47 protein-coding genes, 5 tRNA genes, 2 pseudogenes and 1 riboswitch (1 of these 55 running past the window's edge) are annotated in these 57,671 nt (G+C 68.4%); of the genes and pseudogenes, 24 read left to right on the top strand and 30 right to left on the bottom strand.

Annotated elements, in window-relative coordinates; genetic code table 11:
- From MMF96_RS13120 to MMF96_RS13135, 4 genes and pseudogenes are all read right to left on the bottom strand, one after another.
- Positions 1-244: pseudogene (locus tag MMF96_RS13120) on the bottom strand (IS982 family transposase); the annotation flags it as partial.
- 99 nt (positions 245-343) lie between these two features.
- Positions 344-1,048, bottom strand: coding sequence for a DUF4232 domain-containing protein (locus MMF96_RS13125; protein WP_176616893.1), 705 nt, complete (start codon positions 1,046-1,048; stop codon positions 344-346).
- Between the two features lie 201 nt (positions 1,049-1,249).
- Positions 1,250-2,872 (bottom strand): cell wall metabolism sensor histidine kinase WalK, encoded by a 1,623-nt coding sequence (locus MMF96_RS13130; RefSeq protein WP_256883791.1) that lies wholly within the window; start codon positions 2,870-2,872, stop codon positions 1,250-1,252.
- Complete coding sequence (locus MMF96_RS13135) at positions 2,863-3,600, bottom strand: response regulator transcription factor (protein ID WP_305144523.1); 738 nt, start codon at positions 3,598-3,600, stop codon at positions 2,863-2,865. The genes MMF96_RS13130 and MMF96_RS13135 overlap by 10 nt, the downstream gene beginning before the upstream one ends.
- 239 nt (positions 3,601-3,839) lie before the next feature.
- On the opposite strand from MMF96_RS13135, the gene MMF96_RS13140 reads away from it, so the two are divergent.
- A complete protein-coding gene (locus MMF96_RS13140) occupies positions 3,840-6,185 on the top strand; it encodes a chromosome segregation ATPase (RefSeq protein ID WP_256883792.1) in 2,346 nt (781 codons plus the stop codon).
- Between the two features lie 282 nt (positions 6,186-6,467).
- Here the strand turns inward: MMF96_RS13140 and MMF96_RS13145 are convergent.
- Positions 6,468-6,557, bottom strand: a tRNA-Ser gene (locus MMF96_RS13145).
- A gap of 83 nt (positions 6,558-6,640) precedes the next feature.
- Here MMF96_RS13145 and MMF96_RS13150 point away from each other — a divergent pair.
- On the top strand, positions 6,641-7,825 hold the full coding sequence (locus MMF96_RS13150; RefSeq protein ID WP_256883793.1) for a DNA glycosylase AlkZ-like family protein: 1,185 nt from the start codon (positions 6,641-6,643) through the stop codon (positions 7,823-7,825).
- Positions 7,826-7,834: 9 nt separating this feature from the next.
- On the opposite strand, the gene tadA is transcribed toward MMF96_RS13150, so the two are convergent.
- A complete protein-coding gene (tadA, locus tag MMF96_RS13155) occupies positions 7,835-8,329 on the bottom strand; it encodes a tRNA adenosine(34) deaminase TadA (protein WP_256883794.1) in 495 nt (164 codons plus the stop codon).
- A 22-nt stretch (positions 8,330-8,351) separates the two neighbouring features.
- Here tadA and upp point away from each other — a divergent pair, with 22 nt between their 5' ends.
- A complete protein-coding gene (gene upp / locus MMF96_RS13160) occupies positions 8,352-8,990 on the top strand; it encodes a uracil phosphoribosyltransferase (protein ID WP_256883795.1) in 639 nt (212 codons plus the stop codon).
- Positions 8,991-9,084: 94 nt separating this feature from the next.
- On the opposite strand, the gene MMF96_RS13165 is transcribed toward upp, so the two are convergent.
- A complete protein-coding gene (locus MMF96_RS13165) occupies positions 9,085-9,861 on the bottom strand; it encodes a hypothetical protein (RefSeq protein WP_256883796.1) in 777 nt (258 codons plus the stop codon).
- Between the two features lie 6 nt (positions 9,862-9,867).
- A riboswitch (cyclic di-AMP (ydaO/yuaA leader) is annotated at positions 9,868-10,053 on the bottom strand.
- Positions 10,054-10,244: 191 nt separating this feature from the next.
- Between MMF96_RS13165 and MMF96_RS13170 the strand changes: the two genes are divergently transcribed.
- From MMF96_RS13170 to MMF96_RS13185, 4 genes are all read left to right on the top strand, one after another.
- Positions 10,245-10,706, top strand: coding sequence for a MarR family winged helix-turn-helix transcriptional regulator (locus tag MMF96_RS13170; RefSeq protein ID WP_176616888.1), 462 nt, complete (start codon positions 10,245-10,247; stop codon positions 10,704-10,706).
- Positions 10,707-10,711: 5 nt separating this feature from the next.
- Positions 10,712-11,968, top strand: coding sequence for an MFS transporter (locus MMF96_RS13175; RefSeq protein ID WP_256883819.1), 1,257 nt, complete (start codon positions 10,712-10,714; stop codon positions 11,966-11,968).
- 524 nt (positions 11,969-12,492) lie between these two features.
- Complete coding sequence (locus tag MMF96_RS13180; RefSeq protein WP_176616887.1) at positions 12,493-13,329, top strand: winged helix-turn-helix domain-containing protein; 837 nt, start codon at positions 12,493-12,495, stop codon at positions 13,327-13,329.
- Between the two features lie 94 nt (positions 13,330-13,423).
- On the top strand, positions 13,424-13,954 hold the full coding sequence (locus MMF96_RS13185) for a histidine phosphatase family protein (protein ID WP_256883797.1): 531 nt from the start codon (positions 13,424-13,426) through the stop codon (positions 13,952-13,954).
- A 3-nt stretch (positions 13,955-13,957) separates the two neighbouring features.
- Here the strand turns inward: MMF96_RS13185 and MMF96_RS13190 are convergent, their stop codons facing one another.
- The 8 genes from MMF96_RS13190 to MMF96_RS13225 all read right to left on the bottom strand — a co-directional run bounded on the left by MMF96_RS13190 (position 13,958) and on the right by MMF96_RS13225 (position 23,208).
- Entirely contained in the window at positions 13,958-14,914 is a 957-nt protein-coding gene (locus tag MMF96_RS13190; RefSeq protein ID WP_256883798.1) for an alpha/beta hydrolase, read from the bottom strand.
- 27 nt (positions 14,915-14,941) lie between these two features.
- Complete coding sequence (locus MMF96_RS13195; RefSeq protein ID WP_256883799.1) at positions 14,942-15,628, bottom strand: N-acetylmannosamine-6-phosphate 2-epimerase; 687 nt, start codon at positions 15,626-15,628, stop codon at positions 14,942-14,944.
- 25 nt (positions 15,629-15,653) lie between these two features.
- Complete coding sequence (locus MMF96_RS13200; protein WP_256883800.1) at positions 15,654-16,583, bottom strand: ROK family protein; 930 nt, start codon at positions 16,581-16,583, stop codon at positions 15,654-15,656.
- A 124-nt stretch (positions 16,584-16,707) separates the two neighbouring features.
- Positions 16,708-17,637, bottom strand: a complete 930-nt coding sequence (locus MMF96_RS13205) for a dihydrodipicolinate synthase family protein (protein WP_176616882.1) — start codon at positions 17,635-17,637, stop codon at positions 16,708-16,710.
- Positions 17,638-17,696: 59 nt separating this feature from the next.
- Positions 17,697-18,509 carry an ATP-binding cassette domain-containing protein gene (locus tag MMF96_RS13210; RefSeq protein WP_256883801.1) on the bottom strand — a complete coding sequence of 271 codons (813 nt, stop codon included), beginning with the start codon at positions 18,507-18,509 and terminating at the stop codon, positions 17,697-17,699.
- Entirely contained in the window at positions 18,506-20,536 is a 2,031-nt protein-coding gene (locus tag MMF96_RS13215) for a dipeptide/oligopeptide/nickel ABC transporter permease/ATP-binding protein (RefSeq protein ID WP_256883802.1), read from the bottom strand. Before MMF96_RS13215 ends, MMF96_RS13210 begins: the two co-directional genes overlap by 4 nt.
- A 3-nt stretch (positions 20,537-20,539) precedes the next feature.
- A complete protein-coding gene (locus MMF96_RS13220) occupies positions 20,540-21,493 on the bottom strand; it encodes an ABC transporter permease (RefSeq protein ID WP_176616879.1) in 954 nt (317 codons plus the stop codon).
- 80 nt (positions 21,494-21,573) lie between these two features.
- Positions 21,574-23,208 (bottom strand): ABC transporter substrate-binding protein, encoded by a 1,635-nt coding sequence (locus MMF96_RS13225; protein ID WP_176616878.1) that lies wholly within the window; start codon positions 23,206-23,208, stop codon positions 21,574-21,576.
- Positions 23,209-23,589: 381 nt separating this feature from the next.
- On the opposite strand from MMF96_RS13225, the gene MMF96_RS13230 reads away from it, so the two are divergent.
- Positions 23,590-24,321, top strand: coding sequence for a FadR/GntR family transcriptional regulator (locus MMF96_RS13230; RefSeq protein WP_176616877.1), 732 nt, complete (start codon positions 23,590-23,592; stop codon positions 24,319-24,321).
- A 133-nt stretch (positions 24,322-24,454) separates the two neighbouring features.
- Here MMF96_RS13230 and MMF96_RS13235 read toward each other — a convergent pair.
- Positions 24,455-24,530, bottom strand: a tRNA-Arg gene (locus MMF96_RS13235).
- 276 nt (positions 24,531-24,806) lie between these two features.
- Between MMF96_RS13235 and MMF96_RS13240 the strand changes: the two genes are divergently transcribed.
- Complete coding sequence (locus tag MMF96_RS13240) at positions 24,807-26,636, top strand: phosphoenolpyruvate carboxykinase (GTP) (protein ID WP_256883803.1); 1,830 nt, start codon at positions 24,807-24,809, stop codon at positions 26,634-26,636.
- 58 nt (positions 26,637-26,694) lie between these two features.
- Here the strand turns inward: MMF96_RS13240 and MMF96_RS13245 are convergent, their stop codons facing one another.
- From MMF96_RS13245 to MMF96_RS13260, 4 genes are all read right to left on the bottom strand, one after another.
- Entirely contained in the window at positions 26,695-27,867 is a 1,173-nt protein-coding gene (locus MMF96_RS13245) for a globin domain-containing protein (RefSeq protein WP_256883820.1), read from the bottom strand.
- Positions 27,868-27,988: 121 nt separating this feature from the next.
- Positions 27,989-28,432: an Rrf2 family transcriptional regulator gene (locus MMF96_RS13250; RefSeq protein WP_256883804.1), complete on the bottom strand. Its 444-nt coding sequence runs from the start codon at positions 28,430-28,432 to the stop codon at positions 27,989-27,991.
- A gap of 3 nt (positions 28,433-28,435) precedes the next feature.
- A complete protein-coding gene (locus MMF96_RS13255; protein ID WP_176616874.1) occupies positions 28,436-28,876 on the bottom strand; it encodes a hypothetical protein in 441 nt (146 codons plus the stop codon).
- 34 nt (positions 28,877-28,910) lie between these two features.
- The gene (locus MMF96_RS13260; RefSeq protein WP_176616873.1) at positions 28,911-30,323 is read right to left on the bottom strand and encodes a phosphomannomutase/phosphoglucomutase; all 1,413 of its coding nucleotides are present in this window, start codon (positions 30,321-30,323) and stop codon (positions 28,911-28,913) included.
- 234 nt (positions 30,324-30,557) lie between these two features.
- On the opposite strand from MMF96_RS13260, the gene MMF96_RS13265 reads away from it, so the two are divergent.
- Positions 30,558-32,708 carry an ATP-dependent DNA helicase RecQ gene (locus MMF96_RS13265; protein ID WP_176616910.1) on the top strand — a complete coding sequence of 717 codons (2,151 nt, stop codon included), beginning with the start codon at positions 30,558-30,560 and terminating at the stop codon, positions 32,706-32,708.
- A gap of 113 nt (positions 32,709-32,821) precedes the next feature.
- Here MMF96_RS13265 and MMF96_RS13270 read toward each other — a convergent pair.
- Together MMF96_RS13270 and MMF96_RS13275 are read right to left on the bottom strand one after the other, a co-directional pair.
- Positions 32,822-32,909: transfer RNA gene (locus MMF96_RS13270), tRNA-Ser, on the bottom strand.
- A 112-nt stretch (positions 32,910-33,021) separates the two neighbouring features.
- Positions 33,022-35,154 carry a prolyl oligopeptidase family protein gene (locus tag MMF96_RS13275; protein WP_176616872.1) on the bottom strand — a complete coding sequence of 711 codons (2,133 nt, stop codon included), beginning with the start codon at positions 35,152-35,154 and terminating at the stop codon, positions 33,022-33,024.
- A 61-nt stretch (positions 35,155-35,215) separates the two neighbouring features.
- Here MMF96_RS13275 and MMF96_RS13280 point away from each other — a divergent pair, with 61 nt between their 5' ends.
- Complete coding sequence (locus tag MMF96_RS13280; protein ID WP_256883805.1) at positions 35,216-37,192, top strand: FAD/NAD(P)-binding protein; 1,977 nt, start codon at positions 35,216-35,218, stop codon at positions 37,190-37,192.
- A gap of 321 nt (positions 37,193-37,513) precedes the next feature.
- Here MMF96_RS13280 and MMF96_RS13285 read toward each other — a convergent pair.
- Positions 37,514-37,601 (bottom strand) — tRNA-Ser (locus MMF96_RS13285).
- 83 nt (positions 37,602-37,684) lie between these two features.
- Between MMF96_RS13285 and MMF96_RS13290 the strand changes: the two genes are divergently transcribed.
- From MMF96_RS13290 to MMF96_RS19910, 8 genes and pseudogenes are all read left to right on the top strand, one after another.
- Entirely contained in the window at positions 37,685-38,668 is a 984-nt protein-coding gene (locus MMF96_RS13290) for an NAD(P)H-quinone oxidoreductase (protein WP_176616871.1), read from the top strand.
- Positions 38,669-39,135: 467 nt separating this feature from the next.
- A complete protein-coding gene (locus MMF96_RS13300) occupies positions 39,136-39,336 on the top strand; it encodes a YbdD/YjiX family protein (RefSeq protein ID WP_256883806.1) in 201 nt (66 codons plus the stop codon).
- Positions 39,337-39,538: 202 nt separating this feature from the next.
- Positions 39,539-40,198, top strand: a complete 660-nt coding sequence (locus MMF96_RS13305) for a bacterial proteasome activator family protein (protein WP_306295879.1) — start codon at positions 39,539-39,541, stop codon at positions 40,196-40,198.
- Between the two features lie 34 nt (positions 40,199-40,232).
- Positions 40,233-40,718, top strand: a complete 486-nt coding sequence (locus MMF96_RS13310) for a hypothetical protein (RefSeq protein WP_256883821.1) — start codon at positions 40,233-40,235, stop codon at positions 40,716-40,718.
- A 143-nt stretch (positions 40,719-40,861) separates the two neighbouring features.
- Positions 40,862-41,926, top strand: a complete 1,065-nt coding sequence (locus tag MMF96_RS13315) for an iron ABC transporter substrate-binding protein (protein ID WP_256883807.1) — start codon at positions 40,862-40,864, stop codon at positions 41,924-41,926.
- Between the two features lie 5 nt (positions 41,927-41,931).
- Complete coding sequence (locus tag MMF96_RS13320) at positions 41,932-43,530, top strand: iron ABC transporter permease (protein ID WP_256883808.1); 1,599 nt, start codon at positions 41,932-41,934, stop codon at positions 43,528-43,530.
- Positions 43,531-43,682: 152 nt separating this feature from the next.
- Positions 43,683-44,027: pseudogene (locus MMF96_RS19905) on the top strand (ATP-binding cassette domain-containing protein); the annotation flags it as partial.
- A 384-nt stretch (positions 44,028-44,411) separates the two neighbouring features.
- On the top strand, positions 44,412-44,678 hold the full coding sequence (locus MMF96_RS19910) for a TOBE domain-containing protein (protein ID WP_375141435.1): 267 nt from the start codon (positions 44,412-44,414) through the stop codon (positions 44,676-44,678).
- Between the two features lie 4 nt (positions 44,679-44,682).
- Here the strand turns inward: MMF96_RS19910 and MMF96_RS13330 are convergent, their stop codons facing one another.
- A complete protein-coding gene (locus MMF96_RS13330; protein WP_256883809.1) occupies positions 44,683-45,861 on the bottom strand; it encodes a low temperature requirement protein A in 1,179 nt (392 codons plus the stop codon).
- A gap of 190 nt (positions 45,862-46,051) precedes the next feature.
- On the opposite strand from MMF96_RS13330, the gene MMF96_RS13335 reads away from it, so the two are divergent.
- Positions 46,052-48,061: an MDR family MFS transporter gene (locus MMF96_RS13335; RefSeq protein ID WP_256127876.1), complete on the top strand. Its 2,010-nt coding sequence runs from the start codon at positions 46,052-46,054 to the stop codon at positions 48,059-48,061.
- Positions 48,062-48,205: 144 nt separating this feature from the next.
- On the opposite strand, the gene MMF96_RS13340 is transcribed toward MMF96_RS13335, so the two are convergent.
- The 4 genes from MMF96_RS13340 to tmk form a co-directional block, all read right to left on the bottom strand.
- Positions 48,206-48,281, bottom strand: a tRNA-Thr gene (locus MMF96_RS13340).
- A 97-nt stretch (positions 48,282-48,378) separates the two neighbouring features.
- Positions 48,379-49,941 carry an alpha/beta hydrolase gene (locus MMF96_RS13345; protein ID WP_256883810.1) on the bottom strand — a complete coding sequence of 521 codons (1,563 nt, stop codon included), beginning with the start codon at positions 49,939-49,941 and terminating at the stop codon, positions 48,379-48,381.
- 17 nt (positions 49,942-49,958) lie between these two features.
- Positions 49,959-51,134 carry a DNA polymerase III subunit delta' gene (locus MMF96_RS13350; protein WP_176616865.1) on the bottom strand — a complete coding sequence of 392 codons (1,176 nt, stop codon included), beginning with the start codon at positions 51,132-51,134 and terminating at the stop codon, positions 49,959-49,961.
- Positions 51,131-51,796: a dTMP kinase gene (gene tmk / locus MMF96_RS13355; RefSeq protein ID WP_176616864.1), complete on the bottom strand. Its 666-nt coding sequence runs from the start codon at positions 51,794-51,796 to the stop codon at positions 51,131-51,133. The genes MMF96_RS13350 and tmk overlap by 4 nt, the downstream gene beginning before the upstream one ends.
- A gap of 120 nt (positions 51,797-51,916) precedes the next feature.
- On the opposite strand from tmk, the gene MMF96_RS13360 reads away from it, so the two are divergent.
- On the top strand, positions 51,917-53,089 hold the full coding sequence (locus MMF96_RS13360) for a PLP-dependent aspartate aminotransferase family protein (RefSeq protein ID WP_256883811.1): 1,173 nt from the start codon (positions 51,917-51,919) through the stop codon (positions 53,087-53,089).
- A 77-nt stretch (positions 53,090-53,166) separates the two neighbouring features.
- Positions 53,167-53,526 carry a DUF2516 family protein gene (locus tag MMF96_RS13365; protein ID WP_176616862.1) on the top strand — a complete coding sequence of 120 codons (360 nt, stop codon included), beginning with the start codon at positions 53,167-53,169 and terminating at the stop codon, positions 53,524-53,526.
- A 19-nt stretch (positions 53,527-53,545) separates the two neighbouring features.
- Here the strand turns inward: MMF96_RS13365 and MMF96_RS13370 are convergent, their stop codons facing one another.
- A complete protein-coding gene (locus MMF96_RS13370; RefSeq protein ID WP_176616861.1) occupies positions 53,546-54,355 on the bottom strand; it encodes a class I SAM-dependent methyltransferase in 810 nt (269 codons plus the stop codon).
- 414 nt (positions 54,356-54,769) lie between these two features.
- Here MMF96_RS13370 and MMF96_RS13375 point away from each other — a divergent pair, with 414 nt between their 5' ends.
- A complete protein-coding gene (locus MMF96_RS13375; RefSeq protein WP_176616860.1) occupies positions 54,770-55,516 on the top strand; it encodes a phosphoglyceromutase in 747 nt (248 codons plus the stop codon).
- Positions 55,517-55,598: 82 nt separating this feature from the next.
- Here the strand turns inward: MMF96_RS13375 and phoU are convergent, their stop codons facing one another.
- Positions 55,599-56,261: a phosphate signaling complex protein PhoU gene (gene phoU / locus MMF96_RS13380; protein ID WP_176616859.1), complete on the bottom strand. Its 663-nt coding sequence runs from the start codon at positions 56,259-56,261 to the stop codon at positions 55,599-55,601.
- Positions 56,262-56,430: 169 nt separating this feature from the next.
- On the opposite strand from phoU, the gene MMF96_RS13385 reads away from it, so the two are divergent.
- Positions 56,431-57,671, top strand: the 5' portion of a protein-coding gene (locus tag MMF96_RS13385) for an ATP-binding protein (RefSeq protein WP_256883812.1). The gene runs 4 nt beyond the window's last position; 1,241 of the gene's 1,245 nt are visible here — the first part of the coding sequence; it begins with the start codon at positions 56,431-56,433; its stop codon lies off the right edge, out of view.

Here is a 57,671-nt window from a genome sequence, read left to right on the forward strand (position 1 = left end):
CGGACTGGCCCGGCAAATAGGGAAACATCCCTCGGTAGTTTTCCGTGGCGTAGCGCAACCAACGGGCTTCTGAAACGAACCCGAGCATCGCCTGCAGCAACGCCAACGCCATGACCTCTGCGTCACTGATCTTGGGACTGATCCCGATCCTGGGCCGGTACGGAACCCGTTCCGGATGGGCCTTCAACAAGTCATCGGCAACGACATAGAATGCAGTGGCAAGGGTGTCCAGATCGGCGTCCACGAGGACCTCCGGGTTCGGCGTTTGGTTTGATACCGCCGATTGTGGGCGCCCTTGCCCTTCAAAGCATCACACCACGCCGCACACCTTGGAATTACACATCTAGGGCTGGAAGGCACCGATCAGCAGCAGGTTGTCGTTGGCATTGCTGCAGGCGGTCAGCGGGTGCGCAATCACCAGCTCGTCGTAGGCGCTGGGCGGGTAGACCATGACGTCGTCGGCCTGGACGCGCTGGCAGTCCTGGTAGTTGTCCGCCTGCGTGTAGCGCAGCACGGCCGAAGCGCCCTGGCCCGGTGCCAGGTGGATGGGGCCGCTGGACGGCCTTGAGGTGTCGCGGTCCGCCGGGGCGCCGATGGGTTGGGTGGTGCCGGCCTTGACGAGGGAAACGCCCGGGTAGCCGTCCAGGATGCAAGCGCTGGAGGACTTGTTGGTCAGGATCAGCTTCATGTAGATGTGCCCGGCCGCGCCGCCGCCGGTATCGTCCAGCGAACCTTTGAGGTCGGCCGCCTTGCACAACGCCGGCGCCATGGTGGTGGCTGGTGCCGCGGAGGAGGGCGCCGCCGGGGTGGGCGCCGTACTTGCCATGGACGACGGCGTGTTCCCGGCCGTTGCGGACGACGCCGTCGCCGGCCCGGCCGCCGTGGTGGCGGTTCCGCTGCCTCCCGTCGGGGCGCAACCGGCCACGGCCAGTCCCAGCACGGCGACGAGCCCCAGCAGGGCCGCGCTGCGGTGACGGAAGGCCGGCTTGGCAGGCTTGGCGTGGCGGGGGGAGGCTGTCCCGGGCAAGTCATTCTGTGCGGACGTCATTTCTCAACTTTTGCGCCCTTGCCCTCCCGAGTCAACAGGCCCCGCCGCCGGGGTGGCGGATAGTCGCCGGGACAGGCCTCCTGGAGGACGGGTTCCGGCCTTTGGCGGCCCCCGGCGTCCTCCGGCACGGGATCAACGGGGGCGCACGACCAGCCTGGAACGCAGGAACGACGGCCCGGCCGGTTTGTCCGAGGAAGCGGTTTATCCCGGGAAGGCCTTCGCCGACGGCGTTGCAGCGTGTCCATCCCCAGGGTGTCCATCCGCAGTGTTTTCAGGCCCGGTGCGTCCGGGCATTGTCCGTCCGGGCACTGTGGCGAGCGGGCCGGTGGCCTGGCCGGCGGGGATGGCCGGCAGGCGCACGGTGAAGGTGGTGGCGCCGGGCCGGCTGGCCAGCTCCACGCTGCCGTGGTGGGCTTCCATGATGGCCGCCACGATGCTCAGGCCCAGGCCGGTGCTGCCCTGCGTGCCGGTCCGGGCCGTGTCGGCGCGGGAGAAGCGGTCGAAGATGACGTCCTGGAATTCGGGGGGAATGCCGGGCCCGTCGTCGGTGACGGTGACCACCGGGGAGCCGTCGGCGTCCTGGCTGACCCGCGTGGACACCGTGGTCCCGGCGGGCGTGTGCTTGGCCGCGTTGGAGAGCAGGTTCAGCATCACCTGCTTGAGCTGGCCGTCGTCGCACTTTGCCCGGACCGGGGTGTCCGGGACATCAATGGCCCAGTGGTGGCCGGGGGCCCCGACCCGGACGTCGCTGACGGCGTCCATCGCGATCGGGGTGACGTCGGCCGTGCGCAGGGACAGGGGCCGGCCCTCATCCAGCCGGGCGAGCGTGAGCAGGTCCTCCACCAGCCGGCCCATGCGCAGCGACTGGGCGTTGACGCGGCCCAGCGACGTCTTCCCGTCAGGGGTCAGCGTCTCAGTCATCTGCAGCAGTTCGGTGTAGCCGCGGATCGCGGTCAGCGGCGTGCGCAGTTCATGGCTGGCATCGGCCACAAAACGGCGGACCTTCGTTTCACTGCGCTGGCGGGCCTGCAGGGCGTGGGCGACATTGTCCAGCATGGCGTTGAACGCGTGCCCCACATTGCCCACTTCCGTGCCGGGGCGGGAGGCGCCGTCCGGGACCCGGACGCTCAAGGCGACCTCACCGGCGTCGAGCGGCAGGCGGGACACCCTGGTGGCCAGCGCGGAGAGCTTTTCCAGCGGCGCCATGCTGCGTCGGACGATCATGGTGCCGGCCAGGCCCAGCACAATCAGGCCCGTCAGGGAAACGAGGATGATGGTCAGCACCAGTTTGGCCAGGGTGCGTTCGACGGCGCCCAGGGGCAGTCCGGTGATCAGGACGCCGCCGTTGGACAGGGGGACGGCCTGGAGGCGGTAGTTGCCGATGGACAGGGAGGCGTCGGCCATGGTGCCGCTGGTGGGCAGGGCGGCCAGCAGTTGCGCGTCGTTGTTGGTGAGCTGTTGGCGGGTGCCGGTTGGGGACAGGATGCCGCCCGTGACCAGGTAACCGCCGCTGATGATGGCGTTGAGCTGGCCGGCGCCGGTGCCGCGGGCGTTGAGGGGGTCCGGGCGGGTGCCGGGCGGGCCGGACGGCGTGCTGAGGTTGAAGTCGTGGGAGCGTGCGGAGGCCTGGGCCAGCTGGGAGTCGAGCTGGCTGTTCAGCGACACGCTCATGGCGCTGTAGCTGATCATGCCCACCAGCACGCAGATGACGGTGAGCAGGGCCAGCAGGACCGCCACCAGGCGGGTGCGCAGGTGCCAGCGGCCCGGCCGGGCCAGGCGGGCGGCGGCGGAGCGGAGTGCGCGGGCGCTGGTGGTCAGGGGCATGGCTTGACCACGTATCCCGCGCCGCGGACGGTGTGGATCATCGGTTCACGGTCCGCGTCGATTTTCTTGCGCAGATAGGAGATGTACAGCTCAACGATGTTGCTTTGCCCGCCGAAATCGTAGTCCCACACACGGTCCAGGATGCGGGACTTGCTGAGGACGTGGCGGGGGTTTTCCATCAGGAACTGTAGGAGCTCAAATTCGGTGCTGGTGAGTGAAATGTCCGTGCCGGCACGCGTGACCGTGCGGGTGTCGCGGTTCAGGACCAGGTCGCCAACGGTCAGCTCCGCCGTGCTGGCGGCGGTGACGCCGGCGCGCTGGACAATCCTGTGCAGGCGCAGCATGACCTCTTCCATGCTGAACGGCTTGGTCACGTAGTCGTCGCCGCCGGCATGCAGGCCCGTGAGCCTGTCCGCCACGGCGTCCTTCGCGGTCAGGAACAGGGCCGGAATGTCCGGGTGGATGGTGCGCATGCGCCCCAGCAGTTCAACGCCGTCCATGCCCGGCATCATGACATCCAGCACCAGGACGTCAGGGTGGAAGGACCTGGCCGTTTTCAGGGCCTGTTGCCCGTCATGGGCCACGGCCACGTCCCAGCCGGCCAGCTCCAGCCCCATGCGCATCAAATCGGCAAGCGACGGCTCGTCGTCCACCACCAGCGCGCGGATGGGCTCGCCGCCCGGCCGGGTCAGCTTCGGGGGGCCGTTGCCGTGGAATGGAAGGGACATGCCTCAATTCTCCGGTTTCCGTCCCGCATATGGCTGAAAGACTGCTGGGAGTTTTCTGTGTCCGTTCAGCACTGGTCGCCGCCCGCCGCACGGCACCTGCGCAAAACCAAGTAGCGGCCGGAAAAGTCGAGTGGTGGCCACTCGAGCATTCCCCGCACCGGCCGCATAGCTTGGTCGCTATGCGCCGGCACCCTGCCGTGAACCGCATCCGTATCATCACACCGCAACCGGGGGTTACCGTGAACCACAAGAAAACTGCACCCATTCCCACCCGACTTACCGCCCGACGGCTTGCCGGCGCCGCCGTCATGTCGGGCGTTGTGACCAGCCTGCTGGTCTTTGCCCCGCCAGCCACCGCCGCGCCCAGCCAGTCAGGGGGCATCTGCAACGGCGTCACCAACCAGCTGGCCCACCGCGGCACCGTCCAGGAAAACCTGCTCAAGGCGGCCGCCAACAAGAACGCCGCGGTCATCAGCCAGCTTCAGGCCGAGCGCGCCCAGCTGCAAAACAGCGCCGATTCGTTGACGGCGCAAGTGGCTTCCGCGAACAAGGCCATCACCGACCTCGAGACGCAAGGGGCCCAGCTTGATGCGCAGCTCACGGCGGCGGGGGACCAGCTGGCCACCCTGCAGTCCCAGCAGGCCGCCACGCAGCAGGCCATCGCTGCAGCGCAAGACACCCTGTCCAAGCTGGCCGCGGACAAGCAGGCCGTCCAGGACCAGCTGGCGCCGCTGCAGTCCCAGCTTGAGGCGGCCCAGTCGGCCACTGCCCAACTGAAGGCCCAGGCCCAGGACGCAGCGGACCAGGTTGCGGCCAAGCAGGCCCAGATCAGCACCGCCCAGGGAGAACTGGCCACGCTGCAGTCCACGGCCACCCAGGCCGCCGACGCGCTCGCGGCAAAGAATGCACAGATTGCCGACGCCCAGGCCGCGCTGGCCACCCTGACTGCGGAATCCCAGGCTGCCGACGCCGCCGTCGTGACGGCCGGGCAAGCCGTCACGGACGCCGAAGCCGAGCTCCAGCGCCTGCAGGACAGCGGCACGGCGGCCCAGGACGCACTTGACGCCCAGACCGCCAAGGTGGCGGACGCGAAGGCCACGCTGGCCACGCTCCAGGCCTCTGCCGCCAGTGCGGCGGACGCGGTCACAGCCAAAAACGCCGCGATTGCCACGGCACAGGGCGAGCTCGCCGCGCTGCAGGCGGCCGCCACTGCGGCGGCGGACGCCGTCACGGCACAGAACGCGGCCATGGCCCAGGCCCAAAACGACCTTGCGGGGCTGCAGTCCACGGCAGATGCCGCGGCCGCCGCCGTGGCGGACAACGCAGCAAAGATGGCCGCGGCCGCTACGGACATCACCTCGCTCCAGGCCCAGATTGCCACCGGGAACGCTGCGATTGCCGCCAAGCAGTCACAGCTGGAAACGGCCCAGGGGGAACTGACCACCCTGCAGGCCAGCGCCGCGACGCTGCAGGCCCAGATTAATGACCTCAATGCCCAAATCGCCGCCATCAACGGGAATTCGAGCAAAAAGCGGGCGCTGATTACCGAGCGGGACACCTTGCAAGGCCAACTCGTCGACGTCAACTCCGCCATCACGTTGAAGAACGCGGAAATCTCCGGCTACCAGGGGGACCTGACGGCGCTCCAGTCCGCGGTCGACACCTTGAACGCCCAGCTGCAAGCCAGGCAGCTGGACAGCAGCGCCCTGCAGCAGCAGGCCGCCCCGCTCCAGGCGGCCCTGGACGCGGCGAACGCGGCCGTGGCCGCCAAGCAGGGCGACGTTGCGGCGCTGCAGGCCCAGCTGCCCGCACTCCAGGCCGCCGTGGACGCCGCCAACGCCGCGGCCACGGACAAGGCCCAGGAACTGAGCACCCTCCAGGGCCAGCTGCCCGGGCTCCAGGACGCTGTCACGGCCGCCCAAGCCGCCGTGACAGCCCAGGAACAGGTGGTGTCCGGGCTTGAAGCCGCCCTGCCCGCCCTGACGGAAGGCGTTGCCGAGGCCCAGGCGGCCATCGACGCGCAGCAGTCCGTGTTGCAGAGCCTGGAGGGCAAGCTGGCCGACGCGCAGAATGCCGCGGCGGCGGCCAAGGCCGCCGTGGAGGCGAAGACGGCCGAACTGGCCGCACTGACCGCCGAACTGCCTGGTCTGCAGGCGACAGTGGACGCGACCAGCGCGGCGGTTGCGGCCAAGCAGGCGGACCTTGCTGCACTGAACACCGAGCTGGACAACCTGGTGGCCAGCCTGGCCGGAATCAACGCCCAGATCACTGCCAAGGAAGGGGACATCCTGGCACTGCAGGGGCAGGTGAAGCCGTTGCTGGACCAGCTGAACACCCTCAACGGCCAGGCCAGCGCTGCCGATGCACAGCTGGCCAACCTGCAGGGGCAGCTGTCCGCGCTGGATACGCAGGTGACCGCGGCGCAGGCAACGTTGCGCAGCCTCCAGGCCCAGAAGAAGGCCAACCAGGATGCAGTCAAGACGCAGCAGGCCGTTGTGATTGGCCTGCAGGACCAGCTCGGTTCGGTGCAAAACCAGATCAAGGCCATTGACGGCCAAATTGCCCTGGGCGGCTGCGTGGCCTGATGCGAGGGCACGTCGTGCGCCGCCGCGCCCGTTCCCCGTTTTCGCGCCCGTACCACGGGGCGCGAAAACGGGGAACGGGCGCACTAACACGAGGTGCAGGCACCTGGCAACGGGTGGGACGCTGGATTCCTGACGCCACGGTGGCGCGCGAGAACCTCCCCGGCCCCGTGCGGCCGAATGCCTGAAGGCACACTGCAGACAAGTGCGCCCACAGGACTGGTTACAGAAAGACGAAAGGCGCCCACTTCGCTGTCAATGCAACGATGTGGACGCCTTCTGCAGTGGCGGTGACGGTGGGATTTGAACCCACGTCAGGCTCTCACCTGAACAACATTTCGAGTGTTGCACCTTCGGCCGCTCGGACACGTCACCAACTCGCAAGATACTACCGGCTGGAGCGTCCAGTTCAAAAATGAACGGCGCCGGCACCCGGGGACTGGTGCAGTATTAGGGGCATGGACAATGAGACGCAGCGTGCCTGGAGCTGGCATAAACAAGGCCTGGACGGCTCCCTGGCGGGACAATCAGCCGCACAGGTGCTCGGTGCGGCCGGCTGGGCGCGGTCCGTGGGCGGCGCCAACCCCTACCTCACCCTGTTCGCCCGGGCCGGCATCCGACGCGACCAGGCCGACGCCGACGTCGCGGCCCTGCGCATCCATGAACTGCCGACGGCGCGCGGCTGCACCTATGTGCTCGGCGCCGGCGACTTCGCGTGGGCGCTGTCCCTGGGGCAGGGCGCCGCAGAGGCACAGGCCAAGGTGCTGGACAAGCTGGACGTGCCCCGTTCGGAACTGGCTGCGCTGGAAGGCGCCGTGCTTGAGGCCCTGGGCGCCGGCGTCGACCGCCAGGCGGACGGGCGGGGCGCCATGGACCCCCAGCAGCTCAAGGCTGCGCTCGGCGATGCCGTGCGGAGCCTTGGCGAGGCCGGGAAGAAGAAGGGCGCGTCCACCACGCTGCCCGCGGTTCTCGGGCTGCTGCAGGCGGACGGCCGCATCCGGCGCGTGCCCGTGAACGGAAGGCTGGACCAGCAGCGTTACGCCTACACGGCGTGGGGGCTGGCGGCGTCCACGCTCACACCGGAGCAAACCCGGGCACGGCTGATGGAATGTTACCTGGGCTGGACCGGGGGAGCCGGGCTGAAGCAGACCCAGTGGTTCACCGGCTTCACCGTGGCCCAGACCAAGGCGGCGCTCGCCGGCGCCGGAGCGGTGGACGTGGACGGGCTCTGGATCCTGCCGGCCGACGCCGACGAGCGGGAAAACTTCGCGGCCCCGAAAGAGGAGCAGGTCCGGCTTCTGGCCGGCAGCGACTCCCTGTTCCTGCTGCGGCGCAATGCGGCCGACCACTTTGCACCGGAGGACCAGGGGCGCCGGCTTGGCAGCACCCGGCTGGCCCTGCAGGCAGACCTGCCGGACCACCCGATCGTGGACCGCGGCCGGATCATCGGCCTCTGGCAGTATGACCCCGGCGAGGGGCGCATGGCCCACTGGCTCTTTAACACCCCCACGAAGGCCGTGAAGCACCGGATCAAGGAGGTCGAGGCGTTCATCCGGGAGGACCTGGGCGACTTCCGCAGCTTCAGCCTGGATTCGCCGTCGAGCCGGCAAAAGCGGATCGATGCGCTGGACGCGGCAGGCTGACCCCGAATGTCAGCGGTGCGCGCCGAAGAAGTCCTTCAGCAATGCCGCGCATTCGTCCTCCCGCACCCCGGGAAACACCTCGACCCAGTGGTTGAGGCGGCGCTCGCGAAGCACGTCAAACACGGAGCCGGCGGCCCCGGCCTTCTCGTCCCACGCGCCGAAAACCACCTTCGGCACCCGCGCCAGCACGATCGCCCCGGCGCACATGGTGCACGGCTCCAGCGTGACCACCAGCGTGCAGCCCTCCAGCCGCCACCCGCCAATCCTCCGGGCAGCCTCCCGGATGGCCACCATCTCGGCGTGCGCCGTGGGGTCCCCGTGCGCCTCCCGTTCGTTGCGCCCCACGCCGAGCACCCCGCCGTCGGGCCCCAGCACGACGGCGCCGATGGGTACGTCCCCCGTGTCCAGGGCGCGGCGTGCCTGCTCCAGGGCAAGGCCCATCCACGCAGCATGACGGGTCGTGGCGGGCGTCTCGGTTTGGCGGGAATTCGATAGGGGGGACACGGCTCAATGGTAGCTTTTATCTATGCGCGTACTGGTTGCGGATCATCCGCTGATTGCCCACAAATTGACTGTCCTGCGGGACAAGAACACCCCCTCGCCGGTTTTTCGGCTGCTGACCGAAGAACTCGTCACCCTGCTGGCCTACGAGGCAACCCGCGAGGTGCGCGTGGAGCCGGTCAACATTGAAACGCCTGTGACATTCACGATCGGCACGGGCCTGGTCAAGCCCACCCCGCTGGTGGTGCCGATCCTGCGCGCCGGGCTGGGCATGCTCGAGGGCATGACGCGCCTGCTGCCCACGGCCGAGGTCGGCTTCCTCGGCATGGCCCGCAACGAGGAGACTCTCGAGGCCATCACCTATGCCGAACGCCTGCCCGAGGACCTCACGGGCCGCCAGGTGTACGTGCTGGACCCCATGCTGGCCACCGGCGGCACCCTGATCGAGGCGTTCAAGTTCCTCTTTGACCGTGGCGCCGCGGACATCACCTGCATCTGCCTGCTGGCCGCGCCGGAGGGCCTGGCCAAGCTGGAAGCCGCCCATGGCGACCGCGACAACGTCCACGTGGTCCTGGCCTCGATCGACGAGGGCCTGAACGAAAAGTCCTACATTGTGCCGGGCCTGGGCGACGCCGGCGACCGCCTGTACGGGGTCGTGGACTAAGGAAGCAACGAGAAAGGGGCCAACCCGCGAGAACGGTGTCAAGCATCACCGTTCTCGCGGGTTGGCCCCTTTCTCGCGTCAGGAGGGGTGCCGGTCAGTACCAGCCTGCCGCCACTTCCTGTCCCCAGGCGCCGCACGGGGTGCCGTAGCGCGCCTCAATGTATTGCAGGCCCCAGCGGATCTGCGTCCTGTAGTTGGTGCGGTAGTCCGCGCCCACGCTCGCCATCTTCTCGGCCGGCAGCGACTGGGCAATGCCGTACGCACCGCTGGAGGCATTTTCCGCCGAGGTCAGCCAGCTGGATTCCTGGGTCCACAACAGCCGCAGGCAGCCCATCTGGTCCGCACCCCACCCCTTGGCTGCCAGCTGGCCCGCCGCATACGCCTGCGCGCCGGCGGGGTCGTCGACGAGCACGGGGGCTGCGGCCTTGGCCGGGGCTGCGGCCTTGGCGGGGGCGAGGCGGGTGACGCCGTCGGACTGGCTCTCGACGGTGGGGGCCTTCGCTTTGGCTGATTCTTTTGCCTGGGCCGCGGAGCCGACGTCGATGCGGGAAAAGCTGACCGCAATGCCCTTCGGCGCTGTAACTGCCGACGGCGTTGCGCCCGTCGTTGCGCCGGAAGTGGCGCCCGCCGTGGCGCCGGTGGCGGCACCGGAAACCAGGCTCGCCGCGGCGAGCCCGCCGGGGACGTTGTTGGTGGCTGCCTGTGCCAGCCCGCCCCCGGCCAGGAGGGCTGCGGAGACGGCCACAACGGCCATGCGCCGGGCCGGGCCACGGGTATTTGTTGCCTCGGCCTCCTGCCTGCGGGCCTCGCGGCGGGAAATCTTGCGTACGGGCTCGGCGCGGCGCCGGCCGTGCTGGGGTGCTGCAGACATAAAAGTAGGGCCTCTCCACGCCTGCGAGGTGAGCTGTCGGGAACGGATGGGAGCATCCGGCCGGGCGGCGGGCAGCAGCAGCTGCCCGGACTTTCGGCTTAACCCCAAGGGCTTCCATGGGTAGGAGGCCCGCAAAGATTGGGTCCCCCGTCTCTGCCATCTGTGTGAACGGGAAATGGGCGGCGGCAGAGCTCGGCGAACCGTCCATTTGTGCCAAGGAACCGTGGGTGGCTCGGCGGGCACCCTGCCAACGTTACCGAACCAGGAGCGCATTGTCACATTTTGATAACGGTGTGGCCAGGGTGACATTTACTTAGCAATGCTAATGACCTATGCTAACTAAGAGAAGATACGCAACTTTTAGCACCAGGTTGATACTGACGATGACTCAAGCACCCACCACCAAAACCCTGCCGGCCAAACGCCCCGCCGGCCCAGGCCCCCTTGCCGCCGAGCTGAGGGTGGCCGTCATGCGCACCTCCCGGCGGCTGCGCGCCGAAGCAGCCTCGCGGGATATCAGCCCCGGCCAGTATTCCGTCCTGGCCGGCATCCTCAACGGGCCCCTGACCGTGGGGGAGCTGGCAGAACGCGAACAGATCCAGGCGCCGTCCATGACGCGGATTGTCAACGGCCTTGAGGCCGCCGGATACGTCACGCGCGGGGACAACCCGCACGACCGGCGCCAGGTCCTGGTCCACGTGACCGAAGCCGGCACCGCCATACTGCAGAAGGCCAGGTCCCGGAGGACGCAGTGGCTGGCCAAGGGCATCGCGGGCCTGTCCCCGGAAGAGCGCGCCACGCTCCACGAAGCCGCCCGGATCCTGCAGGAGATGAGCGCCAGGTGAATTCCATGTTCCGCGCCCTGAAGGTCTTCAACTACCGGCTCTGGGTGACCGGGGCGCTGGTGTCCAACATCGGCACCTGGATGCAGCGGGTGGCCCAGGACTGGCTGGTGCTGACCATCCTGACCCACAACTCCGGAACCGCCGCCGGCATCACCACCGGCCTGCAGTTCCTGCCCATCGTCTTCCTGGGCCCCTTCGCCGGCCTCCTGGGCGACCGCGTCAACAAGCGCAAGCTGCTGCTGTGCACCCAGACGGCCATGGGACTGTGCGCACTGCTGCTGGGGCTGCTGGTGGTCACCAACACCGTGCAGCTGTGGCATGTCTACGTCCTGGCATTCCTGCTGGGCGTTGCCAGCGCCTTCGATGCCCCGTCGCGCCAGGCGTTTGTCTCCGAAGTCGTCAGCAAGGAGGACGTGCCCAACGCCGTCGCCCTCAACAGCGCATCCTTTAACCTCGCCCGCCTGGCGGGCCCGGGCGTGGCCGGCCTGGTCATCGCCCTGTTCGGCACGGGCCCGGCCTTCCTGATCAACGCGGCCAGCTTTGTGGCCGTGATCTTCTCGCTTTGGCGCATGCGTGTGTCCGAACTGCAGCCCGTGGTCCGCGTGCCGCGGGGCAAGGGCCAGATCCGTGAAGGGTTCCGTTACATCCGCCAGCGCCCGGACCTGATGATGATCATGGGGCTGGTGTTCATGGTGGGCACCTTCGGCATGAACTTCCAGATCACCAACGCCCTCATGGCCACCACCATCTTCCACCTGGGCCCGGGCGAGTACGGGCTGCTGGGATCCGTCATGGCCATCGGCACGCTCGCGGCCGCCCTGCTGGCGGCGCGGCGCAAGACGATGCGGACCATGTACATCGTGGGCGGGGCCCTGGCCTTCGGCGTGATGGTGGCCATCGCCGCCGCCATGCCAAGCTATGCCCTGTATGCCCTGGCGCTGGTTCCGGTGGGCCTGGCGGCGCTGACCTTCATGAACGCGTGCAACACCACCGTCCAGCTGACCACCGACTCGGCCATGCGCGGGCGCGTCCTGGCGGTCTACATGGTGGTGCTGCAGGGTGGGACCCCGATCGGCGCCCCCTTGGTCGGTTGGATCGCCACCGCCTTCGGTGCCCGCTGGTCGCTGGGGATTGGTGCCGTGGTGGCAATCGTCTCCGGCCTCGCGGCCCTGATCATGATGAACCGGCGCAACCACGTCAGGCTGCGCGACCAGGTGCGCAGCCTGCGGCCCTTCTCGGCGGCCCAGGCCGCGGACCGCTAGTCCCTCCCTCCCATAACATCATTTTCCGCACAAAATCTGCGCGTCCCTGGATGGATATCCAGCCGCCTGAAAGCCGCCAAGTGCCAATCATGAACGAATTGATGCAATATTGAAGATCCGCGAAATTATTAATCCATCAAAGACTATTCGAATCAAATAAGTTCAACGTCAACCGCATTACGTGAATAAAATGGTGACCAAGCAGTTATGTAAGATTGGTCACAATATACCCATAAATCTCATTATGTGGACAAATGGACAGTTTGTTACTTGCGGGTTTCATTTATTACGTAGGACACTTGCATTGTGAACACCCACCCAGTGAATTCTGCAGCCGCAGCCACCGCCACCCATCAAGCCGGCGGGCGCCATTTCTGCTGTTGTCGAATGCAGTCCTAGTCAGCACCCCATTTCTAGGCATTCGTGGCCAGCGTGGCCAGCCCCAACGGGCATTCAGTCCAGGCCTCCAGGGCATGAGAAAAGCATTCGCGCCGTAGCTAACGGCCAAACACCGAGGTAGTTCAATGTCAGTTGCATCCGGATACGTCCACATCTCAGTCCGCAACGCCGCCAAGGCCGTTGCCCGCAGTGCGGCCCAGCCCCGCCCCGCCGGGCAGGACCACCCGAGCTACGGCAATCCCGCAGCGTACCGCCGCGATGCGGATTCCGCCGCGGTCCGGCTGCGCGCCGTGCCCGAGGCAGCGCCCATGACCGCACCCACCCCCGTCATTGCCGGCAGCGACACCCTCCGCGGCGTCAACCCGGACAACGTCGCCCGCGGCTTTGTGCTGTACGTGGGCGTGGACGAGGACACGGCGGCCGCCGCCGGGACCTCCCTGGCCAAGCTGGCCCAGGACATCCGCGCCTACGCCCAATCACTGGTGCCGCAGGCACAGAGCTATGCTGCCGTGGCCATTGCGCCGTCCGACGCCGTGGGCAGCCCCCTCGACGTGGTCCGCTCCACCTTCGGCGACCCCACCGTGGCCACCCGCCAGCGCCCGGAGCCGGTCCGTCCCCCCGTTGCCGCCGAGCAGCGCCCCACTGGCGTCCTGATCGACCTGGCACGCCGCGAAGTCCACCTCGACGGCGAGACGCTGAACCTGACGTTCAAGGAATTCGAGCTGCTGAACTACCTCGTCGAAAACGGCACCCGCACCGTGGGGCGCGACGAACTCCTCGACGGCCTCTGGGGCAACGCCGACGAGGTCCCCAACGAGCGCACCATCGACGTCCACGTCCGCCGCCTCCGCTCCAAGCTGGGCCGCCTCGCCAACACCGTGCGCACCGTCCGCGGCGAAGGCTACCGTTTCTACGAGCACCCCGAGGTCGTCGTCTGGGCGGCCCCCGAGTACTCGATCTAACGCAAGGCCATATTCTTCAGGCACGACGACGGCCGCGGCACCTGGGTGCCCCGGCCGTCGTCGTGCCGTGGGGTTCCCTTACTAAACTGTCAGCATGAGCGAACACCACATCAAGCGGCTGGTCCTGATGCGCCACGCCAAGGCGGCCTTCCCCCTGGGCGTTGGGGACCACGAGCGGCCGCTGGCCCAGCGGGGGCACCACGAGGCGCCGCTGGCGGGGAAGTGGCTGCTGGAGAACGGGATTGTGCCCGACTTCATCCTGTGCTCCGCGGCGCTGCGCACGCGGCAGACCTGCACCTGGGTGTGTGAGCAGCTCGGCGAGAAGGCACCCACGCCCAAGCTCGAGGAGGCGCTGTATGCGGCCGGCCCGCGGCGCATGCTGGCCGTGGTCAACCACGTGCCCGAAACAGTGACCACGCTGATGGTGATCAGCCACATGCCCGGTGTCCAGGAGCTGGCGCTCACGCTGGCCTCGCGCGATTCAGACCAGGACGCCTACATGAACATGGCCACCGCCTACCCCACCAGTGCGTTCACGGTGCTCGAACATGCCGGCGACTGGGCCACGCTGGACGGCCAGGATGCCCGGGTCACCCACTTTGTGGTGCCGCGCCCGGGACGGTAGCGCCTACGCCAGGGCGCGGACCAGCGCCTCGTCCCGGTCGCGGAGCAGGCGCACGGAGACGTCCGCCTCCGGCACCAGCGCATCGGCGCCGTGGTAGAAACCCGGGTAGACCTGAAGCGCGGTTGGCACGCCGGCCTGCAGCAGGCGCGCCGCATACTCGATGTCCTCATCCCGGAACAGGTCCAGCTCGCCCACCTGGATGAGCGCGGGCGGCAGCCCGGACAGGTTCCCGGCCCGGGCCGGCGCCGCGTACTCGCTCACCTGGTCGGTGCCGTGCGCCGGGCCGAGCAGCCAGGACCAGGCCTGCGTGTTGCGTTTGCGGTTCCAGGAGGGGATGGCCGGGAACTCGCGGTTGGACGGGGTCTGGTCCCGGTCGTCAAGCATCGGGTACGCCAGGTACTGGAAGCGCAAGGCCGGCCCGTCCTGGTCCCGTGCGCGCAAGGCCAGTCCCGCCGCGATCCCGCCGCCGGCACTGGCGCCCCCAATGGCCAGCCGGGCGGGGTCGACGCCGAGCAGCCCGGCATTGTCCACGGTCCACAGCAGTCCCTGGTAGGCGTCGTCAACGGCTGCCGGGAAGGGGTGCTCGGGGGCCAGGCGGTACTCCACGGACACGACCGCCAAGCCGGTCGACAGCGCGAGCTGTAGACAATGCAGGTCGTCCCCGGCCATGGTGCCGGCCACCATGCCGCCGCCGTGGATCCAGTACAGGCACGGCAGCGTCCCGGTGGCATGCGCGGGCCGGTAGCTGCGCAGGGCCACATCCACCCCCTGGCCGCCGCCTGGGGCCACGTGGTCGGCCATGGTGGCCTGGTCCGCCAGGCCGGCCGGCAAGGCGGGGCGCCGGGCCGCATCGGCGCGGCGCATGGCCACCAGTTCGGCAAGGGTCGTGGGCGGGGTCCGGCCCGTCAGTAAGTCCAGGCCGGGGTGGAGCTGGGGATCGGTGCGGTCAAAAAAGTTCACGGCTGGTCCTTTCAGGTTGGACGCGGCTCAGGCGGTGAGGGCGTCCCTGAACCAGCCGGTGATGGAGGCCGGGTGGGTGATGGCGGTGCCGACCACCACGGCGAAGGCTCCGGCGTCCAGCGCCTGGCGTGCCTGGGCGGGGGAGTGGATGCGGCCCTCGGCAATGAGCGGCTTCCCCAGCCCGGCGGCGGCAACGACGGCAATGAGGTCCAGGTCCGGCCCGTCCGTCTTCGGCCGCTCGCCCGAGTATCCGGCCAGCGTGGTGCCGATGAGGTCGGCGCCGGCAGCGGCGGCGGCAACGGCGTCGCCCAGGGAGCCGCAGTCCGCCATCACGAGGGAGTTGGAGCCGGCGTGGATGCCCGCAACCGTTTCGGCCAGGGTTAGCCCGTCCGGGCGGGGGCGGCGGGTGCCGTCAATGGCCACAATGTGCGCGCCGGCGCTGGCACAGGAGAGGGCGTGCTGCAGGGTGGGGGTGATGAAGACGCCGTCGTGGCCGTCCTTCCACAGCCCGATCACCGGCACCTCCACGGCGGCACGGGTGAACTGGATGTCCGCAAGGCCCTGGACCCGGATGGCCGCGGCACCGCCGATGACGGCCGACGCCGCCACCTGCGCCGTGGTGCGGGGATCGCGCATGGGCTCGCCGGGGTAGGCCTGGGCGGAAACAACCAGCTGGCCGGCCAGGGCGTCGAGGTTGGTCAGTTTTAAGGTCATGGTGACTCCTGGGAAAGGGAACGGATTAGGAAAGGACCAGTGAGGCTGCGCCCACGACGGCGGCCGTGTTGCCCAGCGCGGCCCGGACCACGGGCACGTCCGCCAGCGGAGCGAGCAGTTCGGCACGCAGGGCACGCTCCATGGGGTGCCACCAGGGCCTGCCGGCGTCGGCCAGGCCGCCGGAAATGACCACCACCTGCGGGTCGAGGATGTTGGCCAGCCCGCCCACGGCCTGGCCGGCGGCCCGCGCGGCCGTGGCAATGACCGACGCGGCCAGTTCGTCGCCGAGGCCGGCCGCAGCAAAGACCGCCCGGGTGTCCTCCAGCGCCGCACTGCCGCCGTCGCGCACGTAGGCTGCGCGGATGGCGGGCCCGGAGGCGACGGCCTCCACATGGCCTGCATGGCCGCAGGAACAGGGCAGGGGAGTGCCGCGGTGGACGGCGAGCGGCGAGGCGAAGTGCCCCACGTGCCCGCCCACAAAGTGGTGGCCCAGCAGGGGACGGCCGTTGACCACGAAGCTGCCTCCCACGCCGGTGCCGAACGCCACCATGAGCGAGGTTGACGTGCCGGCGGCCGCGCCAAGCCAGGCCTCGCCCAGGGCGTGGGCGTGCACGTCATTGATGACGGCGGCCGGCAGTCCCAACCGCTCCTGGAGGCCCGCGATGATGTGTGTACCGGTCCAGCCGAGGATCGCGCCGGTCGCCGAAATGACGGTGCCCTCCGCGGCGTCGATGACCCCGGCGGAGCCCACGCCCACGGCGTCCACCGTGGCGCCGGCGCCGGCCGCGTCCTTCACGAGGGAGCGCACCAGTTCCGCGGTGGCGTCCAGGATGGCGGCCCCGCCGTCGCGGTTCTTCGTGGCGACCTGCCCCTGGACCAGCACGGAACCGTCCGCCGCCACCACGCCGGCCGCCGTCTTGGTCCCGCCCAGGTCAACGCCCACTACATACCGCATGTCAATTCCTTCACAGTAAAAACGTCTGGTCCCGCACTCCTGCCGCCGGCCGGGCCTGTCGAGACCCCAACTGTCGAGACCCCGACTGTCGAGACGCCGACTGTCGAGAACGCGGGGGCTGCGATCAGATCAGGCCGGTACGCACCAGGATCGCCTTGACGGCCGCGGTCTCGTCCTCGTCCAGGGCGAGCATGGGGGTGCTCATGACGTTGGTCTTGATGATGCCCATGAGCATCATGGCCGTCTTGAACGCGCCCAGGCCGGCGGCGTTGCCGGACACGCGGCCCGCCTTGGGCGTGTAGACGATGTTGAAGACGTCGGCGAGGCGGTCCTGCTCGGCGGCAGCCTTGGCCCAGTCGCCGGCCACGGCCGCGTCGTACAGGCGGCGGTAGCCGGCCGGGTCCACGTTGCCCAGGCCCGGGACCACACCCTGTGCGCCGCCCAGGAGGGCGCCGTCCACCACGACCTCGTGGCCGGTGAAAATGTCAAAGTTCGGGATGTCCCTGGCCGCAATGACCAGCTGGCGGAAGGAGACGTCGTCGCCCGAGGAGTCCTTGACGCCGGCGATGACGCCCTCGCGGCCCAGCTCGACGAGCAGGTCGGTGGGCAGCTTGAAGTGGGTGCGGACGGGGACGTCGTAGGCGAACACCGGGACGTCCACGGAGGCGGCGACGGCGCGGAAGTGGCGGCCGTTCTCCTCGGCGTTGCTGATGGCGTAGTACTGGCTCGTGGCCACGATGCCGTCGGCGCCGAGGGACACCGCACGGGCGGCCTCCTCGATGACGCGGTTGGTGGTCTGCTCCACGGCGCCGGCCAGCACGGGCACCTGGCCGGCGTTGACGCCCACAATGGTGCGCAGCACGGTGTCGCGCTCGTCGTTGGTAAGGTGGGTGACCTCGCCGGAGGAGCCGTTGACGAACAGGCCGGTGACACCGCCGTCGAGCAGGTGGCGGGTGACATTTTCCAGGGAGGGGACGTCAATGGCGCCGTCGGCGGTGCGGGGGGTGACGACGGGCGGGATGACGCCCTGAAAACGGGAAGCGACGGTTGTCACGGTAATAACTCCAAAATTGCGGTTGATTGATGGGGAAAATCGGGGGGGGTGCGTGGGGCTCAGAGGTGCAGCAGCGACGGCGCCGCGCCCAGCAGCTTCTTGGTGTAGTCGTTGGACGGGTTGTCGAAGACCTGCTCGGCGTTGCCTTCCTCCACGATCTGGCCGTAGTACATGACGCAGATCCGGTCGGAGACGTAGCGGACGGTCTGGATGTCATGGCTGATGAAAACCATGCCCAGGTTCAGTTCCTTCTTCAGGTCCGAGAGCAGGTTGAGCACCTGGGCGCGGACGGAGACGTCCAGTGCGGAGGTGGGCTCGTCCGCCACGACGATGTCGGGGTCCAGGGCCAGGGCCCGGGCAATGGCCACGCGCTGGCGCTGGCCGCCGGAAACGTTCGACGGCGTGACCTCGGCTGCGGACTGCGGCAGGCCCACCAGCGCCAGCAGTTCGCGGACCTTGGCCAGGCGGGAGGCCGCCGTGCCAATGCCGTGGACGGCGAGCGGGTCCACCAGGATGTCCTGGATGGTCATGCGCGGGTTCAGCGCCGTCGACGGGTCCTGGAACACCACGGATACGGAGCGGCCGAATTCCTTGCGCATCGCTGCGCTGCGCTTGATGGCCGGCTTGCCGTGGAAGAGCACCTGGCCCGAGGTGGGGGCCTGCAGGCCCACCAGGACGGAGGCCAGCGTGGACTTCCCGCAGCCGGACTCGCCCACGATGCCCACGGTTTCGCCGCGGCGGATGCTGAAGTCCACACCGTTGACGGCCTTGACGTAGCTCGGCTTGAACAGCCCGCCCGAGCGGGTCCGGTGGTGGACGTGCAGGTCCTTGAGCTCGATGACAGGGGTGGTGTCCGTGCTGTGCGTGCTCATCGTGCACCTTCCTTTTCTTTTCCGCTCAGTTCCGGCTGGAGTTCGTGGCTGGCCCAGTAGTGGTCCGTTGCGACACCGTCGCGGACCACCGGGACGAACGCCAGCTTCTGCTCCGGGTCGGCGTCGGGACGCTGCGAGCGGCCCGCGAACCTGTCGCCGGGGGCAAATTCGCGCGGTGACGGCACGGTTCCGGGGATCTGGTGGAGCCGGACGGCGTCGGACTCGATGGAAAGGACGGCCCCGAGCAGCCCGCGCGTGTACTCGTGGGTGGGGTGGGCCAGCAGCTCCGAGGCCTGGGCGGATTCAACCACCTGGCCGGCGTACATCACGGTGATCTTGTGCGCCAGCGAAGCGACCAGGGCCAGGTCGTGGCTGACAAAGATCATGGCGAAGCCGAGCTGCTCGCGCAGTTCATTCAGCAGGTCCACGACCTGCTTTTGCACCGTGACGTCCAGTGCCGTGGTCGGCTCGTCCGCCACCACGATCTGGGGCGAGCGCGACAGCGCCATGGCGATCAGCACGCGCTGGCGCTGTCCGCCGGACAGCTCGTGCGGGTAGCTGCGCAGCGTGCGCTGCGCGTCCAGGCCCACCAGTTCCAGCAGCTCGGCCGGCGTCTTGCGGCCGTTGCGGCGGGTCAGCTGGTGCATCTGGTCCTTGACCAGCATGGACGGGTTCAGGGAGCTGAGCGCGTCCTGGTACACCATGGAGATCTGCTCGCCGCGGACGCCTTCGTAGGCCTTGGCCGAGCTCTGCTTCGTGGCCGGATCCAGCAGTTCCCGGCCATTGAACCTGATGGAGCCGGTGACCTCCGCCGTCGGCGGCAGCAGGCCCATGACGGCCAGGGAGGTGATGGACTTGCCGCAGCCCGATTCGCCCACCAGGCCCATGGTCTCGCCCTCGCGGACGGTGAAGGAGACCCTGTCCACGATGGCGGTGTCGCCGTAACGGCCCGGGAAGCGGATGGAGAGGTCCTTCACTTCCAGGACCACACGGGCGTCGGCGGCCACCTGCGGGAGGCGGTCGGTGCGCTGCTGCTCGACGGCCCGCAGGAGCAGGAGTTCCTTGTCCAGGGCCGCGAAGGGGTCCTCGATGGCGGCACGTGCGGCGGCGTCGGCCTTGGCGAGCTCGACGGCGGCCGCGGCCGAACCGTCGTCGTCCTTCACCGGCGCGGCCTTGCGCAGGCGCGGGTTCACCATGGCATCGGTGAGGCCCTCGGCCAGGATGTTCAGGCTCAGCACGGTCAGCAGGATGGCGAGGCCTGGGAAGGTGGTGCCCCACCAGCCGCCGTTGAGAAGCAGCGTGCGGCCGTAGGAGATCACATTGCCCCAGGATGGTGCGGGATCCTGCACACCGGCGCCGAGGAAGGACAGGCTGGCCTCGAAGACGATGGCATCGGCCACCAGGACCGTGGCGAAGACCAGCACGGGGGCCGCGGTGTTGCGGACCACGTGCTTGACGAGGATGTAGGAGCGTGCGGCGCCCATGACCTTCTCGGCGCGCACGTAGTCCTCGCCGTAGGCGGAGAGGACGTTGGCGCGGATCACGCGGGCCAGCTGCGGGGTGTACAGGATGGCGATGGTGACCATGATGACCGGGACGGAACGGCCAAACACGGCCAGGAACACGGCGGCCAGGGCGATGGCCGGGAACGCCATGAACACGTCCAGCACGCGCATGATGGTTTCGTCAAACACCTTGCGGGTGGTGGCCGCCAGCGAGCCGAAGAGCGCGCCGAGCAACACGGCCAGGATGGTGGCGCCGATGCCGATCACCAGGGAGTAGCGGGCACCGTACATGATGCGGGAGAAGATGTCCCTGCCTACGCGGTCGGTGCCGAACCAGTGGTCCAGGCTGGGCGCCTGGGCCGGGATGTCGCCGGTGAGCGGGTTGTGGATGGTGATGAGCGGGGCGAAGATGGCCGCCAGCGCAATCAAGACCAGGAAGGCCAGGGCAAACTTGGAGCCTAGCGGCAGGGCCTTGATACGCAGCCCGGGAGCACTCAGGCGCTCTGCGAGTCCAGTACGCATGGGTTACACCGTCCGAATTCTGGGGTTGAGGATCAGGTAGAGCAGGTCAACGACCAGGTTGACGAGCACAAAGGTGACGGCGATGATGATCACCACGCCCTGGACGATGTTGGTGTCGCCGGCGGTGATGCCGTTGACAATCAACTGGCCCATGCCGGGCAGCGAGAAGATGGTCTCGATGACGATTGCGCCGCCGAGCATGTAGCCGATGCGAAGGCCCAGGACGGTCACCGGGGTCACCATGGCGTTGCGCAGCACGTTGCGGCGGACCACCTCGCCGCGGGGGACGCCGTTGCCGATGGCGGTGCGCACATAATCCTTGTCCAGCTCCTCGACCATGGAGGTGCGGACCACGCGGATCAGCGATGCGGCCACGGGGATGGCCAGTGCGATGGCGGGGAGGAACAGGGACTGCAGCCAGCCGGGGAACGAATCGGTGGGGTTGACGTAGCCGCCGGTGGGGAACAGGGGCCAGTTCAGGGCGAACTGCTGGATCAGCAGGATGCCGATCCAAAACGACGGCGTGGCGATGCCGGCAACGGAGACGATGCGGATGAGCTGGTCGGGCCACTTGTCGCGGTACAGCGCTGCGGTGACGCCGAGCACCAGCGCGAGCACCACCGCCATGATGACGCCCAGGAAGGTCAGTTGGAGGGTGAGGGGGAAGGCCGTGGCGATCAGGCTGGACACGGGTTGGGCCGGCGGTGCCGTGTTGCCCAGGTTTCCCGTGACCAGGTTTCCCAGGAAGTGGATGTACTGGACGAACAACGGGTCGTTCAGGCCGTTGGCAGCCCGGTACGCCGCGATTGCCTGCGGGCTGGCGCCTTCGCCGAGGGCGACGATTGCGGGGTCGGTGGGAAGGAACTGCATGACGACGAACACCAGCAAGGTGACGCCCAGCAGCATGAACGGGAGGACGATTATTCGCCGTCCCAGCAGTCGCAGGAATGCGCTCAAGGTTCTATCTCCATTGCGTATGGGAAGCCGGCTGGCGGGTGCCGGGTCGCGGCCCCGCCAGCCGGGTACTGCAGGGAATGTCAGACACGCCCGACGTTCTCGAAGGAAAGGCCGGTGGTGGGCAGGGCGCGGAAGCCTGAGAGCTGGCTGCTGTTCCACGCGGTGGGCAGGCTGACGTGGTACAGCGGGTAGAGCGGGACGTTCTCGGCGACGATGTCGACGACCTGGTTCCACGCAGCCTTCTGCTTGGTCGCATCCTTCTCGGCGGCGGCCTGGGCCAGCAGCTTGGTCACCTGGGCGAATTCCGGGGTGTTGTCCCAGTGGTAGCGGTTCTTCGGCCACGTGGTGCCGGCATAGAACCAGCTCAGCAGCAGGTCCATGTCGTTGCCGTAGATGGACGGGTCGCCGGAGGCTGCCAGGACCTGGAAGTTGCCGGTGCCGACGAAGTTGTTGCCGTAGACGTTGGCCGAGGCCTGGCTGTTCAGCGTGGTCTTCACCCCGATTGCGTCCCAGAACTGCTTGACCAGCGGGACCGAGTCCGTGATGAACGCGGTGGTGGTGGTCAGCAGTTCCACGGACAGGTTCGACTGGCCGGCTTCCTTCAGCAGCGCCTTGGCCTTGTCGGGGTTGTAGGTGTAGACGGTGCCGGCCCGCTTGTAGTCCGGGTGGGTGTCCTGGACGTAGTTGGTGGCGGGGGTGCCGTTGCCCAGCAGTGCGGTCTTGACGATCTTTTCAACATCGAGCGCGTAGAACAGGGCCTGGCGCACGCGGACGTCGTTGAACGGCGCCTTGGCGCAGTTGAACATCAGGAACATGGAGTTGAAGGACGGCACGGACTTGACTTCGGCCTTGGCCTTCACCGCGTCGATGTCCAGGTACGGCACGGCCTCGACGGCCTGGACGCGGCCGGACTGGATGGCCGTGGTGCGGGCCGAGTTGTCCGCCAGCATGTACCAGGTCATGGCCGCGGCCAGTGCCGGGCGCGGGCCGTTGTAGGCGTCGAAACGCTTGAACGCGACGTTGTCGTTCGGGGTGACCGAGACAAAGGCGTACGGGCCGGTGCCGACCGGCTTGGCGTCGAAGCCCTTCTGGTCGGCCGAGGCGATGGCCTTGGGCACCACCTTGACGACGGAGATGCGGGTGCCGAACAGCGGGAACGGCTTGTTGAGCTTGAATTCCACCGTGCTGGCATCCACGGCCTTGACCGAGGCGATGAACGGAATGAACTGGGCCAGGAGGGCCGTGTTGGCCGGGTCCAGCACGCGGGTGAAGCTGTAGACGACGTCGTCCGTGGTCACCTTGGATCCGTTGTGGAACGTGGCGCCCTTGCGCAGGGTGGCACGCCAGGTAAGGTCGTCGACCTGCTTGGGCGCTTCGCTGGCCAGGGCGGGATACGGGGTCCGGTCCACCGGATCCAGCTCCACGAGGCCTTCGAAGATGTGGTAGTTCGCTGCGGTGGCGACGGCACTGCTGGCGTTCATGGGGTCAAAACCGCCGGAAAGGACAAATGCCGTGCCCGCCTGGATGGTCGCGTTCTTGTCGATCTTGCCGCCATTGGCACTTCCGGTTTTTTGGCTGGTCGTGGAGGCCGGTCCACTGCAGGCAGCCAGGGATGCGGTGAACGCGGCAGCCGCGCCCATGGCTCCCGCCATCTTAATGAAACTGCGGCGGGACGAGTCCTTCACGAACGGCATGTTCTCAAGAGTGTTGCTCATTATGGGGCCTCACCAATTCAGATTTAGTAGTGGAGTTGCTAGATGTAGGACGTCCGATGCTTGTAAAAGAACTGTAAGAGCGGTCACGTCGATTGGTCAAGTGGCGTTCTGATAACGGGCTGCCCGTCCCGGCGTGGCGCGCCCTCCCGGGAACTCGGCCGTGCTGCGTGCCGGCGGCCCCTCTGCGGTGGCCGGAGGGAGTCCCATGGTGGCATCTTCCTCGAAGGTTGGACGTCCGATATCATATGTACTAGATCACGGTTTGGGAACGCATGCAACAGGCCCCATCTTCACCTCCCGGGCCGGTTGTCCCCTAGAATTCGGCGTATACCGTCGTGGGGGAAGCCGGCCCCTTGACCCGGCACTTTATAAGGAGTCACTTTGGCTACATCGACTGCAGTCCCACGTGCACGATTCAGCGCCCAAGTGCGCCTTCGCGCCCTTCAGGCAGACATCATGGATTTGATCCTGGACCGGGACCTTGACGCGGGCGACCCCATGCCCACCGAAAGTGAGCTTTCCGAGGTGCTGGGCGTTGGCCGCAACACCTTGCGTGAGTCCCTGAAGGTGCTGCAGGCCCTGGGTGTCATTGAAATCCGCCACGGCTTCGGCATGTTCGTGGCGCCCAGCAACTTTGACGCGCTGGCGGACGGGCTGTCATTCCGCGGCCGCCTCTCCCTGCGCCACGAAGGCCTGGAGGCCCTGCAGCTGGTGGACATCCGCCAGGCCCTCGAGTCGGGCCTGATTGGCGGCTGCCTTGACCAGACGACTCCCGGCCACCTGGCCCGCATCGAGGAGGCCGTGGTCAAGATGGAGACGCTCGCGGCCCGGGGTGAGACCTTCTCCGAGGCTGACGCCGAATTCCACCGGCTCCTCTTTGAGCCCCTTGGAAATGAGTTGCTGATGAACCTGATGAGCGTGTTCTGGAAGGTCTACCGGAAAATCCACCTGGAAATCGGGATCACCACCACGGGCCTGGTGGACACTGCCGCGCAGCACCGTGCGATCTATGACGCCGTGGTCGCCAAGGACGCCGCCACCGCCTCCACGCTGCTCAGCCGGCACTTCGACGGCATCCGGCGCAGCATCAGGGAGTTTGTGGACGCGAACTAAGGCCGGGCCCCGGCGTCGGCCGCGCGGCCTGGCCGCCCGCCGGCCCCGCGCCCACAAGGCCCGGGGCCGGCCGTCCCCAACGGATTAAACAAATGGGCCCCAGGCCGAAGCCTGGGACCCATTCATTTTTCTGTGGTGCGCGCGAAGGGATTCGAACCCCCAACCTTCTGATCCGTAGTCAGATGCTCTATCCGTTGAGCTACGCACGCATATTTTGTTTCTTTTTTGCTTTCGACCCTCGGGCCGTGAACAACTCTAACCCGTCCGGGGCTGTGTGTACAAATCGGACGACCCGTGTTCCCGCACACTATACCGGTCTAGGTGATCTGTCTCACATCTGAAGGCGATGGTCAACTCACTAAACCGCGGATTCTAGGCACTTTGTGGAGAATGCACGGCACTACGTCCCATGTCCAATGCGCCGAAATGCGGATTTCCGGGCCATAGCATTTAGACACACCACTGACCCAATGAAGGGATACACGATGGGCCACGCGCCAGTGCAGGATTCTGTTGAGCAGGCAACGACCACCCACGAAGGCCTCGCCGCCTGGGTTGCCGAGGTTGCCGGGCTCACGCAGCCGCGGGACATCCACTGGGTCGACGGGTCCGCCGGGGAGTACGCGAAGCTCACGGGCGAACTGGTGGAAGCCGGAACCCTGACCCCCCTGAACCCGGAATTGTTCCCCAACTCCTTCGCGGCATTCTCGGATCCGAAGGACGTTGCCCGCGTTGAGGGCCGGACCTTCATCTGCTCCGAAAAGGAGCGCGACGCCGGCTTCACCAACAACTGGATGGACCCGGCGGAGATGAAGGCGATCCTGAAGGAGCGCTTCTCCGGCAGCATGCGCGGACGCACCATGTACGTCATTCCGTTCGTCATGGGCCCGCTCGACGCCGAGGACCCCAAGTTTGGCGTGGAAATCACCGACTCCGCCTACGTGGTGGCCTCCATGCGCATCATGGCCCGCATCGGCACCGATGTGTTGAGGAAGATGGAGACGACCAACGCCTTCTTCGTCCCCGCCCTCCATTCCGTGGGAGCACCGCTGGAAGCCGGCGAGAAGGACGTGCCCTGGCCCTCAAGCGACGAAAAGTGGATTGTGCACTTCCCCGAGGAGCGCTCCATCTTCTCCTACGGCTCCGGCTACGGCGGCAACGCGTTGCTGGGCAAGAAGTGCTTCGCCCTACGCATCGCCTCGGTCATGGCCCGCGACGAGGGGTGGCTCGCCGAGCACATGCTCATCCTCAAGCTCACCAGCCCGGAGAACAAGAGCTACCACGTGGCCGCGGCGTTCCCGTCGGCCTGTGGCAAGACGAACCTGGCCCTGCTGGATCCCACGGTGCCCGGCTGGAAGGCCGAGACCCTGGGCGACGACATCAACTGGATGCGCTTCGGCAAGGAAGGCGAGCTGCGTGCCGTCAACCCCGAGGCCGGCCTGTTTGGCGTGGCCCCCGGCACCGGCTGGTCCACGAACCCCAACGCCATGGCAGCCATTGCCAAGGGCAACTCCATCTTCACCAACGTGGCCCTCACCGACGACGGCGGCGTGTGGTGGGAGGGCATGACCGACGACGTGCCTGCACACCTGACCGACTGGCAGGGCAACAGCTGGACGCCCGACGCGGGACGCCCGGCCGCGCACCCCAACTCCCGTTTCTGCACGCCCATCGACCAGGTGGACATGCTCTCCAAGGAATACTTCTCCCCGGAGGGCGTGGAGATCAACGCGATCCTGTTCGGCGGCCGCCGCAAGACCACCATCCCCCTGGTGACGCAGGCCCGCGACTGGAGCAACGGCATCTTCATGGGTTCCACGCTGTCCTCGGAGACCACGGCCGCCGCCGCCGGCGCCGTCGGCGTGGTGCGCCGTGACCCCATGGCCATGCTGCCCTTCATCGGCTACGACGCCGGCGACTACCTCAAGCACTGGATTGAGCTGTCCGCCAACGCCAACCAGGCGCGGCTGCCCAAGATCTTCCTGGTCAACTGGTTCCGCCGCACCTCCACCGGCGGCTTTGCCTGGCCGGGCTTCGGCGAAAACAGCCGCGTGCTCAAGTGGGCCATTGAGCGCATCGAAGGCACCGCCGACGCCGTCGAGACGCCGATCGGCTTCGTCCCCACCCCCGACTCCCTGGACCTGGAAGGCCTGGAGATGGCGCCGTCGGACCTGGCGGACGCGCTCAAGGTCGACGCCGGCGAATGGGGCGAGGAACTGGCCGGGATCGAGGAGTGGTACGCCCGGTTTGGCGAGTCCCTCCCGGCGGAAATGGCCGCCGAGCTGGCCGGCCTGAAGGCCCGCTTCGCAGCCTGATTAAACGGGTCCCGACAGGCTTGACCACCGAGGTCGAGCCTGTCGGGACCCCCGTGCGCTAGTTCGCCCCCGCCAGCCAGAGGTCCGGCCCGAAGACCTCGTAGTGGATCTTCGTGGCGGGGATGCCGGCGTCGATGGCCTGGTTGCGGATGGCCTTCATGAACGGCAGCGGGCCGCAGACGTACATGGACGCGTCGGCCGGAATGTCCAGGCCCTCGAGGGTCATGAAGCCCTTGTTGAAGCCGTCGGTGGGCTCCTCCAGCCACAACGTCAGGTTCGCGCCGTCGATGGCGGCCACATCGGAGGTCATCTGCTCACGCAGCGCCCACGCCTCGAGGTTCTTCTCGGCGTGGAGCACCAGGACCTCTCGGTCGACGCCGTTGCTGGCGAGCGAGCGCAGGGCCGACGCCGAGGGGGTGCAGCCGATTCCGGCGGTGGCAAACACGACCGGACCGTCGCCGTCGTCCAGGGTGACGTCACCATAGGGGTTGGACAGTTCGACGACGTCGCCCACCTCGATGTTCCTGTGCAGCACGGGGGAGACCTCTCCGCCGTCGTCCCGCTTGGTGGTGAACACCCGGCGGGTGGTGGATTCCACGTCGGCTGAGAGTGAGTACTGGCGGCACTGGCGCAGGCCGTCGGGCAGCGCGACCCTGACCGAGACGAACTGGCCGGGGCGGGCCGTCGTGACGGGGGTGTCGTCGGCGGGCTCCAGGACAAACGTCATGCAGTCGGTGCCGGCCGGGTTCTTCTCCACCACTGTCCAGGGCATCCACATCCTGTCATTGGCCTGGATGGCGTAGAGGCCCTTTTCGATCTTGACGAGGGCATTGGCCATGAGCCAGTAAACCTCGGTCCATGCTTCGGCGATCTCCGCCGTGATGACGTCGGCGAGCTCTTCGGCGATGGCCTCGAAAAGGTACTTGTAGACAATCTGGTACTGGTCCTCGGTGATCCCCAGCGAGGTGTGCTTGTGGGCGATGCGGCTGAGCATCTGCTCGGGAATGATGTCCGGGTTGGCCACGAGCGCGGAGGCGAATCCCGCGATGGAGCCGGCCAGGGCCTTTTGTTGTTCGCCGTTGTTTTGGTTGGCCCGGCTGAACAGGCCGTCCAGGAGCTCCGGGTGGGCGGCAAACATGCGTGCATAGAAATTCGGCGTGATGGCGCCCATGCGGGAGCCGACCAGCGGCAGCGTGGCTTCAATCAGGGGGCGGGACTTTTCCGAAAGCATCTGTACTCCTTGGGTGGAATCCGTGGTGACAACCCCAAAGTAGCATTTGAAATACGACATTAAAGCCAGTGAAATGCGGTGACTTCTACGAGATGTAGAAAAATTGCCGGATTGGCGCGGCTCAGGCGTCCCGGTGTGTGTGCAACGTCACGGGAACCGGCCCGGCGTGCACCGGGATGGCCAGGCTGGAAATCGTCACGGTGTCCAGGGACGCGTAAAACGCCTCACGCGCCCGGCTGAGCGCGCCGCGCAGCCTGCAGGCGTGCAACAGCGGGCAGTCGCCCATTTCCGTCTGGCACGCGGCGACGTCCGGGTGGCTGTCCAGGACGCGCAGTACCCCGCCCACCGTCGCCTGCAGGCCCTGTTCGGAGATGCGCACGCCCCCGCTGCGGCCGCGCACGGAAACCACCATCCCCATCTGCCGCAACTTCAACACGGCCTTGCTGACATGGTTGTACGGGGTGTCCACGAGCTCCGCCAGCTCCCGTGTGGTGAGCAGTTCTGGCTTCGTGGACAACAGCATGAGCACCCGGAGGCTGACGTCGGAAAACGCGTTGATCCGCAACGGCTACGCCCAGATCTGGTTCTCGCCGGACTCCAGGAACGGGTTGCCGAACTCCCACCCGCCGGGTGACTGCCGGTATGGCCGGACGGCGGAGACGCTGACGCCGCCGCTGTGTTCGGCCATGACGTGGATGGCGTCCGTGGCATCGTCGGGCAGGTGGATGTCACAAACGACGGCGGCTGCCCGGTTTTGGTCCTTTTGCTGTCCCAGCGCCTCGAACAGGTCCGCGATCATCGCATCGGCGTCGAGTTCGCTCTCCGTCCCGCCTTCCACGGCATTGGGGGCCACGGCCACGAGGCTGATGTCGCCGTCGTTGTTGACGACCAGGCCGACAGGCATGAACGCACCGTGCGCCTCGATCTGGTCCCCGGCAACCCCCAGGGCGGTGCCGATCAGCTTGTTGAGGTCGTCCTGGACCTGCTTGTCGGCCGCGTTCTCGTCCATACAGCGCTCCTGGAGGAATCGATCGGGTTGTCGGTTATTGGCGGACCAGGGCCAGGACGTCGTCGCGGATGTCGGCCATGGTGACGGCGTCCTCGGCCTCGGCGTTCAGGCGCAGGAACGGTTCGGTGTTGGAGGCGCGCAGGTTGAACCACCAGCGGCCGTCCTTGGCGGTGAAGGTGAGGCCGTCGAGCTCGTCGATGGTGACGTCGTCGCGCGTGTATGCGGCGCGAACCCGGGCCACGGCGGCCGGGACGTCGGCGAGCTGGGAGTTGATCTCGCCGCTGGAGACATAGGGTTCGTATTCGCGGCCCAGGTCCGAGAGCGGCCCCTCCTGCTCGCCCAGGGCGGCCAGGACGTGCATGGCGGCCAGCATGCCGGTGTCGGCGTTGAAGAAGTCGCGGAAGTAGTAGTGCGCGGAGTGCTCCCCGCCAAACACGGCGCCTTCGGCGGCCATGGTGGCCTTGATGAAGGAGTGGCCCACCCGGGTGCGGACGGGGCGCCCGCCGTCGTGCGCGATGAGTTCGGGCACGGCGCGGGAGGTGATGAGGTTGTGGATGACGGCGGGGCGTTCCTCGCCGCCGGCCTTGGCCCGGGCGATCTCCCTGCGTGCGACCAGGGCGGTGACGGCCGACGGGGAGACCGGGGCGCCTTGTTCGTCGATGACGAAGCAGCGGTCCGCGTCGCCGTCGAACGCCAGGCCGATGTCTGCGCCGTGGGCCACGACGGCGGCCTGCAGGTCGGCCAGGTTGGCCGGCTCCAGCGGGTTGGCCGGGTGGTTTGGGAAGGTGCCGTCCAGCTCGAAGTACAGGGGCACGATCTCAAAGGGCAGGCCGGGCAGGAGGGTGTCGCCCAGTACGGCGGGGGTGGTCATGCCGGCCATGCCGTTGCCGGCGTCCACCACGATCTTCAGCGGCCGGGAACCGGAGAGGTCCACCAGGGTGCGCAGGTAGGCGGCGTACTTGGCCAGCACGTCGGTGTCTACGATGGTGCCCCTGGTGCCGGCCGGGATGCCGTCGGCCAGGTACTTTTGGGCGAGGTCGCGGATGTCCATCAGGCCGGTCTCGGAGGAGACGGGGACGGCGCCGGCCTTGGCCATTTTCATGCCGTTGTATTCGGCCGGGTTGTGGCTGGCGGTAAAGACGGCACCGGCCGCGTTCAGCGCCCCGCAGGCAAAATACAGCTCGTCGGTGGAGATCAGCCCGAGCAGCTGCACATTGGCGCCGCGGCTCGCTGCACCCTCGGCGAAGGCCTGGCAGAAGCCCGGGGAGGAGGGGCGCATGTCCCCGCCCACCAGCACGGTTTCACCTGCCAGTTCCAGCACGTCGGTGAACGCCGCACCCACGGCTTTCACGGACGCGGCCGTAATGGTCTCGCCCACAATGCCGCGCACGTCGTAGGCCTTGAACGACGCGGACAGGTCAACGGGTACATTCTCTGCGGTAGTCACGTCTCCATGCTACCGGCAGCCCCGCCCGCCGGGGAGTCGTTGTCAACGGGGATGCGGCGGGACACGTGCAAGGGGCCTGCACAGGGAGTTCTCCGGCGCGTGTTGTCCACAGATTGGCCTGCCGGCGGACGGGCGTCGGTGGGCACTGGAATACTGGGTGGCATGACACCAAGCGAGCACACCCAGGGGATGGACCACGGCAACGCCAGCAGCATGGGCAGCGACTTCCAGGCCATGGGCGGCCGGACAGCGGTGGGCACGGCCGGGCCTGCGCCCACCCGGTTGCAGGCGTTGGAGATCCTGCGGCGGCTGGTCGGGCGGGACGACGCCGACTTCCACGACGGCCAGTTTGAGGCGATCGAGGCCCTGGTCGACGCCGGGCGCCGCGCCTTGGTGGTCCAGCGAACCGGCTGGGGAAAGTCGGCTGTCTACTTTGTCTCCTCTCTGCTGCTGCGGGCCCGCGGGTCCGGGCCAACGCTGATCGTCTCGCCGCTGCTGGCCCTGATGCGCGACCAGGTGGCCGCCGCCGAACGCGCCGGCGTGCGGGCCATGGCCATCAACTCCGCGAACGCCACCGAGTGGGGGGAGATTTCCGCGGCGCTGGCGGCCGACGAGGTGGACGTGCTGCTGGTGTCCCCGGAAAGGCTGACCAACCCCTCCTTCCGGGAAAACCAGCTGCCCGCGCTGATCCGCCGCACCGGCCTGCTGGTCATCGACGAGGCACACTGCATTTCGGACTGGGGCCACGACTTCCGCCCGGACTACCGCCGCATTGCGGACCTCATTGCGCAGCTGCCCGCCTCGGTGCCGGTGCTGGCCACGACGGCCACGGCCAACTCCCGGGTGGTGGCAGACATTGAGGAACAGCTCGGTGCCGGCGTGTTCACCATCCGCGGTCCGCTGGCCCGCAAGTCCCTGCGCCTGGGCGTGCTGCGGCTCGCCGACTCCCGCGACCGGCTCGGCTGGCTGCTGACCCACCTCGCGGAGATGCCTGGCAGCGGCATCATCTACACGCTGACGGTGTCTGCGGCCGAGGACACGGCACGGCTGCTGGCCGAAGCCGGGCACGTGGTCCGCCCCTACACCGGGCGGACGGACCCCATGGACCGGGAGTCGCTGGAGGAGGCGTTGAAAAACAACGAGGTCAAGGCACTCGTCGCCACGAGCGCGCTCGGCATGGGCTTCGACAAGCCGGACCTGGGGTTCGTGGTCCACCTGGGCGCTCCGTCCTCGCCCGTGGCCTACTACCAGCAGGTGGGCCGCGCCGGCCGTGGCAGCGCCAACGCGGACGTCCTGCTGCTGCCCGGCAGCGAGGATGCGGAGATCTGGCGCTACTTTGCCACGGCGTCCATGCCGTCGGCCGAGAAGGCCACGGCGGTCCTGGGTGCGCTGGGGGAGGCCGGGAAGCCCATGTCCACCCCGGCCCTGGAAGCCAGGGTGGACCTGCGCCGCACGCCGTTGGAACTGCTGCTGAAGGTGCTCGCCGTGGACGGGGCGGTGCGCCGGGTGGCCGGGGGCTGGGAATCCACCGGGCAGCCCTGGGCTTACGACGCCGAGCGCTACCGGCGCATTGCCCAGGCCCGCGTCGACGAGCAGCACGCCATGGTCGAGTATGAACAGGCCGCGGGGTGCCGGATGGAGTACCTGGCCGCGGCCCTGGATGATTCGACGGCGGCGCCGTGCGGCCGCTGCGATTCGTGCGCCGGGCGCTGGTTCCCCATGGACGTCGGCTCCGGTGCCGTGGCGGCCGCCAGCGAGTCGCTGAGCCACGCGGGCCTGCCCCTGGACCCGCGCACCCAGTGGCCCACCGGAATGGACCGGCTCGGCGTGCCCGTCAAGGGCCGCCTCAAGCCCGACGATCAGGTGGGGCCGGGACGGGCGCTGGCCAGGCTGACCGACCTGGGCTGGGGCAACGCGCTGCGGGCGGTGTTTGCCGCCGGGGCCCCGGATGTGCCGATCGACCCGGCCATGGCGCAGGCGGTGGTGGCCGTGTTGCGCGACTGGGGCCAGGCCCGCTGGGCGGGGCAGGGCCGTCCCGTGGCGGTGGTGTCCCTGCCGTCGCGGGGGAAGCCGCAATTGGTGTCTTCGCTGGCGCAGGCGATCTGCCAGATCGGCCGGCTGCCGTACCTGGGCGAACTGTCGCTGGAGTTCGGCGGGCCCACGGGCGGGCGCGGCGGCAACAGCGCCTACCGGCTGGCGGGGGTCTGGGAGCGGTTCAGTGTGGGCCCAGGGCTGGCCGCCGCCATCGCCGCGTATCCCGGCGGGCCCGTGCTGCTCATCGACGACCTCGTCGACAGCCGCTGGACGCTGACCGTTGCCGGCCGCACCCTGCGCCAGGCCGGCGTGGACCAGGTGCTCCCGCTGGTGCTCGCCCAGGCGGGGTAGGCCGGATTCGAACCCAAAACGCTCCCGCGCGATCGGGGGTGTTTTCCGGATCGCTCCCGCCATCCGGAGAATAAAAAAGCACCCCTGAATTCCTCAGGGGTGCTTTTTTGATGCGGAGACGGGGGGATTTGAACCCCCGGTGGAGTTGTGCCCCACACTTCATTAGCAGTGAAGCCCATTCGGCCGCTCTGGCACGTCTCCAGCACTGGAAAGGGTAGAAGCCCCCAACCAGCATCCCAAACTTTACCTAGAGACAGGGGTACAAAGCAAAACGGGGGCCGCGGCGCCCCGCGGCACGTTTTCCCACCCGTTTTTAGAACCCGCCGGTCAGCGCCCGCCAGAGGAATTCGTGCGACGCCGTATGCAGGCGGGCCGCCTGCGCGTTGTTTCCGGCCCCCGCGTGGCCGCCCTCCAGTGCCTCGTGGAACCAGACGGGCAGCCCGAGCGATTCCATCCGGGCGGCCATCTTCCGCGCCTGCACCGGCCCCACCCGGTCGTCGGACGTCGCGGTCCAGATGAACAAGGGCGGATACGCAAGCCCGGCCTGCAGCAGGTGGTAGGGGGAGAAGGTCTTGATGAACTCCCACTGTGCCGGCACGTCCGGGTCGCCGTACTCGGCGATCCAGGAAGCGCCGGCGGACAGCTTTGTGTACCGGCGCATGTCCAGCAGCGGCACCCCGCAGGAAATGGCGCCGAACAGTTCCGGGTAGTGCGTGAGCATGTTGCCCACCAGCAGGCCGCCGTTGCTGCCGCCGGCGCAGCCCAGGTGTTTGGGCCGGGCCACCCCGCGGGCCGCCAGGTCGCGGGCCACGGCGGCAAAGTCTTCATAGGCGCGGTGCCGGTTTTCCTGCAGCGCGGCCGTGTGCCAGCCCGGGCCGTACTCGCCGCCGCCGCGGATGTTCGCCACCACGTAGACGCCGCCGCGCTCCACGCCGTCCACCACGGCGCGGCGCTCCAGCCAGCTGCGCCCCACGGCCCCGCTGTACGAAGGCGTCCGGGAAACCTCAAAGCCGCCGTAGCCGCCCAGCAGGGTGGGGTTGCCGCCGTCGAGCACCAAGTCCTTCGGCCCCACCTGGAAGTAGGGGATGCGCGTCCCGTCACGGGACACGGCGAAGTGCTGCTCCACCGCGTAGCCCGCTTCGTTGAAGAACGACGGCGCCTGCCGGACCACCGCCGCCGGCCCGCCGGTTGGCAGCTGCCCCCGGTACACCGTGGACGGGGTGAGAAAGCCGGTGGCGACCAGCCAGTAGTCATTGCCGGCAGCCGGGTCCTCATCGTCGACGGCGTACGCATCCACCGAGTGCAGCGGCGGGCACGCATCCAGCCCGCTGGCCGCCCATTCCCGGGCAGGGTCCAGCACCAGGATTTTGGAGGAGACGTCCTCGAGCAGGTTGAGCAGCAGGTAGTCGCGGGTCCAGCTCCAGGACTGCAGGGACTGGGCGGGCGTCGGCGCAAAAACGGTCCGGACATCACGGCCGCCGGCCAGGAACGCGTCCAGTTCAATGGCCAGCAGCGCCCCGGCCGCATGCACGGAGCCGGCCACGGCCCAGTCCGTGCGCGGGCGCAGCAGCAGCCACTCCTTGTGCAGGGAAACGTTCATGTCATCGGGCACGTCAAGGTGCACCCAGTCGTCGCCCGTCCGCAGGTAGCTGCGGGACCGGAAGAAGTCCAGGACGTCGTAGGCCACGTCGCGCTCAAAGCCGGGCGTGCTGTCATGGGACACCCCGCCGCTGAGGTGGTCCGGCGGCACGGAAAACAGCGGCTGCTTCGCCGCCAGTTCCGCCAGGGACTCGCCACGGTGCAGCACGCGCGACGCGGCGGGATAGGAGGAAGCCGTCATGGAGCCGGTGCCTGTGTCCGTGCCCACGTACAGCGTGTCCGCATCCACCCAGCTCAGGCGCGTCTTCGCCGTCGGCAGTTCAAAGCCGCCCGGCACAAAGGCCCGGGCCGCCAGATCGAACTCCCGGTACGTGACGGCGTCGCCGCCGTCGGGGGAGAGAGCCACCATGGCCAGGCGGTATTCCTCCCCGGCCGGGGGCCGCAGCAGCGAGGCGCCGGCCCACAGCCACTCCGTTCCTTCCGCCGCCGCCAGGGCATCCACGTCCAGGATCAGCTGCCACGCCGGGCTGCCGGAGACGTAGCTGTCCCAGTCCGTGCGCCGCCACAGCCCGCGCGGGTTCGCCTCGTCCCGCCAAAAGTTGTAGTACCAGTCCCCGTGCTTGGACACCATGGCGATGCGGTCCTTGGAATCGAGCACCTCCAGCACGGCGGCCTCCAGCGCAGTGTAGGCCGGGTTGACCAGGGCGGCGTCGGTGCGCGCATTGTGCTCCCGCACCCAGGCCATGGCGTCGCTGCCGTGGATGTCTTCCAGCCACAGGTTCTCATCGAAGGGCTGCTCGGCAACGGCCGGCCCGGTTGTGGCATCGGGACTCAGGGGGAGGGTCATGGTCCCATCCTAGGCAGGGCCGCCGCCCCGTCCGCCCAAGGCCATCAGTTAAGCTCAAGGGGTGGAATCCTTGGGCGGCAGGACAGTGGTCATTGTGGGGGCGGGGCCCCGGGGCACGTCCGTCATGGAACGCCTGCTGGCCCGGTATGCGGCGCAGGCGGAAACCGCGCGCGATGCCCGGAACGCGGCCGGGCCGCAGGCCCCGCTGCACATCCACCTCGTGGATCCCTACCCTCCCGGCCCGGGGCACGTCTGGCGTACGGAGCAGTCCCGGCTGTACCTGATGAACACCCAGTCGTTCTTCCCCACCCTGGTTCCGGACCAGGGCGTGGCCGCCGCGCCGCTGGCCGGCTGCAGCTTCAACGCCTGGCGCGAGCTCATGCGCGCCGCGCCGGACCCGGAGCTCAGCACGGGCGACCGCAGCGAACTCGCCGCGCTCGCCGCCACCGGTTTTCCCGGTCGCGCGCTGTACGGCCGCTACCTGTCCTGGTGCTTCGCCCGCCTGCTGGAAAACGTGCCGCACGGTGTCCAGGTCACCATCCACCGGGGTGAGGCCAAGCGGGTGGCGAGGGACCATGCCACGGGAGGATACGGCGTCGAACTCGTCAGCGGGGAGACGCTGCCGGCGGACAAGGTGGTCCTGGCGCTGGGCCATGTGGAGTCCCGGCTGGGGCCTGCGCAGCGGGCGCTCCGGGACGAGGCCCGCGCACAGGGGCTGAGCTACCTGCCGCCGGCAGTGCCCAATGACGTGGACTGGGACCAGCTTCCCGCCGGCGAAACGGTCCTGGTGCGCGGCATGGGGCTGAACTTTTTCGACGTGCTCGGGCAGTTGACGGAGGGCCGCGGTGGCCGCTTTGAGGCGACCGGCCGTGGCCCCGGCGATGCCCTGGCCTACCGTGCCGGCGGCCGGGAGCCGGTGATCGTCGGTGCCTCCCGCCGCGGCACGCCGTACCGGGCCAAGGCCGAGCTGGCCAGCTATTATCCTGCCGGGGTGGAGCTGCGGTTCCTGTGTGAGGAGGCCGTCACCCGGATCCGCGACATGGGCGCGACCGCCGGTTTTGACCATGACATCTGGCCCCTGCTGCACCGCGACACGCTCTGGGCGTATTACACCACCCTGGCGCGGACCAGCCCGGGTGCCGTGGCGCCGGGCTTCCTGGACGAACTGGATGCGCTGCTGCACTCCGGGCCCGACGGCGCGGCCGGCAGCTGGGCGGACCGCCTGAAGTCCCTCGAGGCCCGCCACGTGGCGGAGGGCCGGGCCCTGGACCTGCCCGCCCTGGCCCGCCCGCTCTCCCGCCACCCGCTCAGGCCCGGCGGCAAGCACCGCTTCGGCTCACAGGCCGGGCTGGATGCGGCCGTCCTTTCCTACCTCACCGACGACGCCGCCGGGTCGGCCCGCGGCGAGGACGACCCCGTCAAGATGGCCATTGGCGCGCTGAACGCCGGCCGGGCCGTGGTGAAGTCGCTCGTCGCCGACCGCGGCATCACCCAGGAATCCTGGCTGGGCGAGCTGCGGGGCTGGTTTGAAGGGTTCGTGGAGGGGCTGGCCAGCGGGCCGCCGGCGCTGCGCGTGGAACAGCTGGCCGCGCTGGTGCGTGCCGGCGTGGTCCACTTCGCCGGGCCGGACCCTGTTTTTCGCATCCAGGACGGACAGTTCACGGCCAGCTCGCCGTGGGTGGCCGACGAGCCGTGGCAGGCCCGGCACCTGGTCGAGGCGCTGGCACCCGCCAACCGCATCCAGGGCACGGCGTCCCGGCTGCTGAACAACCTGCAGGCCGACGGGCTGGTCCGGCCGCGCGTCATGCTGGCGGCCGACGGCGGGCCCGTCGTCACCAGCGGCCTGGACGTTTCCGCACCGCCCTACCGCCCGCTCGACGGCGCCGGCCGGCCGGCCGAGGGGCTGTACGTGCTGGGGCTCCAGCTTTCCTCGGTGCAGTGGGGAACGGCCATCGCCGCGCAGGCCAACGCCGAGTACCGCAGCGGCTACCGCACCATCCTGGACGCCGACGCCATCGCGGCGGACATCCTCGCCTAGCGCCCAGGGCGCCGGCCTCCGTGCGCCATGAGCCAACTGGGTCGCAGTAGTTGCAATGGCAACCGCTTGCACGGTGCCCATTTCTGCAACTACTGCGACCCAGCGTGTGGGCGGCTGCGCCGCGCCACCTCGGCGCCGTGGCGGGCGAAGTCGGGCCACGATGACGCCGGCCACCTGGGCGGGGTACCGCGCAGAGCCGTACGGGGCCACGGCGGCGGGCTGGATGAGCGCCGTCGTGCCGGCGGCAGGGGCGCAATCGGGAAGGCGGGCGCAGGGCAGCGAAAAGGGAGGCATTCCTGGTGGAATGCCTCCCTCATTGCGCGGAAGGTGCGAGATTCGAACTCGCGGTACGGGGTCACCGCACACTGGTTTTCAAGACCAGCTCCATCGGCCGCTCGGACAACCTTCCTTACCCTAGTAGTGTTTCATAGGCGGGGCGGTGCCGCCAAAGCGGCGCCCCCGCCCAGTACTGCGCAGTAGGAGGAGAAGTTCATGAAGGCGATTGTTGCACGGGCTGCCGGCGGCCCGGAGGTTTTGGCCTTGGCCGACGTCCCCGCACCCGTGCCCGGAGACGGCGAGGTCCTGATCGACGTCGTCGCCGCAGGCATCAACCGCGCCGATGTCCAGCAGCGCCGAGGCTTTTATCCGTCGCCGGCAGGGGCCACGGACGTGTTGGGGCTGGAAGTGTCCGGGCGGATCGCCGGCTTCGGTCCCAACGTCACCCGGCCCTTCTCCATCGGCGACAAGGTGGTTGCCCTGCTGGCTGGCGGCGGGTACGCCCAGCAGGTGGCGGTCCCGGCCGGGCAGGTGCTCCGGCTTCCAGGCGGCGTCGACGTCGTCACGGCCGCCGCGCTGCCCGAGGTTGCCGCCACGGTGTACTCCAACCTGTTCATGACCGCCCAGCTGCAGGCGGGGGAGACCGTGCTGGTGCACGGCGGCACGGGCGGCATCGGGGTCATGGCCGTCCAGCTCGCGAAGGCCGCCGGTGCGCGCGTGATCGCCACGGCCGGCAGTGACGAGAAGGTGGCCATGCTCACCGGCTACCTCGGTGCGGACGTGGCCGTGAACTACCGCACCCAGGACTTCGTGGAACTGGTCAGGGAACACACCAAAGGTGCCGGCGCCAACGTGATCCTCGACGTCATCGGCGCCAAGTACCTGGCCCAAAACGTGTCCGCACTGGCGCTCTACGGCCGCCTCGTGGTGATCGGCCTGCAGGGCGGGACGACGGCGGAGCTGAACCTGGGCACCCTCCTCGCCAAGCGTGCGGCCGTCATCGGCACCACGCTGCGTGCCCGCCCGGCGGGCGAGAAGGCCACCATCATGGAGGGCGTGCGCGAGCACGTGTGGCCGCTGGTGGCCTCGGGCGCCGTGAAGACCATCGTGGACAAGACGTTCCCGCTGGCGCAGGCGGCCGCGGCGCACGAATACTTCGACTCCGGCTCGCACGTGGGCAAGGTCCTGCTGACGCTCTAACCCGCCCCAAACCCAACGCTCGGTTGCAACCGGGGCTTTTTCGCCCAACGCTCCCGCACAAACGACATTCCGCCGCCCCGGTTGCAACCGAAGGTTCGTGAAAAGTGCCCCGGTTGCAACCGAGGGTGTCGGGCCGTTCGACGCAGAAACGGGGCCGTTGGTCGATTCCTTTGTATGCCCCGAGCCACAGCGGCGTGGCGGGCCGGGCCGCGCTGCTGCCGTCAAGGGTTCAGAATTCGGCCTTGAGTAAGGAAAACAATGACCCAGCCTTCCAAGGGGACAGCCCGCCACGCGGGCCTTCTGCTTCAGGATCCGGAGCTGCCGCCCGTGGCCGTGGACCTCGAGGCGGAAGCAGCCACGCAGAAGTGGACGCCGCTGAAAAATAGCCCTCTGGGCGGCCATCGCGCTGCTCGGCGGCGTGGCCTGGGTGGTCCTGGCCGGGAAACCGTGCGGGCGGGGCACTGACTGTGGAGCTGCTGCACCGTGCGGCCGGGGTGTTGGGTTCAGTCAGCATGTACCTCAAGGGCGTCCTGGGTGAGGACGCCTATGAAAAGTACCTGGACCACCACCGCGGCACCGGCTGCACCACCCCGGCCAAGACAGTCAAGGAGTTCTGGCGGGACAGGATGGACCGCCAGGAGGGCAATCCCGAGGGCCGCTGCTGCTGACGCCGGCTGCATGGCTGCGCGAGTGTGCAGTTGTGGCGGGTTGGCGGGCCCGGCACCCGTCACACCTGCACACTCGGCGGGGCTGCGCCTAAAGTCTGCGCCTAAAGTCTGCGCCTAAAGTCTGCGCCTAAAGTCCGCGCCCAAGGCCCGCGCCGAAAAACCGGCGCGGACAATTGCGGGGACGTCGTGAGAGACTGGCCGTATGACTGACAAGGCGCATGTGCAGGAAGCCGGGACCACGGCCGAAGGCAAGGTAGTGGACGATCCGGTCAACGTGGACGTGGACGTGGACGGCTTCGGAGCCGGGGCGGCGCAACAGCCCTCCGCCGCCCAAGGGGGCGGAACGGAGGCGAAGCACGCCACCGTCGCGGACATGGTGGACCAGCCGGCCAAGGTGATGCGCATTGGCACCATGGTCAAACAACTCCTGGACGAGGTGAAAAGCGCGCCGCTGGACGACGCCGCCCGCGCGCGCCTGGCCGAAATCCACGGGCGCTCCATCGCCGAACTCGAGGACGGGCTCTCACCGGAACTCGTGGAGGAACTGCACCGGCTCAGCCTGCCGTTTACGGACGCCAGCGTGCCCTCGGATGCAGAACTGCGCATTGCCCAGGCGCAGCTGGTCGGCTGGCTCGAGGGGCTGTTCCACGGCATCCAGACCGCCATGGCCGCCCAGGCCATGGCAAACCAGCAGGTGGCGGCCCGGCTGCAGATGCACCAGCTGCCGCCGGGCACCGTCATTGCGCCCGGCGTGGTGGTGGGCGAGAACGGCGAACCCCAGCGCGCGCCCGCGGGCCGGGCGCAGGGCCGTCCCGAAGGTTCCGGCCAGGCCGACGCCGGCCGCCCGGGCCAGTACCTCTGACGGCTCCCTGACAGCGAAGCACGCACGCATGCCCTTGGGATTTTTTGGCGCCGGCCGGCAAGCCAGGCGCGACGACGCCGAACTTGGCAAGGGCGTCTGGCGGCGCGCCCACGACAGGTTCCGGCGCGGCCTGGACCGCTTCCACCAGATGCTTGAGGGCGTCGAGGAGGAAGCCAGCCACGCCGAAGGCGGTCCGGGGCAACACTATGCCGCGCTCGTCCCGGTGGCCGACGCCCTGGCGGACCTCCTGCCCCAGGTGCGCAGCATCGCGGCCCGGGCGCAGTCCATCGCACCCAGTGAAGGCATGGAAATCCCCACCGGCACCGGCGGCTACCTCAACGACGTCCACCGCGAGCTCTCCCGGGCAGGCAACGCACTCGCCGCAGCGGCGGAAGCGGTCGCCATGGTGAGGCTCGGGGCGGGGGACGTGTCCGGCGTCGTCCGCAGGGCCGCGATCGTCCACGAGCACGTCAACCGGGCCGGCGAACTGCTTGGTGAAAGCCGGCAAGACCCGGCCTAGCTGGACCCGGTCCATTTTGGTCAGGCAAATGTGACGAAATTCAGGAGAGCTGTGTCACAATTTCGCGTTGTGAGGGTAGCCTCGCCTATCGTTGCATTACGATCAATAAAGCTTCGCTAATTCACCTACGCCGAAAGGCCCCCATGAAGACCTTGCTCAACACCCGTTTCCTGCGCAGGAGCGCGCTGACGGCGATCGCCGGAGTCTCCGTGCTCGCCCTCGCCGCCTGCGGTGGCAGCACCACCCCGGCCGCGTCGAAAGGCGCCCAGGGCTCGGCCACGGACGCCATCACCGTCTATAACGCCCAGCACGAGGAGCTCACCCAGGCCTGGGTGGACGAATTCACCAAGGAAACCGGCATCAAGGTCACGCTGCGCAACGGCGACGACTCCGAGATGAGCAACCAAATCATCGCCGAGGGTGCCAAGTCGCCCGCGGACGTCTTCCTGACCGAAAACTCCCCCGCCATGACGCAGGTGGAAAACGCGGGACTGTTGACGGACATCAGCAAGAAGATCCAGGAACAGGTCCCCGAGGCCTACCGGCCCTCCACCAACAAGTGGACCGGCATTGCCGCCCGCAGCACCGTCTTTGCCTACAACAAGACCAAGCTGACCCCGGCCCAGCTGCCCAAGTCGATCATGGACCTGGCGGACCCCGCCTGGAAGGGCAAGTGGGCCGCGTCGCCGTCCGGTGCCGACTTCCAGGCCATCGTCTCCGCCATGCTGGAGCTCAAGGGCCAGGACGCCACGCTGGCCTGGCTGAAGGCCATGAAGGAAAACGCCAAGCCCTACAAGGGCAACAGCACGGCCATGAAGGCAGTCAACGCCGGTGAGGTGGACGGGGCCGTCATCTACCACTACTACTGGTTCGGCGACCAGGCCAAGACCGGCGAGAACTCCAACAATGTGGCCCTGCACTACTTCAAGAACCAGGACCCGGGCGCGTTTGTCTCGGTCTCCGGCGGCGGCGTGCTGGCCTCCAGCAAGCACCAGGCCAATGCCGAGAAGTTCCTGGAATTCATCACCGGCAAGGCAGGCCAGGAGATCCTGCAGACCGGAACCTCTTTCGAGTACCCGGTGGCGAGCGGTGTTGCCGCGAACGCCAAGCTGGTTCCGCTGCAGGACCTGCAGGCGCCGAAGGTTGACGCGGCCAAGCTGAACTCCCAGAAGGTCACCGACCTCATGACCGAGGCCGGTCTACTCTAATACCAATGTATTCTTCACCCAGTACGACGGCGGCACGCGCGCCGCGCGCAGCCAACCGACGCAACGCAGCCGGGGGCCGGGGCACACGCTTCGGCCCCTGGGCCGTCGTCGCCCTATCCATCCTCATCGCCGCCTTCTCCCTGCTGCCGCTGGGCTATGTGGCGGTCATGACGGGCAATGCCGGGTGGGGCACCATTGAGAAGCTGGTCTTCCGCCCGCGCGTGGGGGAACTGCTGCTGAACACGCTGGGCCTGGTGGTGATCACCGTGCCGGTGTGCGTGGTGCTCGGCATTGCCGGGGCGTGGCTGGTGGAACGCACCAGGCTGCGCGGACACAAGATTTGGGCCGTGCTGCTGGCGGCACCCCTGGCCATTCCAGCGTTTGTGAACAGCTACGCGTGGGTCAGTGCGGTCCCCTCCCTGGGCGGGCTGTTTGGCGGCGTGCTCATTTCCGTGCTCTCGTACTTCCCGCTGGTGTACATCCCCGTGGCCGCCGTGCTCAGCCGCATGGACCCGGCCCTTGAACAGTCCGGCTCGTCGCTGGGGCTGGGTCCGTGGAAGGTGTTCTTCCGCGTGGTGCTCCCGCAGCTGCGGCTCGCCTCGGCCGGCGGTGCGCTGCTGGTTTCCCTGCACCTGCTCGCCGAATACGGCGCCTTTGCCATGATCCAGTTCGACACCTTCACCACCGCCATTTACGACCAATACCGTTCCACGTTCAACGGGGCGGCTGCCAACATGCTGGCCAGCGTGCTGGTGCTGTTCTGCTTGTTGCTGCTGTTGGGCGAGTCCAAGGTGCGCGGCAACGCCCGCTATGCGCGGGTGGGCTCGGGCGTGCAGGCCAACCCGCCGCGGCTGGCGCTGGGCCGGCTGGAGATTCCGGCGCAGGCCGGCCTGGCGGTGCTCACCGCCCTGGCATTGGGCCTGCCCCTGTTCCATGTGTTCCGATGGCTGGTGGTGGGCGGGCCCGGGATCTGGAGCGGCAGCGCGCTGGCCAACGCGGTCCTGCAAACGCTGGTGTACGGCCTCGTAGGGGCGCTGGTCACCACCGTCCTGGCCTTTCCGCTGGCCTTTTTGGCGGTCCGGCATCCGGGCCCCGTCACCAAACTGCTCGAGGGTGCCAACTACATCTCCAGCTCCATGCCCGGCATTGTGGTGGCACTGGCCCTGGTGACCATCAGCATCCACAACATGCCCGGCATCTACCAGACCGCCGTCGTGCTGGTGGCGGCCTACGCCATGCTGTTCATGCCACGTGCACTGGTGAACCTGCGCGCCGGGCTGGCGCAGGCGCCCAAGGAACTGGACGAGGCCGCCCAGGCGCTGGGCAAGCCCCCGCTGCTGGCGTTCATGCGTGTCACGCTGCGCCTGACCGCCCCCGCCGCGGCGGGCGGGGCCGCGCTGGTGTTCCTGGGCATCATGAACGAGCTGACGGCAACGCTGCTGCTGGCCCCGAACGGCACCCAAACGCTGGCCACCGAATTTTGGTCGCTCAGCAGCGAGATCAACTACACCGGCGCCGCCCCCTACGCACTGCTGATGATCCTGCTCTCGGCACCCATGACCTACCTCCTCTTTGCCGAATCCAAGAAAGCAGCCGGACAGTGACAGCATCGCGCAGGCCGGCCCCGGCCGCGTCAACCCTCCCCGCCTTTGAACCGGACGCCGACCACGTCACCGACCACCTGCAGATCACCGGTGCGCGGAAGTCGTTCGGCGGCACGGAGGTGCTCAAGGGCGTGGACCTGACCGTGGCCCAGGGGCGCACCACCGCCATTGTGGGCGCCTCGGGTTCCGGCAAGACCACCCTGCTGCGCCTCATTGCCGGCTTTGAGGCACCCGACGCCGGCAGCGTTTCCCTTGACGGGGTGGAAGTGGCCGGGCCCTCCGGCTGGCTGCCCGCCCACAAGCGCAGCGTGGGCTATGTGGCGCAGGACGGCGCCCTGTTCCCGCACCTGAGCGTGGGGCAGAACATCGCGTTCGGGCTGCCGCTGCGCGGCCGGGCTGCGGCCTCCCGCGTGGCCGAACTGCTGGAGATGGTCTCCATGGAGCCGTCCTACGCCAAGCGCAAGCCGTCGGAGCTTTCCGGCGGGCAGCAGCAGCGCGTGGCCCTGGCCCGAGCGCTGGCCCGCCAGCCGGAGCTCATGCTGCTCGACGAGCCGTTCAGCGCTCTCGACGCCGGGCTGCGCGTGGCCACACGCCGGGCCGTGTCCAAGACGTTGTCCGACGCCGGTGTCACCACCATCCTTGTCACGCACGACCAGGCCGAGGCGCTCAGTTTCGCGGACCAGGTGGCCGTCATGCGCGACGGCAGGCTGGCCCAGATCGGCAGCCCCTTCGTGGTCTACACGCGCCCGTCCGACCGGGCGACGGCGGAATTCCTCGGCGACGCGGTCATCCTTGAGGCGTGGATGGAAGGCTCACTGGCGCTGTGCTCCCTCGGCGGCATCCCCGTCCGGCGCCCGCCCGTGCAGGGCCGCGTGCACCTGATGCTACGGCCCGAGCAGATCCGCATCAGCGAAGGCGGAAAGATCCGCGGCCACGTCGTGGACACCGACTACTTCGGCCCCGAAACGACCGTGCGGATCCAGCTGGCGCCCATCGCGGTGGACCCCCTGCACCCTGCGGACCCGCACCAGCCCGTGGGCGGCGAGGTCATCAACATCCGGCACTGGAACGCGATGCTGGCGCGGCCCGGCACGGAGCTGTCGCTGAAGGTGGTGGGGGAGGGCGTCGTCTTCCCCTGGGACGGATAGGCCCTCAACCCTGCCGGGCCATGGCGCGATGGTGCAGCTCCACGTAGGCGGTGAGCGCCAGCAGGAGCACCACGGCCAGCCCAAGCACGACGGCGGCCGGCACGGCCCGGCTGGCCGGAACGAGCAGGAGGCTCAGTGCCACGGCCGGAATGGACCAGGGGAGCACGGCGCCGGCGGACTGGCCGAAGCGCAGTGAAACCACGGCATTGGTCAGGTAGAACAGCGCCAGCCCGCCGCCGAGCGTGATGCCCGAGCCGAGGGGAAGCGTGGCGAACGGCGCCGGGATGGCGGTCGCGATGGCCCCGGCGATGGCGGTCACGCCCGCCACCAGCAGAAACGGCATGAACAGGATGGTCAGCTGGATGCCGCCAAAGTCGCGCCGGCCGGCCAGCCGTTCCAGCCCGGCGTTGAGGGTGCCGGTGCCGTACTGGAAGAAGGCCCAGCCGAGCAGGGCCACCACCACAAAGCCCAGGGAACCGGCCAGCCACGCCGCGGGATTCCACACCGTGGACACTACGGTGACGACGGTGAACACGGATTCGCCCAGGACGATGATGACGAACAGGCCCAGCCGTTCGGCGGCGTGCTCGACGTTGATGCCGGCAATGCCGGCGTCGGGCTGCAGCCGCCCGCCCACCAGCACCATGGACACCTCCACCAGAATGGCCGCGGCCCACAACGCCACGGCGCCCTCCAGTGGCAATGCGGCGGCCACGAGCCAGAGGGCTGCCGTCCCGCCGTTGTAGGTCCAGATCCGCCACGACGGCGCGGCACCGCCCGTGTGCCGGCGCCGGTAGAGCCACAGCACCAGCAGGATGGCCCGCATGGCCGCGTTGGCCAGCGAGAACGCCCATGCCCGCCCGCCCAGGGCGTGCGGGGCGGCGGCGGCCATGACACCGGCGGCCGCCATCGCCGCCAGCATGGCCATGCCCAGGCTGCGGGAGGACAGCCCGGGCAGGAGGTTGACAACGGAGACGATGTTGACCCACGCCCACCACGCCGGAAAGAACAGCAGGACGAAGGTGCCGAACTCGGCCCAGCCGGGATTGCCGTGGATGCCGTGGGCGAGCTGGCCCACAAACGCCACGAAGACCAGGTCAAAAAACAACTCCATCCAATGGACGCGGCCGGGCGCCCGCGCCGGCCCACGGGAACGGACCCTGGGCGGCATTTTCTCGGTCATGGGCCCATGATAGGTCCGTGCCGGGTGAAGGGGGGTGTTCACTGTGCGCGAAACTGGACGGTTGCCGCAAGTAACTGTTTGCCCGCGCGGGATGAAGGGAGTAGCGTACGTCCCTGCGCAACAAATTTCGTTGCGCCCACGCCGTTGTGATGCCGGTGCCAGCGGCATCCTCCACACGTTTTGAGGACGCATGTCTAGCGACAACCCAACAGCCAACGCATCCGGGGCCAGCCCCGCAGGCAGCGCGGTGATGAACCACCGCCAAATCCTGTTTGTGATTTTCGGGCTCATGGCAGGAATGTTCCTGTCGGCCCTGGACCAGACGGTGGTCGGAACGGCCATCCGCACCATCGGTGACGACCTCCACGGCCTGAGCCTGCAGGCGTGGGTCACCACCGCCTACCTGATTGTTTCCACGATCAGCACACCCATTTACGGCAAGCTGTCCGACATCTTCGGACGGCGCCCGCTGTTCCTCTTCGCGATCGTCGTCTTCATCGTCGGATCCGTACTGGCGAGCTTCTCGACCTCCATGATCGAGCTCGCCGTCTTCCGCGCCGTGCAGGGCCTGGGCGCCGGCGGCCTGATGTCCATGCCGCTGGCCATCATGGGCGACATGCTTGCCCCGCGCGAACGAGCCAAGTACCAGGGCTACTTCCTGGCTGTCTTCGGTGTTTCCAGCGTCATCGGCCCGCTCATCGGCGGCCTCTTTGCCGGCAGCAATGAGATCCTGTGGATCGCCGGCTGGCGCTGGGTGTTCCTGATCAACGTCCCGATCGGCCTGGCCGCCCTGGCCATGGTGCTGCGTTTCCTGCACCTGCCCAAGGTGGACCGCCATTCGGTGCGCATCGACTGGTGGGGCGCCGCCGCCGTGATTGTGGCCCTCGTGCCGCTGCTGCTCGTGGCGGAGGAAGGCCAGATCTGGGGATGGTCCAGCCCTGCTTCCATCGCCTGCTACGGCATCGGCGTGATTGGCGTGGTTGCCTTCATCCTCATTGAGGTGCGCATGAAGGAAGATGCCCTGATCCCCATCACGCTCTTCCACTCCGCCACCTTCTCCATGGCCACCGTCATCGGCGTCCTGGTGGGCTTTGGCATGTTCGGCGCCATGATGACCATCCCGCTGTACCTGCAGATTGTCCTTGGTTCCACGCCGACGGAGAGCGGCTTCCAGATGCTGCCGATGATCCTGGGGCTGATGATCGCCTCGATTGCCAGCGGCCAGCTGATCGCACGCAACGGCAGGTACAGGATGTTCCCCATCCTCGGCACCGGCCTGATGTCCGCGGGCTTCCTGTACTTCACCTTCCTCAGGTACGACTCCAGCTTCTGGTTTGTTGCCGGCGGCATGCTGCTGATCGGGCTTGGCCTGGGCCAGCTCATGCAGACCCTGACCATCGCCAGCCAGAACTCCGTAGGCCTGCGCGACATGGGCGTGGCCACGAGTGCCTCGACGTTCTTCCGCCAGATCGGTGGAACGCTGGGCACCGCCGTCATGCTGTCCCTGCTGTTCACGGTGATGCCGCTGAACATCCAGACCTCGCTGTCCGACGGACCCACGCTCAAAAGTGCACTCAATGCCGCCATGACCCCGTCCGTGGCGACGGCGCCCGAGAACAAGGCCATCATGGCCCTGATCTACACCAACATGGTGACGCCGGTGGAGAAGGGTGCGCAGCAGGCGGCCCACGCTGCCGGCGTGAAGGCGCTGGTCGCCAAGGGCGTGCCGCAGGCGCAGGCTGAAAGCACGGTGCCGGCCCAGCCGCTGGACTTCTCCAAGCCGGCGGTCCGCAGCCAGGTGGTCGACCAGGTGGCCCCCACCATCGCGCAGAAGCTGAAATCGGCAACGGGGTCGTCGTCGGCGGGCAGCAGCGCGCTCAATGACACCTCATTCCTCAAGGGCGCCAACCCGGCCCTGAGCAAGCCGTTCCTGACGGGCTTCACCGCCTCAACCATCGTCATCTACTGGGTTGCCCTGATGGTGGTGCTGCTGGCGTTCGTGCTTGCCCTGTTCTTCAAGACTCCGCCGTTGCGGGCGAAGTCGGCCCTGCAGGAGGCCGCGGACAACGCGGCGGCACGGGCCGACGATGCGGACCTGTTGCTCCAGCACACGGCAGAACGGATGGGGGCGCTCGTCGAACCGGGCAGCCACACCCACGCAGGCAGCAGCAGTTCCGGCGACGGCGGCGGCTCCCGCTAGTCCCTCCCGGCCCCAGCACCCAGAAACGGACAGGTGCGGTTGAGAATTCAACCGCACCTGTCCGTTTCTGTCTCCGCACCGGCGGCGGGCCATGCCGCGGGCACGTAAAAAGCCCCTGGCATCAATGGATGCCAGGGGCTTTGGTGGAGCCTCCAAACAGAATCGAACTGTTGACCTTTTCATTACGAGTGAAACGCTCTACCAACTGAGCTATGGAGGCCTGTGGCCGTGAAAACCCCTTGCGGGGGCATTCGCCGAACACAAGAAACAACTCTAATATGTCCGGCCCCCATGTACAAAATCGGCCCCGGCCGCCGTCAGCAGGTGGTGCCGGCGGCAGGGACCTTTCCGTTGACAAAGTAGTCGTCCACGGTGGACGTCAGGCATTGGTTTGCCCGGCCGTAGGCGGTGTGCCCGTTGCCCTTCCAGGTCACCAGGACGCCGGAATCCAGCTGCTTGGCCAGCGACTGCGCCCACTTGTACGGGGTGGCGGGGTCGCCCGTGGTGCCGATGACCAGGATGGGGCCGGCGCCCGGTGCGGCAATGGGGGCCGGCCTGCCGGTGGCCGGGAACGGCCAGTACTTGCACGTCAGCCCCGAGTAGGCCAGCAGTGCGCCGAAGGTGGGGGAGGCCTTCTCCAGGGCCGCCGCGTCGGTGCGCATGTGCGCGGTGTCCGAGTCCATCGGGTAGTCCAGGCAGTTGATGGCCGTGAACGCCGCCGCCGTGTTGGAGTTGTACTTGCCATCCGAGCCGCGATCCGCTGAGTAGTCGGCCAGCATCAGCATGCCGGAGGCGTCCCCGGCGAAGGCCTGTTTCAGTGCCGCGGCGAGGGGCTCCCACAAGTCGGTGGAGTACATTGCGAACGCCACGGCGTTGGTGAACTCGGTGCCGGTCACCACGCGGCCGCTGGAGGTTTGTTGCGGCGTTTTCGTGTACACGGCATTCAGCTGGCGGATTTGCTCCACCGCCCCGTCCACGGTGCCGGAAACCGGGCAGTCCTTGGTGCCCAGGCAGTTCTTCGCCCAGGCGTGCAGGGCATTTTCAAAGCCGACCGCCTGCCCCATGGAAATCTGGTCAATCCCCAGCGACGGGTCCAGGGCGCCGTCAAGGGAGAACCGTCCCACCCGGGAAGGGAACAGGCCGGCATAGGTGGCGCCGAGCTTGGTGCCGTAGGAAAAGCCCATGTAGTTCAGCTTCGCATCGCCCACCACGGCGCGCAGGATGTCCATGTCGCGGGCGGAGCTGACCGTGTCCACATGGTCCAGGATGTCCCCCGAGTTCTTCACGCACAGCCCGGTCTGCGCCTTCGAGTCCGCCTCGGCGGCCTGAAACCCGGCCGTCGTGGACATGTCGTAGTCCTTCTGCCGTGACGCGTCCATCTGGGCGTCATCAAGGCACTTGACGGGGTCCGAGCGCTGGACCCCCCGCGGGTCAAAGCCCACAATGTCGTAGGCGGCGCGCAGCTTCGCGGAGAAGTACTGCCGGCCGCTGTTGACCACCAGGTCCACGCCGGAGCCGCCCGGTCCGCCGGGATTGACCAGCAGGGACCCGAGCCGCTTTCCGGTGGCAGGCAGCCGAGTGACGGCGAGCTTGATGGACTCCCCGCCCGGCTTGGCGTAGTCCAGCGGCACCTTCACCTTCGCGCACTGGAAGCCGCCGTTGCAGGACGTCCACGTCACCACCTGTCCGTAGTAGGGGGCCAGGTCCGCCGGCACGTCGCCAATGACGGACGCCTGCGCACTGGCAACCACCGTCGGTGCCGTCGCGGGGGCGGGGGCCGGAGCCGAGCAGGAGCCCAGCAGGAGGGCGCCCACGGCCGCCATGGCGATGGTGAGGGAAAGGCGGAGGCGGTGCCGCCGTCGTACGGGTGCGTGGGGCATGGGGGTCCTTTGCGGATCTAGAGCAGGCTGACGGCCATGGCTTCAAGGGCCAAAAGCGGGGAGACGTTGGTGGTGGTCAGGCGGCGGCGCACGGCGTTGATGGCGTCCATCCGGGCCAAGGTGGCTTCAGGGCGGCCCCGGGCGGCGAACTCGGCCAGGTGGTCGCGGAGCGGCTCGTTGACCAGTTCCACGGACCCTTCGCAGGGCACGACGCCGGGCCCTCCCTGCGCCGCCAGCTGGAGCACCAGCACGTCCCGGTAGAAGGAGAGGAGGTCCGTCAGGGCCCGGTCCAGCTGGTCCGTCACCGAGCGCTTGGAGCGGCGCTTCTGGTCCTCCTCCAGGGCCCTGACCTGCGCGCGCATGGGCGGTGGCAGGGTGCCGGTTTCGGGGGCGCCGAGGTCGCGCAGCAGCTTGGCCTTTTCGGCAATGTCGCGTTCCTCATTGGAGGATCCGGCCTCCGCCTGGGCCAGCTCCAGCAGGTTCCCGGCGGCGCGCACGGCCGCCGAAACGTCGCGCAGGGAAAAAGGCAGGCGGACGATGGTGTCGCGCCGCTCCCGGGCGCCGGCGTCGGAGGCCAGCCGGCGGGCAATGCCAATGTGGCTCTGCGCGGCACGGGCGGCGTGCAGGGCCAAGGCGGGTTCAATCCCGTCGCGGCGCACCAACAGGGCCGCCACGTCCTCCACCGGCGGCAGGCGGAGCGTGAGCGTGCGGCAGCGCGAGCGGATCGTGACCAGCACGTCGGCCGGGCTGGGCGCGCACAGGATCCAGATGGTGCGCGGCGGCGGTTCCTCGATGGCCTTGAGCAGGACGTTGGTGGTGCGTTCGGCCATGCGGTCGGCGTCGCCCACGATCATCACGCGCCACCGGGACGAGGAAGGGCTGTCGTGGGCCTTGCGGACCAGCTCGCGGGCCTCCTCGATGGTGATGGTGGTCTTTTCGGTGGCGATGAACGTGACGTCCGCGTTGGTGCCGGCGAGCGTGGTGTGGCAGGCCTTGCACACGCCGCAGCCGCGCTCGGCCAACTGCTCGCGTTCGCAGACCAGCGCGGCGGCGAAGGCCAGCGCGGCGTTGGAGCGCCCGGACCCGGGCGGGCCGGTCAGCAGCCAGGCGTGCGTGGGGTTGCTTGACTGGGCGGCGCGGCGCAGCTGCTCCACCACGGGCCCCTGCCCCTGCAGGTCCACCCACACGCTCATGCAGCGCCCGCTTCCCTGGCGGCCAGCAGCTCCAGGACACGGGTGCGCACCGCCGCGGCCAGCTCGTCCACCGGCCGGCCGGCAGGCAGCACCAGGTAGCGTTCGGGGCGGGCGGCCGCCCGGTCCAGGAATGCCTGGCGGATGGCCGCGTGGAAGTGGTCGGGCTCGGATTCCAGCCGGTCCTCCGCCGCATCCCCCGCGGTGCGTCGGCTGCGGCCGTCCTCGGGGGAGACATCCAGCAGCACGGTGAGCTCGGGCCACAGCCCGTCGGTGGCCCATTCGTTGAGCCGGCGGACCTCGGCGGCCCCCAGTCCCCGGCCGGCCCCCTGGTACGCGATGGAGGAGTCGATGTAGCGGTCGGTGATGACCACCTCCCCGCGTGCCACGGCGGGGGCGATCACCTGGGCGGCGTGGGCGGCGCGGGAGGCGGCAAAGATCAGCGCCTCGCAGCGGGCGTCAATCTCGCCCTGCCCGTGGTCCAGCACCAGCGAGCGCAGCTTTTCGCCCACCGGGGTCCCGCCCGGTTCGCGGGTCCGCAAAACGGTGCGCCCGGCGTCGGACAGGGCCCGGGCCAGCAGGGCGGCCTGGGTCGATTTTCCGGCCCCGTCACCGCCTTCAAAGGCAATGAACAGGCCGGGCTGGGCGGCGGGTGGGAAAGTCACGGTCCCAGCTTACCGGCCGCCGCTGACAGGCCTCCCGGCTTGTCCACAGGCTGCGGCCGCCGGCCCGGCCCGTGTCACGAATTTTCGTCCGGGGCGCCCGGGCGCACTATCTTTGGAAGCATGACCCTTGAACCTTCCTCCCACCCCGACCAGCTCAGCCCGGAGACGGTGGCGGTGGCCGCCGGCCGGCCCGCCCGCGAGCACGACGCCGCGGTCAACCCGCCCATCGTGCTGTCTTCCACGTACGTGGGCACCGGACAGGTCGTGGACGGCGACAGGGCCTACGGCCGTTACTCCAACCCGACGTGGGACCCGCTGGAGGACGCCCTGGCCGAGCTGGAAGGGGCCGACCTGCCGGCGCTCGTGTTCAGCTCCGGGCTGGCCGCCGTGTCCGCGGCGTTCTCGCTGATCCCGGTGGGCGGCGTGCTCGTCATGCCGCGGCACTCCTACCAGGGCGCCCTGGTCATGGCACAGGAACTTGCGGACAAGGGCCTGTTCAGCCTGCGCACGGTGGACATTGCCAACAACGACGAGGTCATCGCCGCCCTCACCGGGGCCGGCGAAAAGGCGGCCGACATGTTGTGGCTGGAAAGTCCCACCAACCCCATGCTTGAAGTGGCAGACCTGCGCGTCCTGTGCCGTTCCGCCAAGGCCGTGGGAGCCGTGGTGGTCACGGACAACACCTTCAGCACGCCGCTGGTCCAAAAGCCGCTGGACCTGGGCAGCGACGTGGTGCTCCACTCGGTTACGAAGTACCTGGCCGGGCATTCCGACGTCATCCTGGGCGCCCTCATCACCTCTGACAAGGACCTGCGCCACACGCTCCTCCACCACCGTTCCATCCACGGTGCCATTGCCGGCCCGTTTGAGGCCTGGCTGGCCCTGCGCGGCGTGCGCACCCTGGCCCTGCGCGTTGAGCGGGCCCAGGCCAATGCCTTCGAGCTGGCCAAGCGCCTGAACGTGCACGACGGCGTCGAGAGGGTTTTGTTCCCCGGCCTCAACTCCGATCCGGGGCACGAACGCGCCAAGGCGCAGATGCTGGGCTTTGGCTCCATCCTCTGCATCGAGGTGGCCGGCGGCGAGGAGGCCGCCAACACCCTCGTGGAAGCACTGCGCCTGTGGACCCCCGCCACCTCCCTGGGCGGGGTCGAATCGCTCATTGAGCGCCGCCGCCGCCACGCCAACGAGCCCGAATCGGTGCCCGTGAACCTGCTGCGCCTGAGCGTGGGCATTGAAAACGTTGAAGACCTCTGGACGGACCTGGCCCAGGCACTGGACGCCGCCGGACGGTAGGGGAGCCGCGGCGCCCGGGCGGGAAGGCTCCCGGCCGCGGCATGTTTCTTGTCGCCCGCACCGGCTAGGCTGGTGGTGTGAGCTTCTTCCTCTATGCTGCGACCTTTTTCATCCTGGTGGTGCTGGGTGCCGTGGCGTTCGGCGTCCAAATCTGGGCCCTGACCGACTGCCTGCGCACGCCCGCCGCGGATTTTCAGCGCGTCTACAAGCGCACCAAGCAGTTTTGGGGTTCCCTGACGGGAATCTCGGCGTTCTTCGGCTTCCTGTACCTGTTGCCGGTCGTCACCACCTTCAGCTCGCCCAGCCTGGGCATGCTCATGATCATCGACCTTGCAGGCGCCACGGTTGCCGGTGTGTACCTGGCCGACGTCCGGCCCGCCCTGGCCGAGGTCCGCGGGCGGGGCCGCGGCAACCAAAACCGCGGGTCCTCCTGGTAGCATCCGGCAGCAGCCGCGCCTAGTTCGGGTCGACGGCGGCCCACGCCACGGTCAGCTCGCCCAAACGCCACCGCGAGGGGTCGCGCGTGACGGGCCAGCCGTCGTCGTACATCTTCTGGCACATGCGCAGCCAGCGCTGGCGGTGGCCGAAGGGGGCCAGCGGCGCCGCGGCGAGCCAGTGCCGGTCCAGGGCCTGAAGAAAGTCATTGACCTTTTCCCCGGGCACATTGTGGTGGATCAGCGCCTTGGGCAGGCGCTCGGCCACGTCGGAGGGCAGGTTGAAGGCCCCAAAGCGCATCGAGATCGTCAGGGTCCGTGGTCCCGCGGAATCCAGTGCCACCCAGGTGCTGCGGCGGCCGATCTCGTCGCAGGTGCCGTCAACGAAGATTCCGTTGGGGGTCAGCCGGGAGCAGACGGTGCCCCAAATCAGGCGGACGTCCGCCTCCTCGTACTGGCGCAGGACGTTGAAGGCGCGGACCATGGTGGCGTGGCCGGGTACCGGGATTTCAAAGCCGCCCACCCGGAAATCCAGGCCGTCGTGCTCCAGCGGCTTGGCGGTGCGGACCCGCTCGGGCTCGATTTCAATGCCGGTCACATGGGCGCCCGGGCAGGCAGCGCTGATGCGGTGGTGCAGTTCCACGGCGGTGGTGGGTGAGCTGCCGTAGCCCAGGTCCACCACCAGGGGGCGGGCGCCGGCAGTGCTGTCCCGGCGCAGCCGCCACGCTTCCGGGCCGGCCAGCCAGCGGTCCACGCGGCGGAGGCGGTTCGGGTTGGTGGTGCCGCGGGTGGGGTTGCCGAAGGGTTTGCTGCGGGACCGGCCGCGCGGCACGGAATCACGTTGTGCAGGGCCGGTGGAAGCTGTTTTGACCCTTTGGGCACGTTGAACCACTGGATTACACTAATGGCCCGGCGGCGTCCGGCTGAAATAACGTGGCGGGGCTCACGGCCGGCGGCGCTTATGCGCCAAACCCGGCGGTGGGTGGTGCGCATAAGCTGCGGGCCGCTTTCGTTATGCGCCGGAGCCGGCGTGGGTTTGGCGCCAGTGGACCAGCTGCGCCAAACCCGGCACGGGTCCGGCGCATAAGCGAAGCGCAGCGGCCATATGCGCAAAACCGCCGGTGAATCCGGCGCATAAAAGACGGCGGCGTGAACGCCGGGCCGGGAGCTTCCGCCGGGTGCGCAGCGGCACGTAGCATTGCGTCCCGCAGCGGGCCCGCGGGGCCCGTGCCGGTAGGATGACACCATGACCTATACCCTGATTTTGCTCCGCCACGGCCACAGTGAGTGGAACGCCAAGAACCTGTTCACCGGCTGGGTGGACGTTGACCTCAACGACCAGGGCCGCCAGGAAGCAGTGCGCGGCGGCGAGCTGCTGGTGGAGAACAACCTCCTGCCGGACGTGCTGTACACCTCGCGGCTCAAGCGGGCCATCAACACGGCCAACCTCGCCCTCGACACCGCCGACCGCGGCTGGATTGACGTCAAGCGCGACTGGCGCCTGAACGAACGCCACTACGGTGCGCTGCAGGGCAAGGACAAGGCCCAGACGCTGGCTGAGTTTGGCGAGGATCAGTTCATGCAGTGGCGCCGCAGCTACGACACCCCGCCGCCGCCGCTCTCCGATGACAGCGAGTTTTCGCAGGCGCACGACCCCCGCTACGCAGGCCTGGGCAACGCCCTGCCGCGCACCGAGTGCCTCAAGGACGTGCTCATCCGGCTGCTGCCCTACTGGGAATCGGACATCAAGGAAGACCTCAAGGCCGGCAAGACGGTGCTGGTCACGGCCCACGGCAATTCCCTGCGCGCCCTGGTCAAGCACCTGGACGGCATCTCCGACGACGCCATCGCCTCCCTGAACATCCCCACCGGCATCCCGCTCGTGTACGAACTGGATGAGGACTTCACCCCCGTCACCCCCGGAGGCACGTACCTGGACCCGGATGCCGCAGCCGCCTCCATCCTGGCCGTGGCGAACCAGGGCAAGAAATAAGGCCATAAAGCACGACGGCGGCCGGTGCCCTTTCGCTCGAAAGGTCACCGGCCGCCGTCGTGCTTGGCGCCCGGGCAGCTGCCTAAACGGCCAGGAAGTCCTCGGCCTGCCATTCGCCGGTGACCAGGTAGGAGACCTTGCGGGCCACGGAGACGCCATGGTCGCCGAAGCGCTCAAAGTAGCGGCTGGCCAGGGTGACGTCCACGGTGGTGGCGGGCGTTTCGGCCCAACCGGGGGCACCCATGGCGGAAAAGACCGTCTTGTGCAGCTTGTTGATCTCGGACTTGGCAGCGGCGATGTCGCCCACCAGCCCGAGGTCCCTGGACTCCAGCAGTTCGGCGACCTTGCGGGCAATGACGAGGTCCTGCCGGGCCAGTTCGGCAAAGGTTTCCCGGAGCGGCTCCGGGATGACGTTGTTCGGGTACCGCAGCCGGGTCAGCTGGGAAATGTGGCGGGCCAGGTCGCCCATGCGCTCAAGGGAGGCGCTCATGCGCAGTGAGCCGACGATCATGCGCAGGTCGCTGGCCACCGGCCCCTGCAGGGCGAGTACGTCGATGGCGCGCTCGTCGAGGTCGTTTTGGAGAAAGTCGATCCGCGCGTCGGCAGCGATGACTTCCTGGGCTGCCTGCAGGTCGGCTGCGGCAAAGGCCGTTGAGGACTTGTCAATCGCATCAATCACCAGTGAGGAAATCTCCACCAGGCCCTCCCCGATTTGGTGAAGTTCAGCCTGAAATACTTTGCGCACGCGTGGTTCCTTTCATGGGCAGCCCGTTACACAGGTGGGCTCGATCATCTCCCACCTTGCCATCCAAGTGTTAACGCGGCCGCACCATCAGGTGAACGTTGGCTGAACGGGCGGCCACGGGTGACCCATTTGGGGCGCCCCGGGTGGAAACTGCGCATAGTCTTGGGATGTGAATCCTTTGCTGATTGGAGTGGCTGCCGGGCTGGTGGGCCTGGCCATGGGCATGTTCGGCATGCTCGCCTTCAGCACCAGCGAACGGGCCCGCCGCCGCACCGTGGACGTCGGCGAACCGTCACTGCCGGAGGGCTCCGCGGAGATCCTTTCCGTGGTGGGCAAGGCCTTCATCGTCATTGACGTGGTCGACGGCGTGGTCCGCGCCAGCCCGGGCGCCTACGCGTTCGGCCTGGTCCGCGGCCACACGGTGGTCCACCAGGAATTGCTGGACCTGGCCCACCGGGTCCGCCGCGACGGGGTCATAGAGGAGCGCGAGCTGCTCCTGCCCCGCGTTCTCCTGCCAGGCCAAGGCACTGCCCCAGGTTCGACGCCGGACGCCGGCCCGGGTGCGCAGCCCCCGCCCGGTTCCCCCGGCCAAGGCACGCTGGTCATCCAGGTGCGCGTGGCGCCGCTGGGTGAGGAATACATCCTGCTGTTGGCCGACGACCGCACCGAAATTGCCCGCACCGAGGCCGTGCGCAACGATTTCGTCGCCAACGTCTCCCACGAGCTGAAAACGCCCGTGGGCGCCATCTCACTGCTGGCCGAGGCGCTGGAGTCGTCCCCGGATGACGAGGCGACCGTCCGCCGCTTCGCGTCCCGCATGATCACCGAGTCGGCCCGTCTGGCCGCCTTGGTCCAGGACATCATTGAACTTTCGCGGCTGCAGGGCAAGGACATCGTCCAGGCGGGCACCGACGTGGACATCAACGCGGTCATCGCCGAGGCCGTGGACCGGACCCGGCTGCCGGCGCAGGCCAAGAACATTGTTCTTGCGGTGGGCCCGCCCGTCCCCGCCCAGGTCCACGGCGACGCGTCCCAGCTGGTGACTGCGCTGCGGAACCTGATCGACAACGCCGTGCGCTATTCCCCGGAAAACACCCAGGTGGGGATCGGGCTCCAGGTGCGTGACGGCGTCGTCAGCGTCAGTGTCTCCGACCAGGGCGACGGCATGAGCCCGGAAGACCAGGAGCGTGTCTTTGAGCGCTTTTACCGGGTGGATGCGGCCCGGTCACGCCACACGGGCGGCACGGGCCTCGGCCTGAGCATCGTCAAGCATATTGTGGGCAACCACGGCGGCGAGGTCACCCTGTGGTCCGCGCCCAAGACAGGCTCCACGTTCACCGTGCGCCTGCCCCAACTTTCCCCGTCCACCAGCGACGCCGCCCTGAGCCTTGGCACCGGACGGAAGCAACG

Origin of the sequence: Arthrobacter sp. STN4, assembly GCF_024539665.1 — a bacterium.
In the GTDB taxonomy this organism is placed as follows: Bacteria; Actinomycetota; Actinomycetes; order Actinomycetales; family Micrococcaceae; genus Specibacter.

Coding starts and splice junctions, on each gene's coding strand:
- MMF96_RS13225 (WP_176616878.1), bottom strand. CDS start 23,208: ATGAGCAACACTCTTGAGAACATGCCGTTCGTGAAGGACTCGTCCCGC.
- MMF96_RS13215 (WP_256883802.1), bottom strand. CDS start 20,536: ATGCGTACTGGACTCGCAGAGCGCCTGAGTGCTCCCGGGCTGCGTATC.
- MMF96_RS13200 (WP_256883800.1), bottom strand. CDS start 16,583: ATGCGGTATGTAGTGGGCGTTGACCTGGGCGGGACCAAGACGGCGGCC.
- MMF96_RS13345 (WP_256883810.1), bottom strand. CDS start 49,941: ATGCCCCACGCACCCGTACGACGGCGGCACCGCCTCCGCCTTTCCCTC.
- MMF96_RS13125 (WP_176616893.1), bottom strand. CDS start 1,048: ATGACGTCCGCACAGAATGACTTGCCCGGGACAGCCTCCCCCCGCCAC.
- MMF96_RS13315 (WP_256883807.1), top strand. CDS start 40,862: ATGAAGACCTTGCTCAACACCCGTTTCCTGCGCAGGAGCGCGCTGACG.
- MMF96_RS13360 (WP_256883811.1), top strand. CDS start 51,917: ATGACCCTTGAACCTTCCTCCCACCCCGACCAGCTCAGCCCGGAGACG.
- MMF96_RS13150 (WP_256883793.1), top strand. CDS start 6,641: ATGGACAATGAGACGCAGCGTGCCTGGAGCTGGCATAAACAAGGCCTG.
- MMF96_RS13320 (WP_256883808.1), top strand. CDS start 41,932: ATGTATTCTTCACCCAGTACGACGGCGGCACGCGCGCCGCGCGCAGCC.
- MMF96_RS13255 (WP_176616874.1), bottom strand. CDS start 28,876: ATGGACGAGAACGCGGCCGACAAGCAGGTCCAGGACGACCTCAACAAG.
- MMF96_RS13165 (WP_256883796.1), bottom strand. CDS start 9,861: ATGTCTGCAGCACCCCAGCACGGCCGGCGCCGCGCCGAGCCCGTACGC.
- MMF96_RS13350 (WP_176616865.1), bottom strand. CDS start 51,134: ATGAGCGTGTGGGTGGACCTGCAGGGGCAGGGGCCCGTGGTGGAGCAG.
- MMF96_RS13130 (WP_256883791.1), bottom strand. CDS start 2,872: ATGCCCCTGACCACCAGCGCCCGCGCACTCCGCTCCGCCGCCGCCCGC.
- MMF96_RS13290 (WP_176616871.1), top strand. CDS start 37,685: ATGAAGGCGATTGTTGCACGGGCTGCCGGCGGCCCGGAGGTTTTGGCC.
- MMF96_RS13195 (WP_256883799.1), bottom strand. CDS start 15,628: ATGACCTTAAAACTGACCAACCTCGACGCCCTGGCCGGCCAGCTGGTT.
- MMF96_RS13180 (WP_176616887.1), top strand. CDS start 12,493: ATGTCAGTTGCATCCGGATACGTCCACATCTCAGTCCGCAACGCCGCC.
- MMF96_RS13135 (WP_305144523.1), bottom strand. CDS start 3,600: ATGTCCCTTCCATTCCACGGCAACGGCCCCCCGAAGCTGACCCGGCCG.
- upp (WP_256883795.1), top strand. CDS start 8,352: ATGCGCGTACTGGTTGCGGATCATCCGCTGATTGCCCACAAATTGACT.
- MMF96_RS13335 (WP_256127876.1), top strand. CDS start 46,052: ATGTCTAGCGACAACCCAACAGCCAACGCATCCGGGGCCAGCCCCGCA.
- MMF96_RS13185 (WP_256883797.1), top strand. CDS start 13,424: ATGAGCGAACACCACATCAAGCGGCTGGTCCTGATGCGCCACGCCAAG.
- MMF96_RS13210 (WP_256883801.1), bottom strand. CDS start 18,509: ATGAGCACGCACAGCACGGACACCACCCCTGTCATCGAGCTCAAGGAC.
- MMF96_RS13245 (WP_256883820.1), bottom strand. CDS start 27,867: ATGCTTTCGGAAAAGTCCCGCCCCCTGATTGAAGCCACGCTGCCGCTG.
- MMF96_RS13375 (WP_176616860.1), top strand. CDS start 54,770: ATGACCTATACCCTGATTTTGCTCCGCCACGGCCACAGTGAGTGGAAC.
- MMF96_RS13330 (WP_256883809.1), bottom strand. CDS start 45,861: ATGACCGAGAAAATGCCGCCCAGGGTCCGTTCCCGTGGGCCGGCGCGG.
- MMF96_RS13275 (WP_176616872.1), bottom strand. CDS start 35,154: ATGACCCTCCCCCTGAGTCCCGATGCCACAACCGGGCCGGCCGTTGCC.
- MMF96_RS13240 (WP_256883803.1), top strand. CDS start 24,807: ATGGGCCACGCGCCAGTGCAGGATTCTGTTGAGCAGGCAACGACCACC.
- MMF96_RS19910 (WP_375141435.1), top strand. CDS start 44,412: ATGCTACGGCCCGAGCAGATCCGCATCAGCGAAGGCGGAAAGATCCGC.
- MMF96_RS13305 (WP_306295879.1), top strand. CDS start 39,539: ATGACTGACAAGGCGCATGTGCAGGAAGCCGGGACCACGGCCGAAGGC.
- MMF96_RS13175 (WP_256883819.1), top strand. CDS start 10,712: ATGTTCCGCGCCCTGAAGGTCTTCAACTACCGGCTCTGGGTGACCGGG.
- MMF96_RS13265 (WP_176616910.1), top strand. CDS start 30,558: ATGGGCGGCCGGACAGCGGTGGGCACGGCCGGGCCTGCGCCCACCCGG.
- MMF96_RS13170 (WP_176616888.1), top strand. CDS start 10,245: ATGACTCAAGCACCCACCACCAAAACCCTGCCGGCCAAACGCCCCGCC.